At 70.2% G+C, this 57,671-nt stretch carries 38 protein-coding genes (1 of these 38 running past the window's edge); 29 read left to right on the top strand and 9 right to left on the bottom strand.

Annotation, left to right across the window (positions count from 1 at the left end):
- The first annotated feature begins 144 nt into the window (after positions 1-144).
- Entirely contained in the window at positions 145-1,536 is a 1,392-nt protein-coding gene (locus RN743_RS12635) for an amidase (protein ID WP_310780302.1), read from the top strand.
- 42 nt (positions 1,537-1,578) lie between these two features.
- Here the strand turns inward: RN743_RS12635 and pheA are convergent, their stop codons facing one another.
- Positions 1,579-2,466, bottom strand: coding sequence for a prephenate dehydratase (gene pheA / locus RN743_RS12640; protein ID WP_310780304.1), 888 nt, complete (start codon positions 2,464-2,466; stop codon positions 1,579-1,581).
- A gap of 152 nt (positions 2,467-2,618) precedes the next feature.
- Between pheA and RN743_RS12645 the strand changes: the two genes are divergently transcribed.
- A complete protein-coding gene (locus tag RN743_RS12645) occupies positions 2,619-5,873 on the top strand; it encodes a hypothetical protein (protein WP_310780306.1) in 3,255 nt (1,084 codons plus the stop codon).
- A gap of 119 nt (positions 5,874-5,992) precedes the next feature.
- On the opposite strand, the gene RN743_RS12650 is transcribed toward RN743_RS12645, so the two are convergent.
- Positions 5,993-6,952 (bottom strand): aldo/keto reductase, encoded by a 960-nt coding sequence (locus RN743_RS12650; RefSeq protein ID WP_310780308.1) that lies wholly within the window; start codon positions 6,950-6,952, stop codon positions 5,993-5,995.
- A 218-nt stretch (positions 6,953-7,170) separates the two neighbouring features.
- Between RN743_RS12650 and RN743_RS12655 the strand changes: the two genes are divergently transcribed.
- Positions 7,171-7,452 (top strand): type II toxin-antitoxin system Phd/YefM family antitoxin, encoded by a 282-nt coding sequence (locus tag RN743_RS12655; RefSeq protein ID WP_310780310.1) that lies wholly within the window; start codon positions 7,171-7,173, stop codon positions 7,450-7,452.
- Positions 7,449-7,847 carry a type II toxin-antitoxin system VapC family toxin gene (locus tag RN743_RS12660; protein ID WP_310780312.1) on the top strand — a complete coding sequence of 133 codons (399 nt, stop codon included), beginning with the start codon at positions 7,449-7,451 and terminating at the stop codon, positions 7,845-7,847. Before RN743_RS12655 ends, RN743_RS12660 begins: the two co-directional genes overlap by 4 nt.
- 42 nt (positions 7,848-7,889) lie before the next feature.
- Here RN743_RS12660 and RN743_RS12665 read toward each other — a convergent pair whose 3' ends face one another.
- Entirely contained in the window at positions 7,890-8,801 is a 912-nt protein-coding gene (locus RN743_RS12665) for a hypothetical protein (protein WP_310780314.1), read from the bottom strand.
- Between the two features lie 212 nt (positions 8,802-9,013).
- Between RN743_RS12665 and RN743_RS12670 the strand changes: the two genes are divergently transcribed.
- Complete coding sequence (locus tag RN743_RS12670; protein ID WP_310780316.1) at positions 9,014-9,580, top strand: DinB family protein; 567 nt, start codon at positions 9,014-9,016, stop codon at positions 9,578-9,580.
- A gap of 60 nt (positions 9,581-9,640) precedes the next feature.
- On the opposite strand, the gene mtnA is transcribed toward RN743_RS12670, so the two are convergent.
- On the bottom strand, positions 9,641-10,738 hold the full coding sequence (mtnA, locus tag RN743_RS12675; RefSeq protein WP_310780318.1) for an S-methyl-5-thioribose-1-phosphate isomerase: 1,098 nt from the start codon (positions 10,736-10,738) through the stop codon (positions 9,641-9,643).
- Between the two features lie 101 nt (positions 10,739-10,839).
- Here mtnA and RN743_RS12680 point away from each other — a divergent pair, with 101 nt between their 5' ends.
- The 3 genes from RN743_RS12680 to RN743_RS12690 are packed head-to-tail and all read left to right on the top strand — an operon-like array spanning position 10,840 to position 15,747.
- Positions 10,840-12,942 carry a S9 family peptidase gene (locus tag RN743_RS12680; protein ID WP_310780320.1) on the top strand — a complete coding sequence of 701 codons (2,103 nt, stop codon included), beginning with the start codon at positions 10,840-10,842 and terminating at the stop codon, positions 12,940-12,942.
- Positions 12,939-14,945 carry an NAD(P)/FAD-dependent oxidoreductase gene (locus RN743_RS12685; RefSeq protein WP_310780322.1) on the top strand — a complete coding sequence of 669 codons (2,007 nt, stop codon included), beginning with the start codon at positions 12,939-12,941 and terminating at the stop codon, positions 14,943-14,945. The genes RN743_RS12680 and RN743_RS12685 overlap by 4 nt, the downstream gene beginning before the upstream one ends.
- Before the next feature lie 22 nt (positions 14,946-14,967).
- Entirely contained in the window at positions 14,968-15,747 is a 780-nt protein-coding gene (locus tag RN743_RS12690; RefSeq protein ID WP_310780324.1) for a glutaminyl-peptide cyclotransferase, read from the top strand.
- On the opposite strand, the gene RN743_RS12695 is transcribed toward RN743_RS12690, so the two are convergent.
- The 4 genes from RN743_RS12695 to ligD form a co-directional block, all read right to left on the bottom strand.
- On the bottom strand, positions 15,744-16,760 hold the full coding sequence (locus RN743_RS12695) for a nucleotidyl transferase AbiEii/AbiGii toxin family protein (RefSeq protein WP_310780326.1): 1,017 nt from the start codon (positions 16,758-16,760) through the stop codon (positions 15,744-15,746). The two genes, RN743_RS12690 and RN743_RS12695, sit on opposite strands and share 4 nt — an antisense overlap.
- Positions 16,753-17,349, bottom strand: coding sequence for a DUF6088 family protein (locus tag RN743_RS12700; protein WP_310780328.1), 597 nt, complete (start codon positions 17,347-17,349; stop codon positions 16,753-16,755). Before RN743_RS12700 ends, RN743_RS12695 begins: the two co-directional genes overlap by 8 nt.
- Positions 17,350-17,493: 144 nt before the next feature.
- A complete protein-coding gene (locus tag RN743_RS12705) occupies positions 17,494-18,720 on the bottom strand; it encodes a pyridoxal phosphate-dependent aminotransferase (protein WP_310780330.1) in 1,227 nt (408 codons plus the stop codon).
- A complete protein-coding gene (ligD, locus tag RN743_RS12710) occupies positions 18,717-21,380 on the bottom strand; it encodes a DNA ligase D (protein WP_310780332.1) in 2,664 nt (887 codons plus the stop codon). Before ligD ends, RN743_RS12705 begins: the two co-directional genes overlap by 4 nt.
- Positions 21,381-21,556: 176 nt before the next feature.
- Here ligD and RN743_RS12715 point away from each other — a divergent pair, with 176 nt between their 5' ends.
- The 4 genes from RN743_RS12715 (at position 21,557) to RN743_RS12730 (ending at position 32,277) form a co-directional block, all read left to right on the top strand.
- Positions 21,557-22,396, top strand: coding sequence for a Ku protein (locus tag RN743_RS12715; protein ID WP_310780334.1), 840 nt, complete (start codon positions 21,557-21,559; stop codon positions 22,394-22,396).
- 10 nt (positions 22,397-22,406) lie between these two features.
- A complete protein-coding gene (locus RN743_RS12720) occupies positions 22,407-24,866 on the top strand; it encodes a penicillin acylase family protein (protein WP_310780336.1) in 2,460 nt (819 codons plus the stop codon).
- Between the two features lie 196 nt (positions 24,867-25,062).
- The gene (locus RN743_RS12725) at positions 25,063-28,596 is read left to right on the top strand and encodes an Ig-like domain-containing protein (protein ID WP_310780338.1); all 3,534 of its coding nucleotides are present in this window, start codon (positions 25,063-25,065) and stop codon (positions 28,594-28,596) included.
- A 3-nt stretch (positions 28,597-28,599) separates the two neighbouring features.
- Entirely contained in the window at positions 28,600-32,277 is a 3,678-nt protein-coding gene (locus tag RN743_RS12730) for a leucine-rich repeat domain-containing protein (RefSeq protein WP_310780340.1), read from the top strand.
- A gap of 5 nt (positions 32,278-32,282) precedes the next feature.
- Here the strand turns inward: RN743_RS12730 and RN743_RS12735 are convergent, their stop codons facing one another.
- Positions 32,283-32,600, bottom strand: a complete 318-nt coding sequence (locus tag RN743_RS12735; protein WP_310780342.1) for a hypothetical protein — start codon at positions 32,598-32,600, stop codon at positions 32,283-32,285.
- Positions 32,601-32,843: 243 nt separating this feature from the next.
- Between RN743_RS12735 and RN743_RS12740 the strand changes: the two genes are divergently transcribed.
- The 17 genes from RN743_RS12740 to dnaJ all read left to right on the top strand — a co-directional run.
- Positions 32,844-42,671, top strand: coding sequence for an Ig-like domain-containing protein (locus tag RN743_RS12740; protein WP_310780345.1), 9,828 nt, complete (start codon positions 32,844-32,846; stop codon positions 42,669-42,671).
- A gap of 138 nt (positions 42,672-42,809) precedes the next feature.
- Complete coding sequence (rpmE, locus tag RN743_RS12745) at positions 42,810-43,100, top strand: 50S ribosomal protein L31 (protein WP_343219030.1); 291 nt, start codon at positions 42,810-42,812, stop codon at positions 43,098-43,100.
- Positions 43,101-43,178: 78 nt separating this feature from the next.
- Positions 43,179-44,264 carry a peptide chain release factor 1 gene (gene prfA, locus RN743_RS12750; protein WP_310780348.1) on the top strand — a complete coding sequence of 362 codons (1,086 nt, stop codon included), beginning with the start codon at positions 43,179-43,181 and terminating at the stop codon, positions 44,262-44,264.
- Positions 44,261-45,172, top strand: a complete 912-nt coding sequence (gene prmC / locus RN743_RS12755) for a peptide chain release factor N(5)-glutamine methyltransferase (protein WP_310780351.1) — start codon at positions 44,261-44,263, stop codon at positions 45,170-45,172. Before prfA ends, prmC begins: the two co-directional genes overlap by 4 nt.
- 180 nt (positions 45,173-45,352) lie before the next feature.
- Positions 45,353-45,721 (top strand): YlbF family regulator, encoded by a 369-nt coding sequence (locus RN743_RS12760; RefSeq protein WP_310780353.1) that lies wholly within the window; start codon positions 45,353-45,355, stop codon positions 45,719-45,721.
- Positions 45,718-46,380, top strand: a complete 663-nt coding sequence (locus RN743_RS12765; RefSeq protein ID WP_310780355.1) for a CDP-alcohol phosphatidyltransferase family protein — start codon at positions 45,718-45,720, stop codon at positions 46,378-46,380. Before RN743_RS12760 ends, RN743_RS12765 begins: the two co-directional genes overlap by 4 nt.
- Before the next feature lie 21 nt (positions 46,381-46,401).
- Complete coding sequence (locus tag RN743_RS12770) at positions 46,402-47,727, top strand: inositol-3-phosphate synthase (RefSeq protein ID WP_343219034.1); 1,326 nt, start codon at positions 46,402-46,404, stop codon at positions 47,725-47,727.
- An 18-nt stretch (positions 47,728-47,745) separates the two neighbouring features.
- Positions 47,746-48,426, top strand: a complete 681-nt coding sequence (gene tmk, locus RN743_RS12775; RefSeq protein ID WP_310780359.1) for a dTMP kinase — start codon at positions 47,746-47,748, stop codon at positions 48,424-48,426.
- Between the two features lie 78 nt (positions 48,427-48,504).
- Positions 48,505-50,163 (top strand): S41 family peptidase, encoded by a 1,659-nt coding sequence (locus RN743_RS12780; protein WP_310780361.1) that lies wholly within the window; start codon positions 48,505-48,507, stop codon positions 50,161-50,163.
- A gap of 35 nt (positions 50,164-50,198) precedes the next feature.
- Positions 50,199-50,633: a hypothetical protein gene (locus tag RN743_RS12785; RefSeq protein ID WP_310780363.1), complete on the top strand. Its 435-nt coding sequence runs from the start codon at positions 50,199-50,201 to the stop codon at positions 50,631-50,633.
- Between the two features lie 5 nt (positions 50,634-50,638).
- Positions 50,639-51,316 carry a TIGR04282 family arsenosugar biosynthesis glycosyltransferase gene (locus tag RN743_RS12790; RefSeq protein ID WP_310780364.1) on the top strand — a complete coding sequence of 226 codons (678 nt, stop codon included), beginning with the start codon at positions 50,639-50,641 and terminating at the stop codon, positions 51,314-51,316.
- On the top strand, positions 51,316-52,311 hold the full coding sequence (locus RN743_RS12795) for an asparaginase (RefSeq protein ID WP_310780366.1): 996 nt from the start codon (positions 51,316-51,318) through the stop codon (positions 52,309-52,311). Before RN743_RS12790 ends, RN743_RS12795 begins: the two co-directional genes overlap by 1 nt.
- Positions 52,293-53,342: a GTPase ObgE gene (gene obgE / locus RN743_RS12800; RefSeq protein ID WP_343219035.1), complete on the top strand. Its 1,050-nt coding sequence runs from the start codon at positions 52,293-52,295 to the stop codon at positions 53,340-53,342. Before RN743_RS12795 ends, obgE begins: the two co-directional genes overlap by 19 nt.
- Positions 53,339-54,517, top strand: a complete 1,179-nt coding sequence (gene dprA / locus RN743_RS12805) for a DNA-processing protein DprA (protein WP_310780370.1) — start codon at positions 53,339-53,341, stop codon at positions 54,515-54,517. Before obgE ends, dprA begins: the two co-directional genes overlap by 4 nt.
- Positions 54,517-55,671 carry a radical SAM family heme chaperone HemW gene (hemW, locus tag RN743_RS12810; RefSeq protein WP_310780372.1) on the top strand — a complete coding sequence of 385 codons (1,155 nt, stop codon included), beginning with the start codon at positions 54,517-54,519 and terminating at the stop codon, positions 55,669-55,671. Before dprA ends, hemW begins: the two co-directional genes overlap by 1 nt.
- Complete coding sequence (gene hrcA, locus RN743_RS12815; RefSeq protein WP_310780374.1) at positions 55,668-56,711, top strand: heat-inducible transcriptional repressor HrcA; 1,044 nt, start codon at positions 55,668-55,670, stop codon at positions 56,709-56,711. Before hemW ends, hrcA begins: the two co-directional genes overlap by 4 nt.
- Positions 56,708-57,671, top strand: partial view of a molecular chaperone DnaJ gene (dnaJ, locus tag RN743_RS12820; protein ID WP_310780376.1) — the 5' portion only. The gene runs 206 nt beyond the window's last position; 964 of the gene's 1,170 nt are visible here — the first part of the coding sequence; its start codon is at positions 56,708-56,710; its stop codon lies off the right edge, out of view. The genes hrcA and dnaJ overlap by 4 nt, the downstream gene beginning before the upstream one ends.

A 57,671-nucleotide genomic window follows, 5' to 3' on the forward strand; every position in this document is an offset into this window, starting at 1 on the left:
AGGGCGCCGAGGCGGCCGCGCGCGAGGGCGTCGCCATGGCCCGCGACGTCCTGGAAGCCGTGCGGCCTCACGTCGCGGGCGCCCTCGTCAGCACTCCCGGAGACGCCGTCGACCGCGCCGCCGCCGTGCTGGAGGCGCCGTAGGATGACTCGCCCGCCCATCCGTCGCGTCGCGTCGGACGTCCGCAGGGGTCGCGGCGCGGCGCGCCGCGAGGCGGAGGCGGCGATCCGGCGCCAGGCGGCGAGCGATCTGGACGCCTACGTCGCCTTCGACCCCGCCGCGATCCGGGAGCGGGCCGACGCCGTCGACCGGGCCGTCGCGAAGGGCGAAGATCCCGGTCCCCTCGCCGGCGTCCTGGTATCCGTCAAGGATCTCTACGCGCTCGACGGAACCCCGCTGCGGGCCGGGTCGAAGCGGCCGCTCCCGGCGTGGTCCGAGGGCTTCCTGGTCCGATCGCTGCGCCGGCTGGGCGCCGTGTTCGCCGGCAAGACCCACACGGTGGAGTTCGCCTTCGGCGCCGTGGGTCTCAACCCCAACACGGGGACGCCCGTCAATCCGTGGGACCCCGCTGAACACCGGGCTCCGGGGGGGTCGTCCGCCGGCGCCGGAGTGAGTCTCTGGGAGGGCTCCGCGCGCATCGCCCTCGGCTCCGACACGGGCGGCTCCATCCGCATCCCGGCGTCGGCCACCGGCGTGGTCGGCATGCGGCCGACGACCGGCCGCTGGCCGACCACGGGCGTCGTCCCCCTCAGCACGACGCTCGACACGGTCGGGTTGCTCACCCATACCGCGGAGGACCTTCGCCATGCCTTCCTCGCCCTCGATCCTCCGGCCGGATCCGACCGCGAGCCCGCGGGATCCCTGTCCGAGGGGATATCCGGACTGCGGATCGGGGTCCCGGCATCCCGCCTGTGGACGGACGCGGAGCCCGATATCCAGGCCGTCGTTCGGGGCGCGCTCGTCGAGCTCGAGGCCGCGGGCGCGATGCTCCTCGATGTCGATGTGCCCGAACTCGACGAAGCAGGGGAGCGCTACTTCGACGGCCGGATCGTGCAGCCGGAGTTCCTCGGGTTTCTGGAACGTGAACTGCCGGAGTGGATTCCGCTGCTGCACTCGATCATCGGCAAGCGGCTGGGGGCGGCGGGCGAGGTGCGGGCCATCGACTACCTGGCCGCCCTTGACGCGCGCCACCGCCTGTCGGCGCGGGCCCACGCCCGACTGACGGCGGAGCGCGTGGACCTCCTGGCGACGCCCACCCTGCCGATCGCGCCGCCGCCGCTTGCCGCCCTGTCGCGCCTGGGGGCGTACCGCGATGCCAACCGCGCCATGCTCTCCGGCACGTGCCCCGCGAGTATGCTCGACATGTGCGCGATCTCCCTCCCCGCCGGACTGGACGGAGAGGGCATGCCCGTCGGTCTCCAACTGATGGGACCCTCCGGCGGGGATCTGAGGCTCCTCGCGCAGGCGGCCGTCGTGGAGGGCGTCCTCGGGACGAACCTGACGCGACTGGGAACGCCGCCGCGGGTCCCCGCATAGCCGGTCCGAACGCTGCGGGGCCGGACGCTGCGGGGCCGGACGCTAGGGAGCCGGGTCCAGTGCCTTGGGATAGGAGCCCAGGATCTTGAAGGACAACGCGCGCTCCCTGATTCGGTCCAGAGCCTCCGCTACGAAGGGGTCGGTGCGGTGTCCCTCGAAATCGATGAGGAAGATGTACCGTCCGAGGCTGCTCTTCTCGGGGCGCGATTCGATCTTCAGCATGTTGATCCGCCGGTTCGCCAACTCGCCGAGCGCCTGGTAGAGCGTGCCCGGACCGTCCGTCGCGAAGTCGAAGCAGATCGAGGTCTTGTCCTTCCCCGTCGGCTCGTGATCCCTGGGCGCAAGCACGACGAACCGGGTGCGGTTCCCCGCGACGTCCTCGATGCGACCTTCGAGCACGAAGGCGTGGCGAACCTTGGCCGCCCGCATGCTCGATATGGCCGCCGTCCCCGGGCCGAAGACCCGCATGTCCTCCACGGCGCTCACCGTGCTCAGCGAGGCCACGGTTTCCGCTTTCGGAAGTCTGCGCGCCAGGTACTCCCGGCACTGTGCGATCGCTTGTGGGTGGGAATAGACGACCCTTATTTCGTCGAAATCGACGCCGCCCTCCGTCACCAGGCAGAGGTGGATCGGAAGGACGACTTCACACCGGATCCGAAGGTCCGTCCGGTGGACGAGGAGGTCGGTCGTCAGGGTGACGGGGCCTTCCGTGCTGTTCTCCAGCGGGACGAGCGCCTCGTCGATCTTCTCTTCCTCCGCCGCCCGCACGACGCTCTCGATGTCCCTGAACGGCACGTGATGCGCCCGCGGATCGTAACGCCGCGCCGCCTCCTCGCTGAACGTCCCGGAAGGCCCGAGGTAGCCGACCCTGGTCCGTCCGCTCCCCGTTCCCCAGATGGTCTCCGCAAGCTTCCGCGCACTACCCCGCATGGCGTTCATCCGGCAACATACAGTCCCACGCAAGGCCGGAGTGACCCAGGCTCCGGCGGAGGATGACGGGCCGCCTTCCCACGCCCCTCGGGCGGCGTCTATCTTCGGCGGACGATCATCCGTCCTCGTCGATCTACGCCCGGAGCCAGGCCATGAACCGCATCCCGCGTCTCCTCTTTTCGCTGCTGGCGCTTTCCCTCTTCACGCCGTTCACCGGTCCCGGCCATTCGAGGCCGCTGGAGGCGCAGGAGGTCGCCCCCGGAGCGGTGACGCTCGATTCCGCGTTCCTGGCGGGCTACCGCTGGCGCAACCTGGGGCCCGACCGGGGCGGGCGTTCGATCGCCACGAGCGGGGTCGTGGGGCGTCCGCTGGAGGGCTACTTCGGCGCGACCGGCGGGGGACTGTGGAAGACGGCGGACGGGGGCGAGAACTGGTTCCCGGTCACCGACTTCAAGATCACGTCGGCGTCGGTCGGGGCGGTGGCCGTCTCCGAGACCGATCCGGACCTGGTCTTCATCGGCATGGGCGAGACCTGCATCCGCGGCAACATCATGCCGGGGGACGGCGTGTACCGGAGCCGGGACGCGGGCGAGACGTGGGAGCACGTCGGGTTCTCCGAATCCGACGCCATCGCCACGATCCGCATCCATCCCACGGATCCGAACATCGTCTATGTCGCGTCGTTCGGGAAATACAGCGTGCCGAGCGAGGAGCGGGGCCTCTTCCGAAGCACGGATGGCGGCGACACCTGGGAGCGCATCCTCTTCCGCGATGAGCGCACGGGCGCCGTGGACATCGCCATCGACCGCAACAATCCGGATGTGATCTACGTGGCCCTGTGGGAGGCCTTCCGCAAGGAGTACACGATGTCCTCCGGAGGGCCCGGAAGCGGGATGTTCAAGAGCACCGACGGGGGCGACACGTGGACGGAGATCACGCGGAACCCCGGCATGCCGGAGTCGGGGGTCGTGGGCAAGATCGGGCTCGCCGTCTCGAGCGCCGATTCGGACCGCGTGTACGCCCTGTTCGAGCACGCCGACGGGGGGCTGTTCAGCAGCGACGACGGCGGCGACACGTGGGAACTGATCAACGACGAGCGCCGCATCCGGCAGCGGGCCTTCTACTACACGCACGTCTATGCCGACCACTACGATCCCGACGTCGTGTACGTGCAGAACACCTCGTTCTTCCGCTCGACCGACGGCGGCGCGACGTACGAGGTCATCAACAACGGGACGCACGGGGACTTCCACGACCTCTGGATCAGCCCGGAGGATCCCGCCCACCTCGTCGTGGCGAACGACGGCGGCGGCGCGGTCAGCTTCGACACGGGACAGCACTGGACGGACCAGGAGTTCTCGACCGCCCAGTTCTACCACGGCGTGACGACGGCCCACGTGCCCTTCCACGTCTGCGGTTCGCAGCAGGACAACTCGACGCTGTGCCTGCCGTCGGCCTGGAACGCGAACCGGTTCGGCTTCGGCCAGGCACCCGGGTTCGGCGGGGGCCAGCCCGCGAGCATCACCGAGGGCTCGATGGAGGTTGCGTACCGCGCCGGGGGCGGGGAGCCGGGCTACATCGCGCCGGACCCGAAGGACATCGACGTGTTCTTCTCGGGGACGAACAACGGACGCTACCTCGACCGCTACAACCGCCGCCTCGGCACGTCGCGCGAGGTGAACCCCTATCCCTGGTTCTACTCGGGCGAGCCGGCGAGCGAGATGGTGGAGCGCTGGCAGTGGACGTTCCCCATCATCTTCTCCCCCATCGACCCCAATGTCCTCTACACCTCCTCGAACCGGCTCTGGAGGACCACGAACGGGGGCGACGACTGGGAGGCGATCAGCGGCGACCTCACCCGCGCCGACCCCATGACGCTGGGCCATTCCGGCGGGCCGATCACCGGCGACATGAACGGGCCGGAGGTCTACGCGACCATCTTCTCGGTCGGGCCGGGAAAGGTGGACATCGGCGTGATCTGGGCGGGGTCGGACGACGGCCTCGTACACGTGACGCGCGACGGCGGTGCGACGTGGACGGACGTGACGCCGCCGGACATGCCGGAGTTCGGGCGCGTGAGCCAGATCGACGCCTCGGCCTTCGGGGCGGGCCGAGCCTACATCTCGGTGCGGAAGCCGCTCCTCAACGACCGTTCGCCCTACATCTGGAAGACGGACGACTACGGGGCGACGTGGACGAAGATCGTGGACGGGATCCGCGATGTGGCCTACGTGCACGCGGTGCGCGAGGACCCGAACCGGGAGGGGTTGCTGTACGCCGGGACGCAGCACGGCATGTACGTGTCGTACGACGACGGGGCGAACTGGCAGGAGTTGAACCCCGGGTTCCCGGACATCCCGGTCTCGGACGTCATCGTGGAGCACAACGAACTGGCGATCGCGAGCCACGGGCGCGGGTTCTGGGTGCTCGACAACCTGGCGCCGCTGCGGCAGGCGCGCCCCGGGCTGACGGAGGAGGCGGTCGCGCTGTTCGATCCGGCCACCGCGTACCGCTCCGCCAACGGGGCGACGCTCTCGTGGTGGTTCCGGGAGGCGCCGGAGGAGGCGCGGCTCGAGATCCTCGACGCGTCGGGGACGGTACTGCGCACCTACGAGCCGGCCCCGCGCCCCGACCCGGCCGCCGAAGGAGATTCGGCGGCCGCGGAGGGCGAGGCGGAGGGGGAGGCAGCGCCGGCCCCGGCGCGCGACCGCTGGGCGGGACCCGCGATGCCGGCCGAAGCGGGGCTCAACATGCTGCAGTGGGACCTTCGCACCGCGCCCGCCGCGACCTTCCCCGGCATGATCCTGTGGGGCGTGCGCACGATGTCGCCCGCCGTGCCGCCGGGCACGTACACCGTGCGGCTGACGGCGGACGGCGCGGAGCGGACGACGGAGATCGAGGTCGCCCGCCACCCGTGGATCGAGGACGTGACGGACGAGGACATGGAGGAGCAGTTCGAGTTCGGGATGCGGATCCGGGCGCGGGTCAACGAGGCCAACTCGGCCGTGATCGCCATCCGGCGCGTGAAGTCGCAACTCGACGACCGGCTCGAAGCCTCGGATGACGGACCGCTCGCGGAGGCCGCGGAGGCGCTGCGCACGGCGGCTTCGGAGGTCGAGGGGAACATCTACCAGGTGCGGAACCGCAGCAACCAGGATCCGTTGAACTTCCCGATCCGCGTGAACAACCGGCTCGCGAACCTGCTCTCGATGTCGGAGCGGGGCGACGGCCGGCCCGGGAGCGGGATGTACGACGTGTTCGAGATCATGGTGGCCGAACTCGAGGGCTACACGACCCGCCTCGACGAGGTATGGCGCGTCGAGCTGGCCGCCGTGAACCGCGAGCTGGAGCGCCTGGGACTCGCCCCGGTCGACCCGGCGGACGAATCGGTCGAACTCGTCTCCTGAACGGCTGAAGGCCCGGGGGCGACGTTCCCGCGGGAACGTCCTCCCGGGCCTCCGTTCAGGCTCGAGCCGCCTGAAGCGGGCGGCTCAGCCGGCCTTCGTGTGGCCGGCCTTCGTGTGGCTCAGCCGGCTTCGGGGAGCTGGCTCACGTACTCGATCATGCGCGCCTGCTGGTCCTCATCCGGCAGCCGGCCCATCCCGCCGCCGAGGTTGTCCACCATGTGCTCCGCGCGGCTCGTGGCCGGCGTCACCACCGTCACGGCGGGGTGCGCGGCCGCGAACTTGATGAAGAACTGGGCCCACGAATGGGCGTCGAACTCGCTCGCCCACTCCGGCACCTCGCGGTCTCCCACGCGCGACCAGAGTCGCGTGCGCCCGAACGGCACGTAGACGAGCACGCCGATCCGGCGCTCCGCCGCCAGCGGCAGGATCTCTTCGGCCGCGCTCACATTGTCGACCGCATAGTCGATGCCGATGAAGTCGAGGGGATAGTCCTGCATGGCCTGAATCAGGGCCGGATACTGCCGCTTGCTCGTGCTCGTGATCCCGATGTAGCGCACGCGCTCCGCCGCCTTCAACTCCTCGAGGATCCCGACCTGTACCGGCGGATCCCCCAGGTTGTGGACCTGAATGCAGTCGATGACGGGCACGCCGAAGTACTCGAACGAGCGCTCGATCTGGGCCCGGGCCGCCTCCGGATCCGCGGACCCGCCGCCCCGCCCGGCCACGTTCACCTTCGTCGCCCAGAAGATGCGGTCGGAGATCCCGAGCCTCCGGCAGATGTCTCCCGCCGCCCGCTCGGACGCCCCGCGCCCGTAGCTGGGTGCGGTGTCGAACACCGAGCCGCCGCCGTCCACCAGCGCCTGCATGACGCCTTCGATCTGCGTGTGGTCGTCGCTGAGCGCCACGCGCTGAAAGGTTGCCGAACTCCCGAGGCCGACGATCGGCAGTTCCTCCCCGGTGGAGGGGATCGGCCGCGTGATCATCTCCTGGCTCGCGAACGCGCGCAGGATGCGGGGGTTGAGGGAGAGGGCCGCGCCCGCGGCGGCGGTGGAACGGAGCCAGTCGCGTCGAGTGAACATCTTCGGATCCTCGTGCTGGGGTTGTGACCGAGGCGTCAAGCGTGCCTGTACCGAGCCGACGGTCGGGTAACACCTCACGCGGCCCAACCGCTGTGCGGTCGCCCATGCCGGCTCGGGTGCCGGCATGGGCGCGGACTCGGAGAGCCATTTGACCATGGTCATGACCATGGTTCTATTGATGGCGCGTTGAGGGTGTACGACAGACTCGGAGTGGACGGATGGTATCGGATCACGACCGGCCCGCGGGGCTCCCGCGGACGATCAAGGCCTCGGAGTTCAAGGCGAAATGTCTCAAGCTCATGGATGAAGTCGCCGAGACCGGCGAGGAAATCGTCATCACCAAGAACGGCCGCCCCGTGTCGAAGCTCGTGCCCTGCGAGGATCAGCCGGAGAGCTGGTTCGGGCGGGATCGAGACATCATTCGGATCCACGGCGACATCACAGGACCGATGCCCAGGGAGTGGTGGGACGACGGGGACGAAGGAGACGACCTCTTTTGATCCTGCTCGACACGCACGTGCTGCTATGGCTCAGGAGTGGAGACCGTCGTCTGGGGCGACGCGCACGGCGGACGGTCGAGCGGGCGCTACCGCAGAGGCGCGCCGCGGTCTCGGCCATTTCCTTCTGGGAGGTTGCCATGCGCGTGCACGCGGGGCGGCTCGATCTCTTCGCGGATCCGGAGGCGTGGCGCCGTGACCTTCTTGCTCAAGGGCTCGTCGAAGTGCCGGTGAATGGCCTTATCGGCGTACGGGCAGGGTTGCTCCCCGGCCTGCGCGGCGACCCGGCCGATCGGCTGATCGTGGCGACGGCTCTTGAAGGACACCGACTATTGACCGCCGACGCCCACATCCTGAGGTGGTCCGGCAGGCTGAACCGGATCGACGCGACGGAATAGGACGGATGCGCGGGGCTCCTGCTCAGGCGGCGGGTGTACGTCTCAGCCTGCTCCGGCCTCGAGGGCGGCGACCTCGGTCATGATGCGGTCGAACTGCGTGGCGGCGCGGTGCGGGGCAAGGTTGCACAGGTAGGCGTGCCGCGCTCCGAGTCTCCGGAGGGCGACGATCGTCTCCGCGCAGTGCCGCTCCGGCGTGACTCCGGCTTCGAAGGCCGACGCCACCGCGTCAACCGGCACCGGGAAGAAGCGGGACAGCCGTTCCAGTACGGTCCGGCGGCCGTTCCGGTAGTAGAAGACGCCGAACGAGCCGGGAATCTCCAGGCGCTCGCGCCCCGCGCCTTCAAGCCAGCGCTCCGCCCGCCCCAGGTCGTGGTGGGAGACCACCTGCGTGAGGTAGTAGTCGGCCTCGAACTCCCGGTCCGTGGCGAAGCCGACCTGTTCGGCGATCGGGCGATGGAGGTTGACCCAGCCGCCGAGTGACAGGCTCCGTGTCCGCTTACGGAACTTCTGCCGAAGTTGATACCCGTGGGGAACGCAGCGTTCGGCGCCCCGCACCTTGTCTCCGCCCGTTACCGTGACGCTCTCGACGCCGCGGGCTCGCGCGCGGTCGACGTAGCGCAGGCAGTAGTCGAGCGGGTGGAGGCAGGTCAGGAAGGGAACCACCCGCCACGGTTCGACCTCGTTCGCGAGGTTGGCCGTCAGGTGCTGGAGGTTCTCCTCCTCCTCCTCGCCCACGGCGCTGTCCGTGAGCATGAGGAAGGCGTCGCGCGCCGCGAGCCCGCGGATGGCATGGGAGAGGTCGATCCACATGTCCATCGCGCCGCCGCGCGTGAGCCCGCTTCGCGGCGGCCGTAGTTCGACCGTCATCGTCGGCGTTTCCCCGCGCAGCCGCTCCACGAACCGGCCGGAGCCCGGTTCCCGGGAGGTGTGCTGGGGAGGTGTCGTGTCGCTCACGCCGGAAGATCTTGCCTGGTTCGTCGCTGGACAGCCCGTGGCAAACACCCCGCGGAACGGGGTTTCGGATCGAAGGAGGATGGGGTTCCGGAGTTCCGTTGCAAAGGCGGCCGTCGACGGTTCCGTTTCGAGCCGCGATCCGCTCCCGTCGGCGGCCGGTCTTCCGCGCCGGTTCGCGACGGGTTCCACGTACCACGACCGGAGGCGTCCGGGTGACGGAGGAAACGACGAAGGAGACGATCATCGAGGACAAGGCGCTGGCGGAGGACATCCTCACGCTCCTCGCCCGCACGCCCGGCACCGTGCGCGTGCTGCTCGAGGATCTGCCGGCGGACCTCCTGCACGCGGACGAGGGCGAGGGGACGTTCAGCCCCTTCAGCGTGCTGGGACATCTCATTCAGGGTGAGATCGACGACTGGATTCCGCGGGCACGGTGGATCCTGGAACACGGTCGCGACCGGGCGTTCCCCCCGTTCGACCGGTTCGCGCACGTCGAGCGCACCCGGGACCGCCCGCTGGACGAGTTGCTCACCGAATTCGAGACGCTGCGCGAGACCGGACTCGCGGCACTGCACGAGGTCATCGAGGAGGGGGCGGATCTCGACGCGGGGGGGCTTCACCCGGAGCTGGGCGAGGTCACGCTGCGGCAACTCCTCGCCACCTGGGCCGTCCACGATCTCAACCACATCGCCCAGATCACACGCGTCGTCGCCCACCGGTTCGAGGACGAGGTCGGGCCCTGGAAGGCGTACCTCCCCATCCTCCACCACGACCGATAGGTACGTCGCGCCGGCCGAGCCAAGCGCCTTCGCTGGCAGCGGGCGGTTGCGGCAGGGCCGCTACGTTGGCCGGTCCCGCCGCTCCGCTTCGGCGGCGCGGACGGCGGCGGCGAGGGAGTCGGTGTACGGCGGGCGGTGGATGCCGCGTTCGGTGACAATGCCGGCCACGAGTTCGTGTGGCGTGATGTCGAAGGCGGGGCTGTACACGCCGGCCTCCTCGGGGGCGAGGAGGGGGCCGAAGCCGCGGCGAACCTCGTCCGGGTCCCGGTGTTCGATCGGGATGTCCGCGCCGGTCGGGGTGCCGAGGTCCACGGTGGAGGTCGGCGCGAGCACGTAGAAGGGGACCCCATGGCGGTGGGCCAGCACGGCCAGCGGGTACGTGCCGATCTTGTTCGCCACGTCGCCGTTGGCCGCGATGCGGTCGGAGCCCACGAAGGCGATGTCCGGCGGGTCCGAGGCGAAGAGCGACCCGGCCATGTTGTCGGCGAGCACGGTGACCTCGATGCCGGCGCGGGAAAGCTCCCAGGCGGTGAGGCGACTCCCCTGGAGGAGCGGGCGGGTCTCGTCGGCGAAGACGCGCACTTTGCGGCCCATCTCGGCCGCGACGTAGACCGGGGCGAGGGCCGTCCCGATGCCCCCCGTCGCGAGCGACCCCGCGTTGCAGTGCGTGATCACCGACTCGCCGCCCGCCAGCAGCGCCGCCGCGTGCTCGCCGATCGCGCGGCACATGCGGCGGTCCTCCTCGTGGATGGCGTCGGCCTCGGCCGCCAGCGCCGCGGCCAGTTCCGCCGCGTCGCCGGTGGCCGCCTCCAGCCGCGCCCGCTGCCGGCGGACCGCCCATACGAGATTGACCGCCGTCGGCCGGGCGTTCGCGAGCCCCTCGGCCCAGCCGGCGAATCGATCCCGCAGCGCGTCCGCCGACACCCCTTCCGCGGCGGACTGCCGCGCCAGCGCCGCGAGCCCGACGGCGGCCGTGATCCCGATGAGCGGCGCCCCCCGCACGCGCAGGCTGACGATCGCCTCGATGAAGTCCTCGAGCGTCGAGAGTTCCTTCTCCTCGTGGACGCCGGGAAGGAGCGTCTGGTCGAGGATCAGCGCGCTCAGACCCTTGGGGGCCCAGCGGATCGTTTCCGGCACGGAAAACTCGCGATCGTTCATGCCGCGCAACCTATCCGGCGGCGGGAAAGGCGCTACCTTGAACTGCCATGTGATGTCCCGCAGGGATCGAAGCAGGGATCGAATGCAGTCCAGGAGGAATCATGACGTCGTCAAGAGAAGACAGGGTCGTCGGCTCGGCTGTTGCCTTCCGGGTGGCCGCGGCCGCGCTCGCGCTCGCCATCGTCGCTCCCTTCGGCCCGCTCGCCGGGCAGGAGCGGGATCCGGATCACTTCGGCCCGGCGGACGTGTTCGAACTCGAAGTCGCCGGCGATCCCCGGATCTCGCCCGACGGTTCCCGGGTCGTCTACGTGCGGTCCTCGATGGACATCATGACGGACCGTCAGCGCAGCAACCTGTGGATCGTCGACTACGACGGCTCGAACCACCGTCCGCTCCTCACCGGACAGAGGAACTTCTCCTCTCCGCGCTGGTCGCCGGACGGCACGCGACTCCTCTACGTCGCCAGCGACGAGCACGGCAAGGCACAGCTCTACCTGCGCTGGATGGACAGCGGACAGACGGCCCTGCTCACGCAGCTTGAGCGAGGCCCGGGCGGGCTCTCCTGGTCGCCCGACGGGAGCACGATCGCCTTCAGCATGTTCGTCCCGGACACGCCGCCGCCCTTCGCGCAGATGCCCGCGAAGCCGGAAGGCGCGACGTGGGCGCCGCCCGCCACGACGTACGAACGGCTCTACTACCGCTCGGACAGCCAGGGTTTCCTGCCCGTCGGGTACTCCCACGTCTTCGTCCTTCCCGCGGAGGGAGGGACGCCGCGCCAGGTCACGCACGGCCCCTACAACCACGGCGGGACGCCCGAGTGGACGCCCGATTCGCAGCACCTGCTGATCTCGGCCACCCGCCGCGACGACTGGGAGTACGTGCGGGACTCCGAGATTTTCGAGTTCGCCGTGGCCGATGGGGCCGTCCGGCAACTGACCGACCGGCGCGGCCCCGACTCGAGTCCGACGGTGTCGCCCGACGGCGGCATGATCGCGTACACCGGCTACGATGACCGCTTCCTCGGGCACCAGGTGTCGAAGCTCTACGTGATGAACCGCGACGGGTCCGGCTCGCGCCTCATCGCCGACGACCTCGACCGCTCGATCGGGAACCTGCACTGGGCGAGCGACGGGGCGGGGCTCTTCTTCCAGTACGACACCGAGGGGAACACGCGCCTGGCGCACGTCGACCTCGACGGGAACGTGATGGACATCGTCTCCAGCGTGCAGGGTCTGTCGATCGGACGTCCCTACGGCGGCGGCACCTTCTCCACCTCCGGGAACGACCGCTTCGCCTACACCTACGGGACGCCCGACCACCCCTCGGACCTCGCCGTCGCGAACCGCGGCGGCGACTGGCAGCGCCTCACGCACCTGAACGAGGACCTCTTCGCGCAGAAAGCGATCGGGGAGACGGAGGAGGTCTGGTACAAGTCCTCGCACGACGGACTCGACATCCAGGGCTGGATCGTGAAGCCGCCGGACTTCGACCCGAGCCGCAAGTATCCGCTCCTGCTCGAGATCCACGGCGGTCCGTTCGCGAACTACGGCGACCGCTTCAGCGCCGAGGTCCAGCTCTTTGCGACCGCGGGGTACGTCGTCCTCTACACGAACCCGCGCGGCAGCACGAGCTACGGCGAGGACTTCGGGAACGAGATCCACCACGCGTATCCGAGCTACGACTTCGACGACCTGATGTCCGGCGTCGATGAAGTGATTTCGCGCGGATACATCGACGAGGACCAGCTCTTCGTCACCGGCGGGTCCGGCGGCGGCGTGCTGACGGCCTGGATCGTGACCCACACGGACCGCTTCGCCGCGGCCGCGTCGCAGAAGCCCGTCATCAACTGGTATTCGTGGGTTCTGACCGCGGACATGGGCGGCAGCGGCGGCCTCAACTACTGGTTCCCGGGCGCGCCGTGGGACAACCTCGAGCACTACATGGAGCGCTCGCCGGTCCACCACATCGCGAACGTGACGACGCCGACGATGCTCATCACGGGCGAGGTCGACTGGCGGACGCCGATGTCGGAGTCGGAGCAGTTCTACCAGGCGCTGAAGATCCGGAAGGTGCCGTCGGTCCTCGTGCGGATTCCCGAGGCGAACCACAGCATCGGCGCGCGTCCCAGCGGCCTCATCAGCAAGGTGCAGCACATCCTCGCCTGGTTCGAGCGCTACCGGCCGGGCGGGACGACGACGCAATGACCCCAGGCCTGACCCCAAGCCGCGGGAGTGGCGGCAGTCGCGGTGGGCCGGACAGCGGGCCGACGGATCGTGAGCTGGGGCTCGACCGCGAGATCACGCGGCGCGACTTCGTCCAGTTGGCAGGGGCGGGGATCGCGGGCTCCGCGCTCCTCGGGTGCGGGGGGGAGGCGCCCGGAGGTGGCGGCCTGGCGGTTCCGGGGATGGCTTCCGAGCCGTGGTCCGACGCGCTGGGGCCCGACTGGTACGGCCCGGGCGGCGTGGGGGACTACGCGTCCTCGCACGGGAACACGCCGGAGGTCGTCCGCTCGGCGCACTGGGTCCGTGACGGGCGCGCCCCGAGCGGGGAGACGACGGACACCGGGGAGCGCTTCGACGTCGTAATCGTCGGGGGCGGGCTCGCGGGTCTCTCCGCCGCGCACCACTTCAAGCGGCACCGGCCCTCGGGCCGCTGTCTCGTCCTCGACAATCACCCCGTGTTCGGCGGCGAGGCGAAGCGCAACGACATCATGGTCGACGGCGTGCGCCTGGCCGGGCCGCAGGGATCGAACGATTTCGGCATACGCCCGCCCACGGGGGAGCCGGACGACTATTTCACGACGCTGGGCATCCCGCGCGAGTTCGAGTACGCGCCGGATGCGGGTCAGGTGAAGGCGCCGCTCGAGAACTACGGCTTCATGCACTGGGTGCAGGACCAGTTCTCCATCGGGCACTACTTCGGCGGGACGCGGCGCGGCGGGCGGCCCGGCTGGTCGGGGGGTTCGGGCGGCTGGGTCAGCGACCTGTGGGGGGATCCCTCCCGCGCGCCCTGGACGCCGGAGGTTCGGGAGGGCTTCGAGCGCTGGCGGAACGCCCGGGTCGCGGACCATGTACCCCCGGACGCGCCCGGGGGGCCGGACAATCCCGGGCCGTGGCTCGACGGCATGACGCTCAAGGCCTACTACGAGGACGTGCTCGGCCTGCCGCCGGAGGTGACGGCGTACGTGGACCCGATCCTCGCCAGCATCATCGGACTCGGCTGCGACGCGATCTCCGCCTGGTGGGGGATGCACTTCGACCTGCCCGGCTTCGGGCTCCCGTCCCGCTACGACGGCATGACCTTCCACTCCTTCCCCGGCGGGAACGCGGGGATCGCCCGCTACTTCGTGAAGGACGTCGTGCCGGACGGCATCGCCGGCGAGCGCACGCTGGGCGACGTGCTGAACGGGGCGATCGACTTTGGCGCCCTCGACCGGCCGGATCAGCCCGTGCGGCTGCGGCTGGGCTGCACCGCGATCGACGTGCGCCACACGGGAGCCGGAGACGGCCGCGTGCGCGTCACGTACGTGCACGAAGGCCGCGCGTACTCGGTGGAGGCCGACGGGGTCGTGCTCGCGAGCGGCGGGTGGATGAACCGCTACATCGCGGCCGACCTGCCGGACGGGCACCGCGCGGCCTACGGGCACTTCCGCCACGGGCCGATCCTCGTCGCGAACGTGGCGCTCCGGAACTGGCGCTTCCTCGACCGCCTCGGGATCGCCGGCTGCTTCTACGAGGGCGATCTCGGCTTCTCGTGCAACATCCGGCGGCCCATGTACGCGGGCGACTACCGGCCGGTCCACGCGCCCGATCACCCGACGATGCTGACCTTCTACATCACCTTCGAGGCGCCCGGCTCGTCGCCGGTGGACCAGGGGATGGCGGGCCGCACCGAGATGCTGAGCATGTCCTTCACGGAGTACGAGCGGCGGCTGCGGGCGCAGATGGTCGAACTGTTCGCGGAGGGCGGCTTCGATCCGGCCGAAGACATCGCCGGCCTCGTCCTCAATCGCTGGGGGCACGCCTACGTGGCGCCGGGTCCCGGCTTCTTCTTCGGACGCGACGGGGCCCCGGCCCCGCCGGATGTGATTCGCGAGCCCTTCGGGCGCGTCGCGATCGGGCATTCCGAACTGCGGGGGCACCAGAACTGGACCGGCGCGTCCGCCGAGGGTCGTCGAGCCGTCGAGACCGTCCTCGACCTGATCTGATGCCGCCGCTGATGCCACCGCCATGCGACGGGTGAGGCCGCGGGCGGGCTTCCGCGGCCTGGGGGCGCTCGCGCTCTGCGCGCTGGCGGGCTGCGCGTCCGCCGCGGTGCCGTCCATCGAATACGAGATCCTGGGCACGTTCCCGCACGATCCCGCGGCGTACACGCAGGGGCTTCTCTTCCACGACGGCGCGCTCCTCGAGAGCACCGGCCGCTACGGCGAATCGAGCGTGCGCCGCGTCGACGTGCCGACGGGCGAAGTCCTGGCGAGCGTCGCGGTGGACTCGGCGCTCTTCGGCGAAGGGCTCGCCCGGGTGGACTCCGAACTCGTGCAGCTCACCTGGAAGTCCGGCCGGGCCTTCGTCTACGATCTCGAGAGCCTGGACGTGCTCCGGGAGTTCGCCTACGAAGGCGAGGGATGGGGCCTCTGCTACGACGGCGAGTCGCTCTGGATGTCCGATGGTTCGAGCGCGCTGGAACGTCGTAACCCGCAGGACTTCACGGTTCTCGCGACGGTCGAGGTCACGCGCGCGGGGTCACGGCAGGGTCGGCTGAACGAACTGGAGTGCGTGGACGACTGGATCTACGCCAACGTCTACCAGACCGACGTCATCGTCCGCATCGACAAGGCCACCGGCGAGGTCCTGGGCGAGATCGACCTGTCGAGCGTCCCCCTCAGCGCCCGCAAGCCCGGAGACCCCGAAGCGGTGCTCAACGGCATCGCCTACGTCCCCGAAACCGGCGTCTTCCTCGTCACCGGCAAACTCTGGCCCAACCTCCTCGCCCTCCGCCTCGACGACTAGCAGCGATTCGCCCTTTCCTCGACATCGGCGCATCGATTGATGATCTCCTCGAACGCTTCCTCATCATCGAACAGCATGCCGCCGCGCACCATCTGTTCATAGTCGGCGGCGAGAGCTTCCCTGAAGGGACCGTCCGGGCATAGTTGAAGCCCGCCGGAAACTGCGGCTTCGTAGTCGATCCATCCCCCCGAGGTATCCCGTTCCCTGAAGAAAAGCGACTTGTGGCGAGCCACGGAACCAGCCAGTGCCCGGTCCGCCAACGCTTTCTCGGCGTAGCCGGCGTCGTCCAGCCGAACCAGGTCGTGCCAGTGTCTCGAGAGGCGCGTCCCCCGCTGTCGGAGCCGACGGCAGAAGACATGTATCGCCGTGGCCTTCTCCCAGAAGGTACGCTCGGCCAACATCACGGAGGGTTGCGCCGAAGGGAAGCGAACGTCGGGCAAGAATTCGGCCGCGTCGCACTCGATCCGCCGCTCCTGACGAGGCTCGCCCGTCGACCGCGCGCCGAACTCGACAAGCACTTCCGGCAAGACGAACCCATAATCGTCGAACAGTGGTTCGTAGCCGACGTAGACTCGGTCGCCGTCGGCTCGAAGCCGGGCCGGGAATCCGCTTCGGGCCAACCCGTCGCGGATGGCCGGAACTGCTTCGTCTCCGGTCCATTCCGCCAGCCTGGAACGGATCGTCCGTGTCCAGCGCCGCTCCTGGCTTCGCGTCGGGGGAAGCGCTTCCTCGCCAGCTTGGGCCACCAATTCCGGAGCGAAGCGGCGGATGTCATACGTAATGTCGACATCCTCGGAAAAGCGGCGGATCGCGCGGTAGGCCTTGGCCAGAGACGTCCCGCCCTTGAACACCAGATCCCGGCCGGACGGCGTCTCGAAGAGTACGGAAAGGGTCTGGACGACCCAAATGTCCTTTTCGAGAAGGTGTGCGGGCCGGCCGCCAAGGCTCGTGGCGGTTTCGAGTGCCTCACGCCGTTCCGGTGCGGACAGATTCTGGAACCGGACGTTACCCATGAGCGACCAGGGCGCTGAGAGGCGTCGCGATCCACGAGGGCAGGGCCGAGCGTATAACCGCGAGTTCCGCGAGATCTGCCCGGTCAAGCCTGCGTTCGATCCGCTCGATGTTCCGTTCCACTTCCGCAGGACCCAGCCAAGCCAGGGCACGAATGGCCAATCCGGCGGGCCGTCCCGGAGCGACGAGCTGCCAGCGTGGCGCGTGAAGCAGGCGGATGATCAAGGCATACAACCGCAACACTCGATTCGGTCCCGACGTGAGGTACACCAATCGGACCGGCACTTGAGTCGTCAGGCCGAGGACGTTCGCAGCCGCCCCGCCGCTCGGGACGATGGTTTCTCCCCACAAGGAGGAAAGTGCTTCGATGACGGTCTCGGCGCCGGGTGCGCGAACGCCGAACCGGGTTTCTATCGGACGCATGTAGACGCCCCGGCAGACCCGCAGCAGCAGCCCCCGCCGGACCAGGCGGGACAACGCCTGATCGACGGCCGCCCGGTTTCCCAGATGGAGCAGGCCGTTGGCACGGATTGGTGTGCCCTCCGGCAACGTGGCTGCGTGTTCCGCAATCTGACTCGGGAGCCCCGGCATGGTTCGCCTCCGGTTTTGTCGCTTCAAGTGTCAGAAAATAATTGAGTTTCTAACACACTGCAAGCAAACACAACGCTGGCTTCGTGAGGAGTCGATTACCTGTAGCTGCGCCGAGGGCGTAACGAATTAACCCCCAGCGGGGAGCTACGCGATTCGGGCGAAGCGTTCTTCGAGGCGCTGGAGGCGGGGCACGGGTTCGTTGCTGAAGACGAGGCGGAGTTGGTACTGGGCGTCGGGGCCGCCCCAGGCGTCCATGGGGGTGGCGGCGACGGCGGCCTGGGTGAGGAGTCGCGCGGAGAGTTCGCGGGCGGTGAGGCCGAGGGGGCGGGTGTCGACGAGGAGCGACCAGCCGCCGGCGGCGGGGCGGACCGGGTAGTCGCGGAGGGCGTCGAGCACCGCGTCGCGCCGGCGCTCCCAGCGCCGTACACAAGCCGCCACGTCCTCCGCTTCATCCGCGGCGGTCAGCGCCGCCAGCGCACCGGGCTGCCCGATCCCGACGCCGGTCACGACGTTGTAGATCCCGACCTTGGCAACATCCGCCATGACGGCGGCCGGCCCGACGATCCAGCCCGTGCGCCAGCCGATCATGCGGTGCTCCTTGGAGACGGAGCCGACCGTGAGCGTGCGTTCCCGCATGCCCGGGAGCCCGGCGGGGTGCAGATAGGGGCGGCCGTCGTAGAGGATGCGTTCCATGGCCGCGTTGTAGAGGAGCCACAGGTCGTGGCGCCGGCACAGTTCCGCCACGACGGCCCAGTCGCCGGCGTCGAGCACGCCGCCGGACGGCATGGACGGGTTCATGATGAAGAGCGCCCGGGTCCGGTCGCGGACGCGCGCGGCGAGGGCGTCGAGGTCGAGGCGCCAGCCCGCCGCGGGATCGAAGACCCAGGGCGCGAGCCGGGGGCGCGCACCCGCCAGCCGCACGCGCTGGAGCATGCCGGCGTACGTGGGGTCGGTGACGATCACTTCGTCGCCCGGGTCCACCGTCGCGAGCAGGGCGTTGAGCAGGCCCTCCGTGCCGCCCGCGGTGATCACGCACTCCCGGTCCGGGTCGTAGTCCCGCCCGGAGAGCCGGCCGACGTGCCGGGCGGCCGCCGCGCGCAGGCCGGCCCGGCCCGTGAAGGGCAGATAGCTGTTGGCGGCCGGCGATTCGAGCGCGGCGCGGGTGGCGGCCACGGCTGCTGCGGGCGGGCGCAGGTCGGTGTCGAGGTTCTCGAGCCGGAGGATGCGGGAGTCGCTCTCCGCCGCCCGCGCCACCCCGTCGATGTCGAACCCCGGAATGTCGGCGAGCCGCCCGGGCGCTGTGCGCGCGCCGCCCTCGTCGGCGCTCACCCGGCCGTCCTCCGCGCCCGCCCGCCCATCGGCGCCGCTCATCCGCCCATCCTCCGCTGCAGGGCGTCGAGGGCCGCCATGAGGTCGGGCTCGTCCGAGAGCACGCCCAGCAGCGGGTCGGCGCCCATCTCCCGCGCCCTCTCCGGCATCGTCCGGATCGTGAAGTCCTCCATGGAAAGCCCCTCTCCCACCTCGGCCCACGCGAGCGGCGCCGACACCGTCGCCCCGGCGCGCGGACGGACGGAATAGGGCGCCACCACGAGCCGCCCCCGCCCGTTCTGGACGTAGTCGATGTAGATCTTGCCGTCCCGCCCCGCCGGGTTCCGCACGATCGTGGCCCGGTCGGGAATCTCCGCCGCCACCGCCTTCGCGAGCAGGAGCGCGAGCGTGCGCGACTGCTCGTAGTCGAGTTGTCCGCCGAGCGGGATCATCACGTGGATCCCCGACGACCCGCTCGTCTTCGGATAGCTGGGCAGCCCGATCTCGTCGCACATGTCGCCGATCGTCCGCGCGACCTCCACGACGTCCTCGAAGGGGGCGTACACCTCTTCGCCGTCGCGCTTGTGCTTGGGGTCGAGGTCGAGGAGGCACCAGTCGGGGCGGTCCAGGCTCCCGATGCGGCTCGCCCACACGTGCAGCGGGATGGCGCCGAGGTTCGCGACGAACACCAGCGTGGCGGGGTCGTCGGCGATGAAGTAGTGGATGTCGCGCTCGGAACCCTCGCTCCAGATCGCCTCCGTGCGCACCCACTCGGGCTGGAACCCCGGCGCGTTCTTCTGGAAGAAGGATTTTCCGTCGATCCCGTCCGGATACCGCGTCAGCACGAGCGGCCGGTCCTCCAGGAACTTCAGCAGCCACGGCGCGATGTCCCGGTAGTAGGCGATCAGGTCGCCCTTCGTGTATCCCTCCTCTGGCCAGAAGACCTTGTCGAGGTTCGAGAGCGGCAGTTCCTCGACGGGCGGGGGGGACGTGTCCACCCGCACGGGGTCGGCCAGCGCCGCGCGCCGATCTCGCGGCAGCCGGCAGTCGGTCGGGACGACGTACTCTCGATCGTCGTCCCCGTCGCGGGGCCCGCTCCCGCTCTCTTCCTCCGGGACCGGGAGGAGGCCCAGGAAGACGGCGTGCCGCAGGAGGCCGCCCTCGGTGACTTCCTTGTAGCGGATTTCGGCGACCAGGCGGGGTTCGATCCAGGTGTGATCGTCGCCCACGGGGGCCGGCGTCACGAACGCGGGGCCATCCGTCTTCAACTCGTCGAGCCGGGCGCCGAGGTTTGCCAGCGTCTCCTCGTCGAAGCCCGTCCCGACGCGTCCAACGCAGTGGAGGGCGAGATCATCGCCGCCGCCGCCGGCTCCCGAGGCGGCTCCTGCGGTGGCTCCTGCGGCGGAGTCGGCGGGACCGTAGGCGCCGAGGTGGAGCGCCCCGAAGCCCGTCCGCGAGCCGGCGGGACTCGTGAAGCCGACGATGACGAAGCGGGCCCGGCGGGCCGCGTGGATCTTCCGCCAGTCGGGAGAGCGGCCGCCGAAGTACCGGGAATCGGCGCGCTTGGCCATGATCCCCTCGAGGCCCATCTCCTGCACCTGCCCGAAGAGCGCCTCGCCGCACCCCTCGAAGTGTTCGCTGAAGCGGATGGGGCCCGCCTCGGGCACGACGTCGCGCAGGTGGCGGCGCCGCTCGGAGAGCGGGAGGTCACGCAGATCGCGGTCGTCGAACGCGAGCAGGTCGAAGGCGTAGAAGCTTGCCGGCGCCTCGAACGAGGCGCGCCGGATATCGTGCGGACGCGAGAGCCGGGCGCGCTTCTGAAGGCGCCGGAAGCTCGGATACCCCGCCGCGTCGTGGACGACGACTTCGCCGTCCAGCACGACCCGCCGGAAGGGGAGTTTGCGCAGCGCGCGCGCGATGTCCGGGAAGGTCGGGAGCGCATCGTGTCCGTTGCGCGTCAGGAGGCTCCCCTCGCCATCGACGGCCGAGGCCAGCATGCGGTAGCCGTCCAGCTTCAGTTCGAAGTGCCACGCGGGGTCGTCGAAGGCGTCCTCGCGCGGCTGGGCGAGCATGAACTCCACCTCCGAAGGGTCGACCTGCCGCTCCGGCGCACCCGCCGCCTCGAGGGCCGCGGCCACGCCCTCCCCCGGATACCACCCCTCCTCCCGCCGCGCCATCTGCTCGACGGTGAGCCCGGAGAGGATGGAACTCTCGGGGAGCGACCCATCCTCGAGGATCGGGTGCCCGCCGCGCCGCTCGCGGATCAGCAGCCACTCCTTCCCCGTCTCCCCCTTCTCGAGCCGCACCAACGTCCACACGCCCTTGAGCTTGTGGCCCCGCAACTCGAACAGGAGCTTGCCGTTCTCCAGTCCCTCCTCCGGATCCTCGAGCATGATGCAGCGCCCGATGTCCCACACGATCATCTCGCCGCCGCCGTACTCGCCCGCCGGAATCACGCCCTCGAACTCGATGTACTCGACGGGGTGGTCCTCGACGTGGACGGCGAGCTTCTTGTCGGCGGGATCGGCCGATATCCCCTTTGGCACTGCCCACGAGACGAGGACGCCCCCGATCTCCAGGCGCAGGTCGTAGTGCAGCCGGGTCGCCGCGTGCAACTGGACGACGAACACGCCGACCCCCGTCCCGGGCGCCCCCCCGAAGGGCTCCGGCGTGCGCTCGGACGCTCGCTTCTCACGGTACTTCTCGAGTCTCCCGCGGGGCATGCTCGCGGCGCCCCCTCCCGATCCTGGTTCCGCTGCTGATTCCGGTCCGCCGGCCCCGGATTGCCCGCGCTCTGTGCGACAATCCGGGCCGCAACCTATTATTCGCCCCCCCGGTTCGGCATCAAACCGGTGGTCTGGCTCGCGTCGGAGGTCCGGCGCGCACACGGAGGCGCAGGATGTCACCTCGACCCATCGCGACGGCGACGATCTCGTTCGGGCTCGTTTCGATCCCGTGCCAGCTCTACTCGTCCGCCGAGAACTCGCACAAAGTCCGCTTCAACTTCCTCTCCCCCGAGGGCACCCGCGTGAAGCAGCAGTACGTGGATGCCAAGACCGGAGAGCCCGTCGAACGCCGCGATCTCATCAAGGGCTACCAGTTCGCGAAGGACCAGTACGTGACCTTCAAGCCGGAGGAACTGAAGGCGCTGGAAGCGGAGGCGACGCAGGCGATCGAGATCGTCGAGTTCGTGCCGGTGGACCAGGTCGAGCGGGCCTATATCGGGAAGACGTACTACCTCGGACCCGCGCGGGGGGGCGACAAGGCCTACGGCCTCCTCGGGGCCGCGATGAAGAAGACGGGCTGGGCAGCGCTCGCGAAGTACGCGGCGCGCGGCAAGCAGTACCTCGTCCTCGTGCGGCCGGTCGGGGACCACCTCGTGCTGGAACAACTGCACTACGCGCACGAGGTGCGGGACATCGGCGACGTGCCGTCGGGAGAGGGCGAGGTCGCCGAGGCCGAACTCGGTCTCGCCGTACAACTGATCGAGCAGATCGCCTCGGAGAACTTCGATCCGTCGAAATACGAGGACGAGGTCGGGCAGCGCATGCTCGAAGCCGTCGAGCGCAAGGTCGCGGACGGAACCGAGATCACGGCGCCCGCCGAGGAGGAGACGACGGCGCAGGTCATCGACCTCATGGCCGCGCTCCGGGCGAGCGTCGGCGGTGACGGCGAGGCGGAGGCCGGGGATGACCGGGCGGAGGGCGAGTCCGCGAGGAAAAAGGCCACGGGGTCATAGGAGAAAGCTGATGCGGGTTCGATCCGTCGCGCTGTTCGCGTCCATCCTTCTGCTGCCGGTGTGGCAGGGTTCCGGCAACTCTCTTGCCGATACGGAGACGCTGCGGGTTCCCGGGCTCGAGGCCGGCGTCGAGATCCTCAAGGACCTGTGGGGCGTCAGCCACATCTACGCCGAGACGGAGCACGACCTCTTTTTCGCGCAGGGGTACAGCGCCGCGCGCGACCGCCTCTTCCAGTTCGAACTGTGGCGCCGCCAGGCCACGGGCACGGTCTCCGAAATCCTCGGTCCGCGTGAGCTGGAGCGCGACCGCGGCGCGCGGCTGTTCCGCTTCCGCGGCGACCTCGAAGCGGAGCTGAACCACTACCACCCGCGCGGCGCCGAGATCATCCGGGCCTTCACGGACGGGATCAACGCGTACATCGCCGAGACGGCGGGCGACCCGGACCTGCTCCCGGTCGAGTTCGATATGCTGGGCATCCGTCCGCAGCCGTGGACGCCCGACGTCGTCATCTCCCGCCACCAGGGCCTGCTCATGAACATCGGGCAGGAACTCGATCTCGGGATCGCCGTCGCGGCCGTGGGAGCGGAGAAGGTGAAGGAGGTCTCCTACTTCCATCCCGGTGAACCGGACATCGACCTCGACCCCGCGGTCGACGGATCGCTCCTGCGGCGCGAGATCCTCGACGTGTACCGCGCCTTCCGCGGACCCGTCCGGTTCGAGCCCGAGGACATCGATCCCCGCTTCCGCGCCACCGCGTCCGACTCGGAGGCCTTCGCCCTGCGGACGCTCCGGGAGGAGGCCGAGGCCGAAGCGTACGAAGCGGAGCGTCTCGAGGCCGAGCGGATGGGGACGGGCAGCAACAACTGGGTCGTGGCGGGGCACCGCACCCTGAGCGGCCACGCGATCATGGCGAACGACCCGCACCGGGTGCAGGCGGCCCCCTCATTGCGCTACCTGGTCCACCTCGTCGGACCGGGCTGGAACGTGATCGGCGGGGGCGAGCCCGTCCTCCCCGGCATCTCGATCGGGCACAACGGGTACGGGGCGTGGGGCCTCACCGTCTTCCAGACCGACGCGGAGGACCTCTACGTCTACCGCACGCACCCGGAGGACCCCGACCGGTACTGGTACCGCGGCGACTGGGAGGCGATGCGCGTCATCGACGACGAAATCCCGGTCGAGGGGCGCGGGCCGGAGCGGGTGCGCCACCGCTACACGCGCCACGGCCCCGTCGTGTACGAGGATCCCGACAACAACCTCGCCTACGCGGTGCGCGCGGGGTGGATGGAGATCGGCGGCGCGCCCTACCTCGCCAGCCTGCGCATGAACCAGGCCAAGACGTGGGAGGAATTCCGGGACGCCTGCAACTACTCGAACATCCCCGGCGAGAACATGGTGTGGGCCGACGTGGACGGGAACATCGGCTGGCAGTCCGTGGGGATCGCGCCCATCCGCCGGAACTGGTCGGGCCTCGTTCCCGTGCCGGGGGACGGCCGCTACGAGTGGGACGGCTACCTCGAGATCGTGCACAAGCCGCACGTGTTCAACCCGGAGAAGGGCTTCTGGTCGACGGCGAACCAGAACCTCGTCCCGCCCGGCTACGAGCACCGCGACGCGGTGGGCTGGAGCTGGAGCGACCCCTTCCGGAGCGCGCGCATCGACGAAGTCCTCGCGACCGGAAGGCGCTTCACGATGGCGGAGATGATGCAGTTGGCGACGGACTACGTGTCGCTCCCCGCGCGCTCGCTGGTGCCGATGCTGCGCGGCGTGGACCTCCCCGCGTCGGCGTCGGCGGCCCGGGGCGAGTTGCTCGACTGGGACTTCGCCCTGGCCCCGGAGTCCCGCGAGGCCGCGATCTACGTCTCGTGGGAGCGTGAGCTTCAGCGACAGATGGTGCCGCTCGTCGTTCCCGCCGAAGTCCGCGCTTCGCTCGGGCGCCTGTCGATGAAGAAGATCATCGACTGGCTCGGCTCGCCGCCCACCTGGTTCGCGCCCCTCGGTGACGGGGACCCCGTGGCCGGCCGCGACATCTTCCTCGCCCGCACGCTGGCCGACGCCCTGGACGGGCTCGAGGACCGTTTCGGCGGCGACCCCTGGCGCTACGGCGACGTGCGCTTCAAGCACGCCCGCTTCCGGCACCCGCTGTCCGGAATCGTGAACGCCGAGATGCGGGCGCGCCTCGAGGTGGGGCCGCTCCCGCGCGGAGGCAACGGCTTCACCGTGAACCAGACGGGAGGCGGCGACAACCAGACCTCCGGCCCGTCCTTCCGGATCATCGCGGAGGCGGGGGACTGGGACACGGCCGTGTTCACGAACACGCCGGGGCAGGGCGGAGATCCGGACGATCCCATGTACCGGAACCTGTTCGAGGGCTGGGCGAAGGACCGCTTCTTCCCGCTCTACTACTCCCGCGAGCGCGTCGAGGCCGCCGTCGCCGACCGCGTGATGCTGACGCCCTCGCCGCGGTAGAGCCTGCCCGGAGCGGTCGATTCCACCCAATATAGGGTGATAACCCCCCAATATAGGTAGTTGTCCGCTCGGAAGAGACGGACTGCCTCTGCATTCCATATCGGTCGTGATCCCTTCATATTGTCATCATGCGCTCCCGCCCATGCGATACATGAAGCCCGATCGGACCCGATGCCCTGGAGGGATAAAGGTCGCCGTGGCGCTGGTCGCGGTGGGGGCGTGCGATTCGGCGGAGGTGGTGGGTCCGCCGGGGGGCATGGTGCGGTCGGTGGCGGTGACGCCTCGGGAGGCGCACCTGACGTACCTCGGGGAGACGGTGCGGTTCACGGCGGCGGTGCGGCGGGACTCGGGTGCGGTCGGTGGGAGTGCGGTGCGCTGGGAGAGCAGCGACGAGACGGTGGTGTCGGTGGACGGCACGGGTCAGGCGACGGCGCGCGGGAACGGGCGTGCGGAGGTGCGGGCGTCGCTGGAGGGCGTGAGCGGGTCGGCGACGGTGACGGTGGCGCAGCGTCCGACGTCGCTGAGCGTGTTCGGGGACGGCCAGAGCGCGCTGGCGGGCCTGCGGTTGCCGGGGAGCGTGGGGGTGCAGGTGCAGGACGCGGGGGGGCGTCCGGTGTCGGGGCTCGGGGTGCGGTTCTCGGTGGCGTCGGGCGGCGGGTCGGTGGACCCGGACACCGCGACGACGGACGGATCGGGGGTGGCGTCGGTGGCGTGGACGCTGGGGGCCGCGCTGGGCGAGCAGCGCCTGGCGGTGTCGGCCGGCGGCCTGGGAGCGGACGTGCGGGCGACGGCGGTGGATCCGAACTCGGTGGTGGCGCGCGTGGTGGTGTGGTCGGGCGGCCGTCAGGAGGGCGTGGCGGGACGGCCGCTGCCGGAGCCGGTGGTGGTGCAGGCGCTGGACGCGGCCACGCTCCCGGTGCCGGGCGCGCTGGTGCGGTTCGCCCCGGACGCCGGCGACGGCTCGGCGGTCCCGACCTCGGCGCGCACGGACAGCGCGGGCCAGGCGTCGACGGAGTGGACGCTGGGCGCGTCAGAGGGCGATCAGCGCCTCCGGGTCTCGGTGGGAGCCAGTAGCCCGGCGCTGGAAGTGACCGCGACGGCACACCCGGACCGCGGGATCTGCGCCCGGACGCCCGCGGTGGTGGTGGAGCTGCTCGAGGAGACGGGCGCGGCGAACTGCGCGGATGTAACGGCCGAGCAACTGGCGGCGGTCAAAACTCTTTTTCTCGAGGAGAAGAACATCGAGCGCCTGCGCGTCGGCGATTTTGCCGGCCTGTCGAGCTTGGTGTGGTTGTTGTTGGAGGGCAACCGTCTCAGCGTGCTGCCGCCGGGTATCTTCTCGGACCTGACTTCGTTGTGGTGGCTGAACCTCGACCGGAACCAGCTGGAATCGCTGCCGCCGAGCATGCTCGCGAGCCTCCCGGCTCTTACGAGGCTGGAGCTGGAGGCGAACCGGTTTACGGAGATCCCGGCCGGTCTCGCCGGCCTGACGCGTCTGACCTCGCTGGAGTTGTCGGACAACCCGTTGAAGGGCTTGCCCTCCGGCTTGTTCGCGGGCATGGAACGCCTGGAGCAGCTTCGTTTGGGCAACATAGGATTGGAGGAACTCCCGCCGGAGCTGTTCCGGGGCCTGTCCAGACTGACGGGCCTGTGGTTGTTCCGGAACGGTTTGACGCGCCTTCCGGCGGGCGTTTTCGACGACCTTCGGAGCCTCGAGGCGCTGTCGCTGTTCGGCAACCAACTGACGGAACTACCGCCCGGCGTCTTCAAGAACCTGCCGGAACTCGGAATCCTGTGGCTGACGGACAATCGGTTACGCGATCTGGACGAGGATGTCTTCGCCGGGCTTTCGAAGCTGGGAGCGGTGCGCCTCGAGGGGAACGAGCTCGCGGAACTGCCGCCCGATGTCTTCGCGGGGCTGTCCAGCCTGAGGCAGCTGCGGCTGGATGGTAACCGGCTTACGGCGCTGCCGCCGGACATCTTCACCGGTCTGTCGCGGCTTTACCAGTTGCGGCTCGAAGGCAACGAGCTTGCCGGATTGCCGCGTGGGCTGTTCGCGGGGCTTTCCGCCCTCGAGGTTCTGCGGCTGTGGGGCAACCGGCTTACGGTCTTGCCGCCGGACATCTTCGCCGGACTCGGCAAGCTGCGGAGGCTGGAGCTGAACCGAAACGACCTCCCCGCGCTGCCGGATGGTGTCTTCAACGGGTTGGGGAGTCTGGCGGAGTTGGACCTCTTCGCGAACGATCTGGAGGAGTTGCCGCCGGGCGTATTCGTAGGACTCTCGGAGCTGCAACAGCTGGATCTTGGAGGCAATCCCGGCGCGCCCTTCCCTCTGACGGTCGAGCTGGGGCGGACGGACACGCCCGACGTGCTGGCCCCGGGGCCGGCACGTGTCGTGGCCCGCATTCCCTCTGGCGCGCCCATCTCTCTGACGATCCCCGTGTCGGTGCAGGGCGGCTCGGCGTCGGGCGCGGACTTCACGGTGGCGGCGGGGGATACGGCGAGCGCGGCCCTCGAGGTGCGGCGGCCACCGGGGGGATCGGGCGCGGCGCACGTGAGCCTGGGGGCGGCGTCCTCGCTGCCCACGGGGTTCAGCGGTGTGGAATGGGTCCCGGGCGGACCGGTGGCGCTGTTCGCCCCGCCGGGGAATCGTCCGCCGGCGGTGACGGAGGAGATTCCAGAGCACTGGATGACGGCGGGTGGGCGGACGGCGGAAGTCGACCTTGGCGACCACTTCTCCGACGCCGATGGCGACACGCTGGTCCACGGGGTGCGAACGAACGACGCGGCGGTGGCGACGGCGACCATCGAAGACGGGGTGCTGGTGCTGACGCCTCTTACCGAGGGGTCGGCGGTCATCGAGGTGACGGCGCAAGATCCGGCGGGTTTGCGTGCGGTACTCGAAGTGCGGGTGACCGTAGCGCCGCCGCCTGACCCGACCGGCTACGACATCGAACTGATCTTCGACGACGGGTTCACGCCGGCCGAGGAGCGTGAGATCCGGCGGGCCGCGGCGCGGTGGGAGGAGGTGGTGACGGGCGACCTTCCGGCGGTGCCGGTGGATCACACCGGGTTGTTCTGCCGGGACTCGCAAGGGCGGCGCCTGGTGGGCGCCGTTGACGATGTTCTGATCAAGTTCTCGGTGCAGCCGGAGAACAGGGTCCGCCTGGCGTCGGCGGCGGGTTGCGTCGAACGGGAATCCGGGCTTCCCCTCATAGAAACGGTTCGGTTCAACCGCCGCTACTTCGGACCGGACACGCAGTACGACGTGTACTCGACCGCACTTCACGAGATCGGGCACAACCTGGGCATCGGCTCACGCCCATGGCTCGATATCCTGCAGGGAAAGACGGGGGACGAGCCGCTGGACACGCACTTTCCGGGGCCGCTGGCGGTGGAGGCTTTCAACGAGGCCGGGGGCCGGCCATACACCGGCCGGAAGGTGCCGGTCGAGGTGCGGAATGTCGTCCATTGGCGAAACAGCGTGCTGAGCGGCGAACTCATGAGTCCGCACGGCTACACGCTAAGTGCGATCACGGTGCAGGCGCTGGCGGACCTGGGGTACGAGGTGGACGTGAGCCGGGCCGATCCCTACACCCTTCCCGGCGCGGACAGGGCCCCGGGGGCGGACGCGGAGGCCCTGCCGCTGTTCGCCGACGACGTCATCGAGGGCCCCGTGATCGTCGTCGACGAGAACGGCAGAATCGTCCGCATCATCGGCGGCAACTGACCGATGACCCGGCGACGCGGGCCCATGCGGAGCCGTGCGACGGCAAAGGTCGCCGTGGCGCTGGCGCTGGTGGGGGCGTGCGATTCGGCGGAGGTGGTGGGTCCGCCGGGGGGCATGGTGCGGTCGGTGGCGGTGACGCCTCGGGAGGCGCACCTGACGTACCTCGGGGAGACGGTGCGGTTCACGGCGGCGGTGCGGCGGGACTCGGGTGCGGTCGGTGGGAGTGCGGTGCGCTGGGAGAGCAGCGACGAGACGGTGGTGTCGGTGGACGGCACGGGTCAGGCGACGGCGCGCGGGAACGGGCGTGCGGAGGTGCGGGCGTCGCTGGAGGGCGTGAGCGGGTCGGCGACGGTGACGGTGGCGCAGCGTCCGACGTCGCTGAGCGTGTTCGGGGACGGCCAGAGCGCGCTGGCGGGCCTGCGGTTGCCGGGGAGCGTGGGGGTGCAGGTGCAGGACGCGGGGGGGCGTCCGGTGTCGGGGCTCGGGGTGCGGTTCTCGGTGGCGTCGGGCGGCGGGTCGGTGGACCCGGACACCGCGACGACGGACGGATCGGGGGTGGCGTCGGTGGCGTGGACGCTGGGGGCCGCGCTGGGCGAGCAGCGCCTGGCGGTGTCGGCCGGCGGCCTGGGAGCGGACGTGCGGGCGACGGCGGTGGATCCGAACTCGGTGGTGGCGCGCGTGGTGGTGTGGTCGGGCGGCCGTCAGGAGGGCGTGGCGGGACGGCCGCTGCCGGAGCCGGTGGTGGTGCAGGCGCTGGACGCGGCCACGCTCCCGGTGCCGGGCGCGCTGGTGCGGTTCGCCCCGGACGCCGGCGACGGCTCGGCGGTCCCGACCTCGGCGCGCACGGACAGCGCGGGCCAGGCGTCGACGGAGTGGACGCTGGGCGCGTCAGAGGGCGATCAGCGCCTCCGGGTCTCGGTGGGAGCCAGTAGCCCGGCGCTGGAAGTGACCGCGACGGCACACCCGGACCGCGGGATCTGCGCCCGGACGCCCGCGGTGGTGGTGGAGCTGCTCGAGGAGACGGGCGCGGCGAACTGCGCCGACGTGACGGCCGAGCAACTGGCGGCGGTCCGAACTCTTTCTCTCGAGGAAAGGAACATCGAGCGGCTGCGCGTCGGCGATTTCGCCGGTCTGTCGAGCTTGGTGTGGTTGTTCTTGGAGGGCAACCGTCTCAGCACGCTGCCGGCGGGGATCTTCTCGGACCTGATTTCGTTGTCGTGGCTGGTCCTCGATGAGAACCAGCTAGAATCGCTGCCGCCGGGGATGCTCGCGAACCTCCCCACTCTTGACCTCCTGGATCTGGGGGATAACCGGCTGACGGAGATCCCGGCGGACCTGAGCGGCTTGAGGCGTCTGCGGGATCTAAACTTGACGCGTAACCCGTTGAAGAGCCTGCCCTCCGACCCGTTCGCGGGCATGGAACGACTGGAGAGCTTGGGGTTGCACGATATCGGGCTGGGAGATTTGCCCCCGGGGTTGCTCGCGGGGCTGCCCAGGCTCACGAGTCTGTGGTTGGGCGAGAACGGTCTGACGCGCCTTCCCGCGGGCGTCTTCGACAATCTTCGGCGTCTGGAGGTGCTGTCGCTGGTCGACAACCAACTGACGGAACTGCCGTCCAGTGTGTTCAAGAACCTGCCGGAACTCAACATCTTGTGGCTGCAGGACAACCAGTTGCGCGACCTGGACGAGGATGTCTTCGCCGGGCTCGCGAACCTGCGAACAGTGCACCTCGCGAGGAACGAGCTTGCGGCACTGCCGCCTGACGTCTTCGCCGGGCTGTCCAGCCTGGAGCACCTGCGGCTGGACGGCAACCGGCTTACGGCGTTGCCGCCGGACATCTTCGCCGGTCTGTCGCGGCTTGAACAGGTGCGTCTCGAAGGCAACGAGCTTGCCGGGTTGCCGCCCGGGCTCTTCACGGGGTTGGGAGAGTTGAGGCGGTTGCGGTTGGAGCGAAACCAGATCTCGAGCCTGCCCCCCGGCTTGTTCGACGGGCTGTCGCGTCTGGACTCCCTGGGTCTGGATCATAACGGCCTGACCGCGCTGCCGCCGCACATCTTCGCCGGGTTGGGGAGTCTGACGGAGTTGACCCTCCATACGAACCAGCTCCGGGAGTTGCCATCGGGCGTGTTCGCGGACCTTTCGCGGCTGAGGCGTCTCACGTTGAACTCCAATCAACTTGTGGAACTGCCGCCAGGGGTGTTCGCGGGGCTTTCGAGCCTGGCGGAGGTGCGTCTGTGGCCCAACCCGGGCACACCGTTCGTGTTGCCGCTGGAGCTGGAACGCACGGACGCGGCGGATGCGCTGGCGCCGGGACCGGCGCGCGTGGTGCTGCGCGTGCCGTCGGGCGCGCCCGGGTCCATCGAAGTGCTGGCGACGGTGCACGGCGGGTCGGCGTCGGGCGCGGAGTTCGCGGTGTCGGCGGGGGACACGCGGAGCGCACCGCTGGTGGTGAGCCGGGCCGCCGGGAGTACCGGCGCGACGTACGTGAGTCTTGGGCGTGCGCCGGCGCTGCCTTCGGGTTTGGAGTTCGCGGTCGGCGAGGCGCTGGTGCTGTTCGCACCGGCGGACAACCGTCCGCCGAGGGTGACGGAGGAGATTCCGGGATATCGGCTCCAGGCGTCCGGGCCGTCGGCGGCGGTGGACCTGGGGGCGCACTTCGCCGATCCGGACGGGGATGCGCTGAACTATGGGGCGCGGGCGGACGACGGGAGCGTGGTGGCCGCGCGGGTGGAGGACGGGACGCTGGTGCTGGAGCCGGCGTCGGAGGGAGCGACGGCCGTGGAAGTGACGGCGCGCGACCCGGACGGCCTGAGCGCGTCGCGACGGGTGCGGGTGACGGTGGGGCCGGCGTCGGACCCGGACAACTACCGGATCGAGCTTGCGTTTGTCGAGGGAGCCACCGAAGCGGAGCGGTTCACGGAGGCGGAGAAGGCGGCGGTGCGGCGCGCGGCGGCGCGCTGGATGGAGGTGGTCGTGGGTGACCTGCCGGCCGTGCCGGTGGACACGCAACTGTGCTACAACTTCACGCGGATGGTGGGCACGCTGGACGACATCGTGATCACCGCGTCGATATCGGACGCGGGGCCGATCAACAGCCTCGGCCAGGCGGCCCGCTGCATGTCTCGCGAGTCGGGTCTGACTCTCACGGGCTCGATCTGGCTTAACCGACATTACTTCGACCCGGCGCGTTCGATGGGCCAGCTCAGCGTATACGAGGTCGCGGTGCACGAGATGGGGCACATTCTGGGCATCGGCTCACACCGATGGAACGAGATTCTGCGGGAGGAGACGCGGGGCGAGCCGCTGGACACGCACTTCCCGGGGCCGTTGGCGGTGGAGGCGTTCAACGAGGCGGGGGGCCGGGCGTACACCGGAGGCAAGGTCCCGGTCGACAACGTGTCGTTCGCGCCCAACAGCCACTGGCGGCAGAACATGCTGCACGACGAACTCATGTCCGTCTCCGGCGGCGGCGCCCTGAGCGCGATCACGGTGCAGGCGCTGGCGGACCTGGGCTACGAGGTCGACGTCAGCCGGGCCGACCCCTACACCCTGCCTGGCGCCGACAGGGCCCCGGCAGCGGACGCGGAAGCGGCGCCCCTGTTCGCCGGCGACGTCATCGAGGGCCCGGTGATCGTGGTCGACGAGAACGGCAGAATCATCCGCATCATCGGCGGCAACTGATCCCCTCAGCCCCCAACTTCAACTTCCAACGGCTGACGCGCGTCGAGCTTGCTCTTTTCGGATTCGGCGTTTATCATGGCGTCGCTTTCCGTCGGGTTCGCGACTTCCAGTGATCCAACGTCCGCGTTGGCGGGGAGGATTTCGTTAACGTACAGCCACAGATCATGCGACCCCCCCAAATGGGTAGTATTTATCCGTGATCCCTCGCCATTTTGGGTAGCGCGTTGCTGGTGAACGATCATGGTCATGCTGTTAGTATTTGACATGACTGACTTCATACGTCTCTTGGTGGTGAGAACCGTGCCATGATCGCCGGGTTGCATCTACTCCTGTTCACCAATAGCTGCTCAGTAGAAGAAGGCTTCGTAAGCTCACCTAAGCAGTCTCCAGTCCACCCCAACCGGCAGGGTACTCCCGTGCAGCCGACCTCCACCTTCGTGTCCTTGTCCGCCCGGATCGTCGCTCGAACGATCTGCGTCCTCGCGCTGCTGCTGGCTATCGCCACACCCGCTGCCGCCGCCGGCCCTGCACCGGAACGATGGGGATCGGCCGCGGACACGCTCTCGGTGACGCTGACCGGACCCGCCGGTGGCACGGTCAAGGAAGGCGAGACCGCGTACTTCGAGGTGAGGGTGGCGGGGAACAGCGGTTCCGACACGGTGACCGTGACGTACACCGTGAGCGGGACGGCGACCCCGGGGGACGACTACACGGCGCTGCCCGGCGAGGTGACGCTGCGCGGCGGCGAGGCGAACGCGCTCATCGCTCTGGTAGCGGTGGAGGACTCGACCTCCGACAACGGGGAGACGGTGACGCTCACGTTGTCGGGCGCCACGGGCACCGCACCGGCCGTAGTGGACACGACGTCCGCCACGGTGACGATCCGGGACGCGCGAAGCAGCCAGGGGGAGAATCGGCCGCCGCGGGCCGACGCGGGTTCGAACCAGACGGTGGACGAACGGACGCTGGTGAACCTCGACGGTTCCGGCAGCGAGGATCCGGACGACGACTTCCTGAACTACCTGTGGACGAAGACGTCCGGGCCGGACGTGACGATCGTCGGCGCCAACACCGCGTTTGCGTCCTTCACGGCGCCGGAGGTGACGAGCACCACGACGGTCCGGTTCCGGCTCCGCGTGGGCGACGGCCGCACCTATTCGTACGCCACCACCTCGGTCACGGTGAACCACGTGAACCGGGCGCCGGAGACGAAAGGCAGCGTGTCCAATGCCGTGACGAACCGCGACAGCACTGGCACCGTGGACATGTCGTCGTACTTCACGGAACTCGACAACGACGATCTAACGTATACAGCCGAGTCGGACGACGAGGACGTGGTAGAGGTACGCGTGAGCGGAAGTGAGGTGACCTACGAAGGCGTGGCGCTAGGCAGCGCAACGGTGACGGTGACGGCCGCCGATCCCGAGGATGCGGAAGCCGAGCAGAGTTTCAAGGTGACAGTGGAGAACATTCCTCCAGAGGCCGTGGGCAGCATTTCGAACACGTCGGTCTACGTCAAAGCGAACGGCACCGTGGATGTGTCGTCGTACTTCAGAGATCTCGACGGCGACGCCCTGATGTACACGGTGGCTTCCTCGGACTCGTCGGCGGTGACGGTGAGCGTGAACGGGAGCACGGTGACGTACACGGGGGAGGTGCAGGGCACGGCGACGGTCACCGTGACGGCAAGGGATCCCAGTGGCGCCAGCGCCAAGCAGCAGTTCGCCGTCGAGGTCCCGAACCGGGATCCCGTCAAGGTGGGCAGCATTTCGGACCAGTCCGTGCACGTCAAGGCGACCGGCACGGTGACCGTGTCGTCGAGATTCACCGATCCCGACATGGACGCGTTGAGCTACGAAGCCGAATCCGACGACGTGGGCGTGGTGACCGTGAGCGTGGATGAGAGCACCGTGACGTTCAAGGGGGTGAGCCAGGGCACGGCGACGGTGACGGTGACGGCCTCCGATCCCCACGGGGGCGAGGCGGAGCAGGAGTTCGACGTGACGGTCCCGAACCGGGATCCCACTACGGTGGGCACCATTTCAGACAGGTCGGTCTACGTCGGAGCGAGTGGAAACGTGGACGTCGCATCGAACTTCAGCGACCCCGACATGGACCCGTTGAGCTTTGAAGCCGAATCCGACGACGAGGATGTCGTGACGGTGAGGGTGAGCGGGAGCCAGGTGACGTTCACGGGCGAGGGTCAGGGCGACGCCACGGTGACGGTGACGGCCTCCGATCCCCACGGGGGCGAGGTGGAGCAGGAGTTCGACGTGACGGTCCCGAACCGCGCGCCGACCGCGGTGGGCAACATCGCATCGCAGTCGGTCTACGTCGGCGCGAGCGACGACGTTGACGTGTCGTCGAAATTCACCGACCCCGATGGCGATCGCCTGAGGTACAGCGCCTCTTCCTCGAACACGTCGGTGGTCACGGTGAGCGTGAGCGGGAGCACGGTGACGTTCACGGGCCAGGACCAGGGAAGAGCGACGGTGACGGTGACGGCAAGGGACCCCGACCGCGCCACCGCCACACAGAGTTTCACGGTGACGGTTCCCAACCGCGCGCCGACCGCGGATGCGGGGAACAACCGGACCGTGAACGAGCGGACTACGGTGACGCTGAGCGGTTCCGGGACCGACCCCGACGGGGATCCTCTGACCTACAGGTGGACCCAGAGGTCGGGGACTTCGGTGACGCTGAGTAGCTCGACGGTCGCGTCGCCGACGTTCACCGCGCCCGAGGTGACCGGTAACACGGCGCTGACGTTCCGCCTGACGGTGAGCGACGGCTCGGCGAGCGATACCGACGACGTGACGATCACGGTGCGGCAGGTGAACCGGGCGCCGACGGCCGCGGCGGGGGCGAACCAGACCGTGGACGAGGGGGCGACGGTGACGCTGAGCGGTTCCGGGAGCGATCCCGACAACGACCGTCTCAGCTACTCCTGGGAGCAGACGGCGGGTCCGGCCGCGACGCTGAGCAGCACGACGGCAGCGTCGTCGACGTTCACCGCTCCCGAGGTGACGGTCAACACCGTGCTGACGTTCCGCCTCACGGTGAGCGATGGCTCGCTGAGCGACACGGACGACGTGACGGTGACGGTGCGGCACGTGAACCGGAAGCCCACCGCCGCCGCGGGGGCCGACCAGACGGTGGACGAGGGTGCGACGGTGACGCTGAACGGTTCCGGGAGTTCGGATCCCGACGGCGACGGCGTGACCTATTCGTGGGAGCAGACGGCGGGCACGACCGTGACGCTGAGCAGCACGACCGCGGCATCGCCGACCTTCACCGCTCCCGACGTGAAGGCGAACACGACGCTCACGTTCCGCCTTACGGTGAGCGATGGCTCGCTGAGCGACACGGACGACGTGACGGTCACGGTGCGGCAGGTGAACAGCGCGCCGACGGCCGACGCCGGGAGCGAACAGACGGTCGATGAGCGGACGACCGTGACGCTGAACGGGTCGGGCAGCGACCCCGACGGCGACAGCGTGACCTACGCCTGGAAGCAGTTGAAGGGTGCGACGGCGACGCTGAGCAGCACGACCGTGGCATCGCCGACGTTCACGGCGCCGGAGGTCACGGTCGACACGGACCTGGACTTCGAACTGACGGTGAGCGACGGCTCGCTGAGCGGCGCCGACACCGTGACGGTGACGGTGCGGCACGTGAACCGCGCGCCGACGGCCGACGCCGGTAGCGACCAGACGGTGGACGAGCGGACGACCGTGACGCTGGACGGTTCGGGCAGCGACCCCGACGGCGACAGCGTGAGCTACGCCTGGAAACAGTTGACGGGCACGACGGCGACGCTGACCAGCATGACCGTGGCGTCGCCGACCTTCCCGGCTCCGGAGGTGACGGCCGACACCGACCTGACGTTCGAGCTCACGGTGAGCGACGGCTCGCTGAGCGACATGGACACTGTGACGGTGACCGTACGCCACGTGAACCGCGCGCCGACGGCGGACGCGGGAGCCAATCAGGCGGTGGACGAGGGTGCGACAGTGACGCTGAGCGGTTCGGGCAGCGACCCAGACGACGACACCGTGAGCTATGCGTGGACGCAGACGGCCGGTCCCACAGTGACGCTGAGCGACACCAGCGCGGCATCGCCGACGTTCACGGCTCCCGAAGTGACGGCCAGCACGGATCTGAAGTTCCGTCTGACGGTGAGCGACGGCACGCTGAGCACGACGGACGACGTGACGGTCACGGTGCGGCAGGTGGATGGCGCGCCGACGGCGAACGCGGGTAGCGACCAGACGGTGGACGAGCGGACGACGGTGACGCTGAGCGGTTCGGGCAGCGACCCCGACGGCGACAGCGTGACCTACGCCTGGAAGCAGTTGACGGGTACGACGGCGACGCTGAGCAGCGCGACTGTGGCATCGCCGACCTTCCCGGCTCCGGAGGTGACGGCCGACACGGACCTGACGTTCGAACTGACGGTGAGCGACGGCACGCTGAGCGGCGTCGATACCGTGACCGTAACGGTGCGGCACGTGAACCGGGCCCCGACGGCTACCGGGACGATCGCGGCGCAGACCGTGGCGGCGGACGGGAGCGGGAGCGTCGACGTGTCGTCGAACTTCACCGACGCCGACGGGGACGCACTGTCGTACACCGTCGAGTGGACGGATTCGACGGCCGTGACCGTGTCGGTGACCGGGAGCACGGTCGCGTTCACGGGGAAGGCGCAGGGCAGCGCGACCGTGACCGTGACGGCCGCGGACGGCGATGGCGCCGAGGCAGAGCAGTCGTTCACGGTCACGGTGACGGCGTCGGCGGCGAACCGGGCGCCGCTGTTCGACCCGGCCGCGGTGACGCGGACGGTGGCGGAGAACTCGGCGGCGGGCACGGCAGTCGGTGCGCCGGTGACGGCGACCGACCCGGACAACAACGCCCTGACGTACAGCCTCGCGGCGGGCGGCGATTCCGCGTCGTTCGCGATCGGCGCGTCGACGGGTCAGCTCGCGGTCGGCAGCGGGGCGGAGCTGGACTACGAGAGCGGAAACACGGAACTGACCGTCAGCGTCGTGGCCTCCGACGGAACGCTGGCGGACACGGCGACCGTCACGGTGACGGTCACGGACGCCGACGACCCCGGCGTGGTGCGGCTGGACGCGACGGTGGCCCGCGTCGGCATGCCGGTGACGGCGACGCTGACGGACCAGGACGGCTCCCGCAACGCGGGCAAGAGGCGCCGCTGGCAGCGGTCGGCCGGCGAGGGCTCGACGTGGACGAACATCGCGCGTGCGACCTCGCGGATCTACACCCCGGTGGCCGCCGACGAGGGCATGTACATCAGAGCGGTGTTCACGTACACGGACGGCCACGGTCCGAACAAGCGCGCCGAGAGCGCCGCGCTGCGCGTGACGGGCCCGAACGTGGCGCCGGTGTTCAGCCCGGACACCGTCGCGCTCACCGTGGCGGAGAACTCCGCCGCGGGCGCCGAGGTGGGCACGGTGACGGCTACCGACGCCAACGGCGACACCCTGGCCTACAGCCTCCTTGCGGGCGGTGACGCATCGTCGTTCGCGATCGGCGAGACGACGGGCACGATCACCGTGGGAACCGGAGCCACGCTGGACTACGAGGGCGGGGACACCGAACTGAGCGTCAGCGTCTTGGGTACGGATGGGATGCTGGCGGACACGGCGGCCGTCACCATCACCATCACCAATGCGGACGATCCGGGCGCGGCGACACTCGATGCGGCACAGGCCGAAGTGGGCGAGGCGCTCACGGCGACCCTGACCGACGAGGACGAACCGGAAGCGGACGCGACGACGGTCGTGTGGCAGCGGTCGGCCGACCAGGGCATGACGTGGACGGACATCGCCGGCGCGACCGCGACGTCGTACACGCCGGTGGTGGGCGACGTGGGGAACCTGCTGCGGGCGGTCTTCACCTACACCGATGGCCATGGGGCGGGCAAACGCGCCGAGAGCGCCTCGGTGACGGTCACGGTCGCGAACCGGTCTCCGCTGTTCAGCCCGGCCGCGGTGACGCGGACGGTGGCGGAGAACTCGGCGGCGGGCACCGCGGTCGGTGAGCCGGTGACGGCGACCGACCCGGACAACGACGCGCTCACCTACAGCCTCGCGGGCGACGATGCTTCGTCCTTCACGGTCGGCGCATCGACGGGACAACTCGCGGTGGGAAGCGGCGTGGAGCTGGACTACGAGGGCGGGGACACGGAGCTGACCGTCAGCGTGGTGGCCTCGGACGGGACGCTGGCGGACACGGCGACGGTGACGGTTTCCGTTACGGACGCGGACGATCCCGGCGTGGTGACGCTGGACGCGGCGGTGGCCCGGGTCGACGTGCGGATCACGGCGACGCTGAGGGACCAGGATGGCTCCCTGGAGGCGGGCAAGAGGCGCCAGTGGCAGCGTTCCGCCGATGGCGGGACGACATGGTCGGACATCGCGGGAGCCACGAGGCGGTTCTACACGCCGGTGGCCGCGGACGAGGACATGCACCTCAGGGCGGTGTTCACCTACACGGACGGCCACGGCCCCGACAAGCGCGCCGAGAGCGCCGCGGTGCGCGTGACGGGCCCGAACGTGGCACCGGTGTTCAGCCCCGCCACCGTGACGTTGACGGTGGCGGAGAACTCGGCCGCCGGCACCCAGGTCGGGACCGTGACGGCCACCGACGGCAACGAAGACGACCTCTCCTACACCTTCCTCTCCGGTGGGGACGCCTCGTCGTTCGCCATCGCCGCCGGGACGGGCGCGGTCACGGTGGGCGCCGCGGCGGTGCTGGACTACGAAAGCGGGGACACGGAGCTGACCTTCAGTGTCGTGGCCTCGGACGGGATGTTGGCAGACACGGCGGCGGTGACCGTCACGGTCACCAACGCGGACGATCCGGGGGCGGTGACGCTGGACGCCGCGGTGGCCCGGGTGGGCACCGCGATCGTGGCGACGCTCACCGACGAGGATGTCGCGGACGCGAACGCGACGACCGTCAAGTGGCAGAGTTCGTCCAATGACGGGACGACCTGGACGGACATCACGGGGGCCGACACCACATCGTACACGCCGGTCTCGGGCGACGCGGGCAACTCGCTGCGCGCGGTGTTCACGTACACCGACGGCCACGGTCCGAACAAGCGCGCCGAGAGCGCCGCGGTGGATGTGACGGACGCGAACCTGGCGCCGGTGTTCAGCCCGGCCGCGGTGGAGCGGACGGTGGCGGAGAACTCCCCGGTGGGCACGGCCGTGGGCGCTCCGGTGACGGCCACCGACGGCAACGGCGACGACCTCTCCTACACCTTCCTCTCGGGCGGCGACGCATCGTCGTTCGCGATCAACGCGACGACGGGACAGGTCACCGTGGGGGCCGAGGCCGCGCTCGACTACGAGGGCGGTGACACGGAACTGACCGTCAGTGTGGTGGCCTCGGACGGAATGGCGGCGGACACGGCGGCCGTGACGATCAGGGTCACGAACGTTGACGATCCGGGCGTGGTGACGCTGGACGCCGCGGTGGCCCGGGTAGGCACCGCGATCGTGGCGACGCTCACCGATCAGGATGTGGCGGACGCGAACGCGACGACCGTCAAGTGGCAGAGTTCGTCCGACGGCGGGACCAGGTGGTCGGACATCAACGGGGCGACGACGACATCGTACACGCCCATCTCGGCCGACGAAGGCAACTCGCTGCGTGCGGTGTTCGCGTACACGGATGGCCACGGATCCGGCAAGAGCGCGGAGAGCGCGGTCGTGCGGGTGACGGGCCCGAACGTGGCGCCGGTGTTCAGCCCGGCGGCGGTGGAGCGGACGGTGGCGGAGAACTCGGCGGCGGGCACGGCCGTGGGCGCGGCCGTGACGGCCACCGACGGCAACGGCGACGCCCTCGCTTACAGCCTGGCTTCCGGCGGAGACGCGTCGTCGTTCGCGATCGACGAGACGACGGGCCGCATCGCGGTCGGGACCGGGGCGGTGCTGGACTACGAGAGCGGGGACACGGAACTGAGCGTCAGCGTCGTGGCCTCCGACGGGATGCTCGCCGACACGGCGGTCGTGACGATCACGGTCACGAACGCGGACGATCCGGGGGTGGTGGCGCTGGACGCGAACGTGGCGCGGGTGGGCACGCGGATCGCGGCGACGCTCATGGACCAGGATCGGTCGCGCAACGCCGGCAAGAGGCGCCGCTGGCAACGCTCTTCCAACGGCGGCGCGACATGGTCGAACATCTCGGGCGCCACGACGCGGTTCTACACGCCGAGGGCGGCCGATGAGGGGACGCTCGTGCGCGCGGTGTTCACCTACACGGACGGGCACGGACCGAACAAGCGCGCGGAGAGCGCCGCCGTTTCGGTCGTGGGCGCCGCGACGCCGGTGGTGTCGTTCGGAGCGACGACGTACTCCGTCGCGCCGGAGGGTTCGGTCAACGTCGCGCTGTCGCTGTCGCCGGCCGCGACCGCGACCCTGGCGGTCGGCGTCACGATCGGCGGGAGCGCCCCCGCGGCGACGCGGACCGTGACGTTCGGAGTGGGCGATACGGAGCAGACCCTGGCCGTGAGCGCGGCGGGCCTCTCCGTGGGCGACACGGTGCTCGTCGCCTTCGGCACGCTGCCGTCTGGGACGGTGGCGGCCGCGCCAACGGAAACGCGGGTGATCGTGCGGGAAACCGGAGCGGACATCGCGCGGGACAGGAAGGACGAAAGGCCGGTGCGACTCGAGGCCGCGTTCGCGGAGCCGGCCTACACCGCGGTCGCCCGAGACGGGGGCGTGGACGTGGCGGTGCGGCTCTCGCCGCCGGCGGACCGGGAGGTGATCGTGCCGGTCACGGCCACGGGCGCCGCATCGGCCGGGCTTGACGCGCTGGGCGTTCCCGAGAGTGTGCGGTTCGCGCCGGGCGATACGATCGCGGCGTTCACCGTGGACGCGCCGGCGGGCACGCCCGCCGCGGTACTCACGCTCGGCTTCGGCGAGCTGCCGGAGCGGGTGAGCGCGGGCGATGTCGCAAGCAGCGTGATCCAGGTCGTGGATGGCGGCGCGAACGCGGCGCGGTACGGCGAGTCAATGGAGTTGGGACTCGCGGTTCTGGGCCGCTCGGTGGCCGAGGGCGCCCGCCAGGCCGTCGGCGGCCGGATCGAGGCCGCCATGCGCGGCGGGAGCGGCGGTGCGAACGCGTCCTCCGGCGGCGGCTCCGTCGGGGACTGGGCCGGCCGCGCGGTCGGCACGCTCGCCTCGCTCGCGGGATCGCGGCCCGGCCGGGACGCGACGAGGGAAACGCATCGGCGGCCGGACGGCGGGGAGGCGCTCGAACGGTTGCTGCCGCAGGTCTCGTTCTCCGCCGACATCGGCGGCGGACAGCAGGCGTCGGCGCCCCGCTTCAGCGTGTGGGGCGAGGGTTCCGCGCAGGGGTTCAGGGGCGAACCGGGCGGCATCCGCTACGACGGCGGCATGCGGGCCCTGACCGTGGGCGCCGACGCGCGCCTCGGGACCGGCGCCGGGGTCGGACTGTCGGTCATGCGGAGCGGGGGCGAGTTCGACTACGCCTCGGCGTCGCTCGAGGGGACGCTGGATCACGCCATGACCACCGTGCACCCGTACCTGTTCTTCCAGCCGGCGCGCGGACTCGGGCTGTGGGCCATGGCCGGCTACGGCACGGGGCAGTTGGAGACCGCGGGTGCGGCGTCAGCGCTGGACGCCACGCTCCGCATGGTGTCCGGCGGCGCCAGGCTGCCGCTCGCGCGGCGCGGCGCTTTCGGGCTCAGCCTGGCCAGCGACGTGTTCGGCGTGCGGATGAGCGCGGGCGACGAGGGAGCCGCGGGCGCGGCGACCCGCGGGCGCGCCCTCGTCGAGGCGACCTGGGCGGCGAACGGGCTCAAGCTCGGCGCCGAGGCCGGTGGACGCTATGACGGCGGAGACGCCGACACCGGCGCCGGCGCCGAGGCGGGCGCGTCGGTGGCGTACGCCGGGAGCGGGTTGGACCTGGCCCTGAACGGCAGGATGGCTTACGGGTCCGGCGGACATCGCGAGTGGGGCGTCGCGCTCCGCCTCGCATGGGACCCGGGCGCCAGGAACCGCGGGTTCCGCCTCGTCGTCAGCCCCGGCCACGGATACGACCGCAGCGGGGTGCAGCGGCTGCTCGATGACGGACCTCTCGGAGGCGGCGGCGCGGCCCGGCCGTACGCGAGCCGGGTCAACGCCGAGGCCGGCTACGGCATCGCGGCGTTCGGCAACGGATCGCTCGACACCTATGGCCGATTCTCCGCCCGCGAGGGCGCGCGCGCCTGGACGCTCGGCGCGGGATACGATCTGGCCAGGTCGCTCAAGTTCAGCGTTGAAGCCGTGCACGCCCGCATAGGGACGGCACCCGTCCGGCAGGGGCTCAGGGCGGGACTCGATGTCCGGTTCTGAGGCCTGCCGCATCTCCCGATCCCCTGACGCCGCCGCTGCCGACTCCCGTTTGCAGCGGCGGCGCCGCTCCGGCTAGATTATGTGGCTGTTCCGCAGACGCCTCCGCCGGGAGGCAGGCAACCAGCGCGTGGGGAAGACATGAAGGCAGGCATACATCCGGAGTACGCACCCGCGAAGATCACCTGTGCGTGTGGCCGGGAGACGGAGGCCGCCTCGACCGTGGGCGAGATCCACGTCGAGATCTGTTCGCACTGCCACCCCTTCTTCACGGGGCGGCAGAAGCTCGTCGACACGGCGGGCCGCGTGGAGCGGTTCATCGCGAAGTACGGCGACCGAAGCGCCCGCGGCGACGAAGCGGAGGAGACGAAGAAAGAGGAGGCGGCGGCTGAGGAGGCGCCGGCCGAGGAGGCGGTAGCGGCGGATGCCTGAGCCGGGGGCCTCCGGCGCTCGAAACTGCATTACGGATGACGGGGTTCCTCGCGGGCCCCGTTTTCATATGGGGAACGAATGACGGACTGGGACACGCTCGAGGGTCGCCTGCGGGAAGCCGCCGAGCGGTACGAGGCGCTGGCGCGCCGGATGGCGGAGCCGGAGGTGCTGTCGGACATGGCCCTCCTGCGCGACCTGGCGCGCGAACACTCGGCGCTGGAGCCGGTGGCGCGCGCGGCGGCGCGTCATTTCAAGCTGCTCGACGACCTGCGCCAGGCGCGGGAGGTCGCGGCGGAATCCGAGGGCGAGCTGGCCGAGATGGCCGCGGCCGAGGTCGCCGACCTCGAGGCCGAGCGGGAAGGGGCGCGGGAGGAACTCCGCCGGCTCCTGGTTCCGAAGGACCCCCTGGACGACCGGCCCGCCGTGGTGGAGATCCGCGCCGGCACGGGCGGGGACGAAGCCGCCCTCTTCGCGGCGGACCTGTACCGGATGTACGCGCGCTTCGCCCAGGAGTCCGGCTGGGACGTGGAACTCATCAGCACGAGCGAGGGCGCGCTCGGAGGGCTCAAGGAGATCGTCTTCGTCGTGCGCGGCTCCGACGCCTACGGCCGCCTTCGCTACGAGTCCGGCGTCCACCGCGTCCAGCGCGTGCCCGAAACCGAAAGCCAGGGTCGGTTGCATACCTCCGCGGCGACGGTGGCCGTCCTCCCCGAGGCGGAGGAAGTGGACGTCGAGATCGACCCCGCCGATCTCAAGATCGACGTGTTCCGTTCCTCCGGCCCCGGCGGACAGTCCGTGAACACGACGGACTCCGCCGTGCGCATCACGCACGGGCCGACCGGGCTCGTCGTGTCGTGCCAGGACGAAAAGTCGCAGCACAAGAACAAGGCGCGGGCGCTCAAGGTGCTGCGGAGCCGCTTGCTCGACCGGCTCGTCGCCGAGCAGGAGGCGGAGCGCGCCCGCGAGCGGCGCACGCAGGTGGGGACGGGCGACCGCTCCATGAAGATCCGGACGTACAACTTCCCGCAGAACCGCGTGACGGACCACCGCATCCACTTCACGAGCCACCGGCTGGAGGCGATCCTCGCCGGCGACCTGGACGAGGTCGTCGAGGCGCTGAGGCTGGCCGGGACGGAAGAGCGGATGGCGGCGGGCGCCGGATGATCGATCCGCCGCCGGGTGGGCCTGCGCGCCGCCCGGCGGGCCCGACGCGCCGGGAGATCGTGCAGGGCGTGCGGCGCGAACTCGAACTTGCCGGCCTGGAGTCGCCGCGCGTCGAGGCCGAGCGGCTGGTGGCCGCGGCGCTCTCGCTCTCCGTGAGCGAACTCGGCCTCTCCGGCGGTGAACGCGTCGATCCCGGCGCCGCGGCCGATGTGGCGCGGGCGGTCTCCCGCCGTCTCGAGGGGCAGCCGCTCCAGCACATCGAGGGCACGGTCGACTTCCGGCGCGTCCGCCTCGTGTCGGATGGCCGCGCCCTCATCCCGCGCCCCGAGACCGAGCAACTGCTCGACCTCGTCGCCGCCTGGCGCCGCGGCCGGGACGCGCCCGTCGACGCGCTCGACATCGGCGTCGGATCGGGCGCCATCGCGCTCGCGCTCCTCGACGAGGGCATCGCCGGCCGCGTGGTCGGGCTCGACGTATCGGAGGACGCGCTCGACCAGGCCCGCGAAAACGCCCGCCGCCAGACCGCCGATGGCCTCGAACTCCGCCTCTGTCCGCCCGACATCTGGTCCGCGCTCGAGCCCGGCGAAACCTTCGACCTCATCATCTCCAACCCGCCCTACGTCACGACCCCCGAATGGACCGGCCTCGACCCCGTCGTCCGCGACCACGAGCCCCGCGTCGCGCTGGACGGCGGAGAAGACGGACTGGACGTGATCCGCACCGTCGTCTCCGGCGCCGCGGCCCATCTCCGCGAAGGCGGCGCCCTCTTCCTCGAGATCGCCACCCACCAGGCCCCCGCCGTCCTGGCGCTGCTCGAAGCCGAGCCGATCCTCACGGACTCCCGCGTACGCACCGACCTCGCCGCCCGCCCCCGCTTCGCAAGCGCACGGAAGGCCGGCTCCGACTAGCGGCATCCCCGCGCCCGTGCAAGTCGCGTGGGGGTCGAAGCCGGGTTATAATCGGGCGTCGAATCTTCGGCCCGGGCCCGCGGCTGGCGAGCGGGGAGGGCGGGAGATTCACGCCTCCGCCCGCCGCCGGCCCGACGTGCCGGCCCGGGGTGCTTCCCGATTCCGTTTCGAGCCGGAGACATGGACGAGCGAGACCGCATGCTGGAGAAGGCGCAGGAGTTGGGGCGCCTCATCTCCCAGTTGCCCGAATACGCCTACCTGCGCGCGGCCCGCCGCGAAATCGACGAGGACCGCGACGCGACGGCACTGCTCAACCGGATGCGCGACCTGCAGAGCACGCTCATGGAGGCGGTCGGCCGCGGCGAGCGGCCGAGCGAGGAGCAGGAACGGGAATTCGCCGAGCTCCAGGAGCAGGTCCAGACGAACACCCGCTACCAGGGCCTCATCTCCTCTCAGGCGAACTTCGAGAAGCTCATGGAGCGGGTGGATCGAGCGATCGGGGAGGGAGTCCGGAAGGGCGAGGAAAGCAGGATCATCCTCCCGACATGAGAGCGGCCCGCGACCTGGGGGAACGCGCGCTGCGCGCGATCTTCGAGCCGGCCATGGCGTGGCTCACGAAACGCCGCGTCCACCCCAACGCCATCAGCACGCTCGGCTTCGTCATCACCTGCAGTTCCGGCTATTTCTTTCATCAGCATCATGTGAGCACGGCCGGCTTCCTCGTCCTCCTCGGCGGCGTGTTCGACCTCTTCGACGGCACGGTCGCGCGCCGCACGGGCCTCGCCTCTTCCTTCGGGGCCTTCTACGACTCGACGCTCGACCGGCTGTCCGAGATCGTCGTGTACCTGGGGCTCCTCTCCCTGTACAACGACTACCGTCTCGAACTGGGCGACGTGGGGATGATCTACTGGATCGTGCTCGCGCTCGCCGGCTCGCTGATGATCAGCTACACCCGCGCCCGTGCCGAGGCGCTCGGCATCGCCTGCTACGTCGGGCTCATGCAGCGTCCGGAACGGGTCATTCTCATCGGCTTCGCCGCGCTCATCTTCGGCGAGACGCCCATGTTCGGGCACCAGGGCCTCGTGCTGCGGGTCGTGATCATCGTCCTCGCGATTCTCACCAACCTGACCGCCTTCCAGCGGATCTGGTGGGTGTACCGGAATACGCGGCCCGACGGCGAGCCGCCCCCCAGTCGAACCGAGAACTGAACAGACACGGAGTGAACCGGCATCGTGGATTCGGATAGATCACCTGCAACCATCTCCTCGGCCGAAGGAACGCTCGGCGTCCTTCTCGTCGGGCTCGGAGCGGTCTCGACCACCTTCATCGCGGGCGTGGAGGCGGCGCGCCGGGGGCGGAACCGCCCCATCGGATCGCTCACGCAGATGAACACGATCCGGCTCGGGAAGCGGACGGATAACCGCACCCCGCTCATCCGCGACTTCGTGCCCCTGGCCGAACTGGACGACCTCGTCTTCGGCGCCTGGGACCCGATCCCGGACAACGCCTACGAGTCCGCCAAGGTGTGCGGCGTCCTACGGCCCGAGGACATCGACCCGCTCGCCGACTTCATGCGGGGCATCGAGCCGATGCCGGCCGCCTTCGACCGCGCCTACGTGAAGAAGCTCGACGGTTCGAACGTGAAGACGGGCGCGAACAAGCGTGACCTCGCCGAGCAACTCCGCGAGGACATCCGCCGCTTCAAGGCGGAGCACGGCTGCGACCGCCTCGTGATGGTGTGGGCCGCCTCGACCGAGATCTTCATGAAGCCGAGTCCGGTGCACGACAGCCCGGCCTCGTTCGAGCGCGCCATGGAGGAGGACCACCCGGACATCGCGCCCTCGATGCTCTACGCCTGGGCCGCGCTCATGGAGGGGGTGCCGTTCGCGAACGGGGCGCCGAACCTGACCTGCGACATCCCCGCGCTGCTCGCGCTCGCCGCCGAGCGGGGCGTGGCGATCGCGGGGAAGGACTTCAAGACGGGCCAGACGCTCATGAAGACGATCCTCGCTCCCGGCCTCAAGGCGCGCATGCTCGGCCTCAACGGCTGGTTCTCGACGAATATCCTCGGCAACCGGGATGGCGAGGTGCTCGACGACCCGGAGAGTTTCAAGACGAAGGAAGAATCGAAGCTCGGGGCCCTCGAATATATCCTGCAGCCGGATATGTACCCGGACCTCTATGAGAACATGTATCACAAGGTCCGCATCAACTACTATCCGCCGCGCGGTGACAACAAGGAGGGATGGGACAATCTCGACATATTCGGCTGGATGGGGTACGGCATGCAGATCAAGATCGACTTTCTGTGCCGCGACTCCATTCTGGCCGCGCCCATCGTGCTGGACCTGGCGCTCTTTCTCGACCTGGCGGCGCGCTCCGGACTGTCGGGAGTCCAGGAATGGCTGTCCTTCTACTTCAAGGCGCCGCAGACGGCTCCGGACCTGTATCCGGAACACGACATCTTCATCCAGCACTGGAAGCTCAAGAACACGTTGCGCTGGCTGCAGGGGGAGGAGCAGATCACGCACCTCGGCGTGGAGTACTACGACTGAATGGAACACTACGACTGAATGAAGGGGTGCTTCCTCGTATTCGAGGGACCGGAGGGGTCGGGAAAGTCGCTCCAGATCGAGCGGCTGGCCGAAGGGCTGTCCGCGGCCGGCGTGCCGCATACGGTGACGCGGGAACCCGGGGGCACGGCGGCGGCGGAAGCGATCCGCGGCGTGCTCCTCGACCGGCCGGAGCTGCGGCTCGACGGCATCGCCGAACTGCTGCTCTTTTCGGCGGCCCGCCGGGCCCACGTCGAGGAGGTGATCCGCCCCGCGCTGGAGCGCGGCGAGGTCGTCCTCTGCGACCGCTTCGAGCTTTCCACGCGGGTCTACCAGGGGTGGGCGCGAGGGGTCGCCGCGGAGACGATCGAACAGGTCACCCGCGCCGCGACGGGCGGTCTCCTTCCGGAACTCTATCTCGTGCTCGACGTACCGGTGAACGTGGGCCTGGACCGGCAGGGGCAGGATCGGGAAGACCCCGGGCAGTTGGGCTTCTTCGCGTCCGCGCCCGACCGGATCGAGTTGGAGAAGCGGTCGTTCCGCGAGCGCGTGCGGGAGGGGTACCGGGAGCTGGCGGCTGCGGATGGGAGGATCGCGATCCTGGATGGCTCGGGGACGCCGGATCAGGTGGAGACCCGGATTCTGGCGGCCCTGCAGCAGCGGCTGCCGGACCGCTTCCGAGCGGTGAACTTTCCTCGTTGACCGCGCGGTGTGACATTGACGGTAGCGGCGGAGTGCCGCTCGAACGCGGCCCGACGCGGCCGCCACCACGGAGGATGCATGAAAGTGCAGCGATCCTGGATGACGGGAGTGTTGGTCGGCGCCATCGCCCTGGCGACCGGCGGCTGGCTGATCAATCAGAGCGGGGCCACGAGCGGCGGGGAGAGCCGCCGGCTCCTGGATGAGATCCACCGCCTGATCTCCGCCCGCTTCGTCGATGAAATCCCGCCGGAGGAGTTGTACCAGATGGCGATCGACGGGATGCTCGAGAAGCTGGGCGACCCGTACACGACCTTCCTCGAGCCCCGGGATTCCGAGGATCTGCGTCTCACGACGACGGGCAACTACGGCGGGCTCGGCGTCCGGATCGACGTGAAGGACGACTGGATCACGGTCGTCCAGGTGCTCCCGAACTCGCCGGCCGTCCGAGAGGGACTCGAGGTCGGTGACCGCATCATCGAGGTCGAGGGCGAGTCGGCCGAGGGGTGGTCGGTGGACAAGGCCGTCGACACGCTGCGGGGGGAGAAGGGGGCGCCGGTCAACATCACGATCGCGAGGGTCGGCGTGGACCGGCCGCTCGCGATTCGGATCGTGCGCGACGTCATCCAGGTAGCGCAGGCACAGGGCTTCGTCCTGGACGGCGACATCGGCTACGTGACGCTGCGCGGCTTCAGCCGCGAGGCGAAGGAGGAGCTGGTCGCGACGCTGGATCGCCTCGTCGAGGAGGGGGCCGGCGGACTGATCCTCGACCTGCGGCGGAACCCCGGCGGCCTGCTGCCCGCGGGGATTGACGTCACGGATCTCTTCCTGGACCGCGGCAAGCCCGTGGTCGAGACGCGTTCGCGCCTGGACGAGCAGAACTACCTGTTCCGCGCCTCCTCCGAAGACCGCTACGCGGATGTTCCCATCGTCGTCGTCGTGGACGGGCTCAGCGCGAGCGCATCCGAGATCGTGGCCGGCGCGCTGCAGGACCACGACCGCGCGGTCGTCGTGGGCACGACGACCTTCGGCAAGGGCTCCGTGCAGACGCTGTACGGACTCTCCGGGAACAACAGCATGAAGGTCACGACGGCCCGCTGGTACACGCCGGCCGGGCGCTCCATCACGAAGGACTTCGACCGTGAGAGCGCGCTCCGCGACCTCGCCGCGAGCGCCGTGGCGGTTTCCGGCGAGCCGGTCGCGGCGCGGTCGGAGCCGGAAGACCGTGAGGAGTACACGACGATGGGCGGCCGTACGGTCTACGGCGGCGGCGGAATCACGCCGGACCTGATCGTCTACCGCGACACGCTCTCGACCGAGGAACAGGAACTGCGCCGGCTCGCGACGCGCTCGGGGGCGATCCCGCGGAACGTCGTCTTCCGCTGGGCCGTCGAGTACTCGAACCAACACGATTTCAACGAGGGGTTCTCCGTCACGCAGGCGATGCGGGAGGAAGTCTGGGCCGCCCTCGTGGACGCGGGAGCCGAGGTCGAGAGGGAGCTCTTCGACCAGTCGCTGACCTACGTCGACTGGCTCATCGCGGATGAGCTGGCAGGCGCGGAGTTCGGAGAGGTGCCCCAGCTCCGTAGCCGGGCCGTCCGTGACGCGCAGATCCAGGTCGCCATCGATCTGCTGAGGGAGGCGGATTCCCCGGACGCGCTGCTCACGGTTGCGGCGCAGGTCGCCGAGGAGCGGGGCGCGGACGGCGCGCAGAGCGAAGAGTCCGGCGGGGACCGCTAGCACCGCACCGGACCAGAGAGGTGAGGAGACGAGAGATGAGAAAGCGCACGCGACGGTCCGCTGCGATTGCAACGACGATGGCGCTGGTGGCGGCCGCGGCGTGCGCCAGCAACCCCCGCCCCGGAACGTACACCCGGCTCATCATCACCGGCAGCGAGATCCGTGACGCCGGATACCGGTCGGCCTACGAGGCGCTCACCCACCACCGGGAACTGATCATCTTCGAAGACCGGATCGGTTTCAGGGGCGGCAACGACAGTTCCCGCCTGTTCGGGCGTCAGACGCAGGACTACTACGTGCCGATGCTGGTCGTGGATGGCGACTTCAACCTCAACGACGCGGTCACGACGCTGCGGCGGATTCCCGCGGAGGAAATCGTCTCGATCCGGCTGTACCACCAGAGCATGGTTCCGCCCCGCTATCGCCGGCCGGGCGCCGAGGGCGGGGTGATCGAGGTCAACACCCGCTAGCCGCTGTGGCGGCACCCCGCCTCCTCCTCTTCGGCCGCCTGCCCGAGCCGGGCCACGTCAAGACGCGCCTCGATCCCGAGTTGACCAGGGAGGGGAGCGCCGTCCTGTACGCGGCGTTCCTCGACGATGCCATGAAGCTCGCGCCGGACGGGGTGGCCGTGGAGTTGTGGGTCCCGGCTCGTCCCGGAGCGCTGGAGCGGCTGGGTGCCCGGTACCCGGCGGCTCGCGTCCGGCTGCAACCCGGCGGTTCGCTCGGCGACCGGCTCGAAGCGGCGTTTGCCCGCGCCTTCAGAGACGGCGTCGACCGCGCGGTGGCGCTGGGGAGCGACCACCCGACGCTCCCGGCGGATTTCCTGGTGCGGGCGTTCGACGCGCTGGCGAATAGCCCGGTGGCCCTCGGTCCGAGCCTGGACGGCGGCTACTACGCGGTCGGACTGCGCGGGTCGGCCTGGCCGCGGGCCCGCGGTCTCTTCGCCGAGGCCCCCTGGTCGACGTCCGCGCTGTTCACCTGGACGCGCGCGCGCGCCGCGTCGCTGGGGCTCGATTGCACGGAGCTGCCGCCCTGGTACGATGTGGACCGTCCGGCCGATCTGGCGCGCATGGCCGGCGACCTGATCGAAGGGAGCGCGACGGCCGCAGCCTGGGTCCGGCTCGCGCCGCCGACCATGGAACCGGAGGGCTGATGGAACCGATCCGCGTCACGGTGAAGCGGGCCGGAACGCGGGAATCGTCGCATCTCGTGTACGGCATGGTCCGCGAGGCCGGTTCGGCCGGTCGCGGCCACGCCTTCGGCGACCCGCGGTTGACGGCCTTCTGGCGTTCTTCGATGAAGCCGCTCCAGATCCTCCCGGCGGTCAGAGATGGCGTGTTCGAGCGCCTCGGGCTCGGAGCGGATGCGCTGGCGTTGGCGTGTGCCTCGCACCACGGGACGCCGCGCCACCTGGAGGTGGTGCAGTCGGTGATCGACGCGGCCGAGCTGAAGCCCGGGATGTTCGTGTGCGGGCCGCACCGGCCGTTCGACGACGGGGCCGCGCGGGGGATGGATCGGGCGGGGCGCCTGCCGGGGCGGATCCACAACAACTGTTCGGGCCAGCACGCGGCGCTGCTGGCGTTCTGCGTGGCCCGCGGCTGGCCCGTGGCGGGGTACCACGAACCGGCGCACCCGCTGCAGCGGACGATCCGCCGCGAAATCTCCGCCTGGCTGGGCGAAGACTGCGAGCGCCTGCCGTGGGGGACGGACGGATGCGGCCTGCCGACCCCGGCCCTCTCTCTGCGGGACATGGCACGGGCGTTCGCGGATTTCGGCGCCTCGCCGGAGGCGGCCGCGCGGTCCGTTGTGACCGCGATGACGGCGCATCCGACATTGGTGTCAGGTCCCGGGGCGCTTTCGGCGAACCTGATGCGGGCGAGTTCCGGTCGGATTCTCGCCAAGGAGGGGGCGGAGGGCGTGTTCTGTCTGGCGAGCGCGGAGGGGGCGTGGGGGGCGGCCTTCAAGGTGCTGGACGGGGCCACGCGGCCCCTGGGCCCGGCGGTCGTGCACGCGCTCGCGACGCTGTCGCTGCTGGCGCCGGGTGAGGTCGCGCAGCTTGAGGGCTTCGCGCACCCGGTGGTGCGGAACACGTGCGGGAACGAGGTCGGGGTGCTGTCGGTGGAGGGGGAATCTTGTTCGTCGACGTAGCGAGAATACACGTGACCGGCGGGGCGGGCGGCGCGGGCGCCGTCGCCTTCCGGCGCGAGAAGGGGGTGCCCCGCGGCGGGCCCGCCGGTGGCCGCGGCGGAAACGGCGGCGGCGTGATCCTCGTGGCGGATCGCCGGCTCGACACGCTGCTCGATTACTCGTACCGCGAGCACTACAAGGCCGGGCGCGCCGGTCACGGGGAAGGGAAGAAGCGGGACGGCGCTTCGGGAGAGGATCTGCGGCTGCCGGTACCGCTCGGAACGCTCGTGCGCGATGTCGAGACGGGGGAGCGGATCGGCGAACTGCTCGAGGAGGAAGATGAACTCGTCGTGGCCCGCGGCGGCCGCGGAGGAAGGGGCAACGCGAGCTTCGCTTCGCCCACGCGACAGACGCCGCGCGAATGGGAACCCGGGGAGTGGGGGGAGGAGCGGCACATCGAACTCGAACTCAAGCTCATCGCCGACGTGGGCCTGGTGGGGGAGCCCAACGCGGGCAAATCGACGCTCCTCGCCCGCGTGACGGCGGCGAAGCCCCGGATCGCGGACTACCCCTTCACCACGCTGAGGCCCAACCTCGGGGTCGTGGGGCTGAGCGGGCACCGCTCGTTCGTGATGGCGGACATCCCGGGCATCATCGAGGGGGCGCACGAGGGGCGCGGTCTGGGCACGCAGTTTCTTCGGCACATCGAACGCACGCGCACCCTCGCGCTCCTCGTGCCGTTGGACGACGAGGATCCGCAGGCGACGTACGATCTTCTGCGTGAGGAACTGCGGTCGCACGACGCGGCGCTCGCCGGCATATCTCATTGCGTTCTCCTGACGAAGGCCGACTTGACGTCTGCGGCGGCCGACCCGCCGGTTTCGGTCGATGCCCCCGGGAGTTGGGGCCAGTTCATAGTCTCGGCCGTGACCGGGGCCGGCCTCGACGGCGCGCTCGAGGGCCTGTGGGCGCGCGTGCAGAGGGAGAAGGAGGCCGCGGCGGGCGACGCCGAAGCGGATCCGTTCGGGGGCAGCGAAGCGTGGCGTCCGTGACGGAGACGCGTTCCGCGGCGGCACGAGCGAAGGACGGGGAGTTGGCGGCGCTCGTCGCCCTGGCCCGCGCCCCCGGCATCGGGCTGCGTACCGTCCGGCGCCTGGTCGACCGCCACGGCGGGGCGTCGGCGGCGCTCAAAGCGCTGCGACGGAGTGCCCCGGGCGACCTCCGGGCGGCGGGCCGGGGCCAGCGCGTTCCGACCGCGAGAACGCTCCGCGCCTGCAACGCCGCCGGCGAGAGCGCGGCGCGGTCGTTGCTGCGCGAAGCGCGTGCAAAGGGGATCCGCGTGGCGGGGTACACCGACTGCGGGGAGGCCGCATATCCCGCGGGGCTGCGCGATCTCCCCGATCCGCCCCCCGTACTCTTCGAGCGTGGCCCGGCGACGCCCGGCTCCGGGCGGACGATCGCCGTCGTAGGTACGCGGGCCGCGTCGTCCTACGGGCTGCGCACGGCCTACGCCCTGGGAAGGGAACTCGGACGCTGGGGCTGGACGGTGGTCAGCGGCATGGCGCGCGGCGTCGATGCGGCCGCCCACGCCGGCGCCCTCGACGCGGGCGGGCAGACCATCGGAGTGCTCGGAACCGGACTCGACCGCGAATACCCGGCGGAAAACCGGGACCTGTACCGGAGGATGCGTTCGCACGGGCTCCTGCTGAGCGAGTTCGAGCCCGCGGCCCCGCCGACCCGTTCCGCGTTTCCGCGCCGCAACCGGGTGATCGCCGCCCTCGCCCGCGGCGTCATCGTCGTGGAGGCGGGTGGCAGGAGCGGGGCCCTGAACACGGCGGACCATGCCCTGGACCTGGGGCGCGAAGTCCTCGCGGTGCCCGGGCGGATCGATGATCCGGGCGCGGCCGGGTGTCTTCGCCTCCTGCGCCAGGGCGCCGGGCTCGTGGCCGGCGTCCAGGACGTGTTCGATGCCATGGGCTGGCTGTGCCTCGAGCCGCCGCCAGCGGCGGACGAAGGATCCGCCCCGGCGGTCGACCGATCCTCAGGCGACAGACGTCTGCTCGGAGCACTGTCGCGGGGACCCCGCTCGCCGGATGAACTGGCCGTCGGTCTCGAGATGCCCGTCACGAAAGTGCTTGGCGGACTGGGACGGCTGGAACTCGAAGGATGGGTCGAGCGCCGGCCGGGAGGGAGCTTCGCCGCCGTCCGGGGGCGGGGTGGCCGCTGATGTCCCGCGAGCGCCCGCCACGCTCCCTGTATGTGCACTTTCCCTTCTGCGCGCACCGCTGCCACTACTGCGATTTTTCCGTCCAGCGGGCGTCGGCGCCGCCGGTCTCCCGCTGGCTCGCGGCGATCGAGGCCGAACTCGCCTGGTGGTTCGAGCGCAACGGGTGGGATCCGGGGGAGACGCTCGATACCATCTTCATCGGAGGCGGGACGCCCTCGCTCATGGGATCCGCCGGGATGGAAGGACTGGCCTCGCGACTCTCCGCCCGGTTCCGGATCGACCCCGCGCACACCGAATGGACGGCCGAGGCGAACCCCGCATCCTTCGACGCGCGTCTCGGTGCGAGTTGGCGGGCGACAGGCGTGAACCGGCTGAGTCTCGGCGTACAGGCGCTGGACGATGGGGTTTTGAGGTGGCTGGGCCGATTGCACGACCGGCGCCGGGCGACGGACGCCGTCGCGGAGGCGAGGGAAGCCGGATTCGAACGGGTGAGCGTGGACCTCATCTTCGGCCTCCCTCCGGAAGTGAGGCGGGACCTCTCGGCGGAGGTGGAAGCGGCGGCCGCCCTCGGCGTGTCTCACCTGAGTCTCTACGGCCTCACCGTGGAGCCGCGCACGCCACTGGCCGAGTGGATCCGCCTGGGCCGCGTCGGGGCGCCGGACGAGGAGCGCTACGCGGAGGAGTACCGACTCCTGTCGCGCGACCTGCGCGCGGCCGGGTACGAGCAGTACGAGGTGTCGAACTTCGCCCGGCCGGGAGCGCAGAGCCGCCACAACTGGTCGTACTGGAACCGAACGTCGTATCTTGCCCTCGGCCCGTCCGCGCATGGATTCCTCCCGCCGATCCGCAGTTGGAACGTCTTCCGCTGGGACCGGTACGAACGCGCGCTGCGGGAGGGCCGCGGCCCGCTCGAAGGCTGGGAACGCGTGGGGCCGGAAGAGGAAGAACTGGAACGGATCTGGCTGGGCCTTCGTACGAATCGCGGACTGACGCCGGATTTCGTGCGGGAGATCTCGTCGGATGGACTCCGCCTCGACGACTGGGCCGAGGCCGGGTGGATGAAGGAGCGGAACGGACGCTGGACGGCGACGATCGAAGGCTGGCTCCGCCTGGATACGATCGCCGCCGGACTCGCCGGGGCTGATAGAGCATGACCCTGCCAACACTGACAGAGCGCGAACGGGCCGTCCTCGCGGCGGTCATCGACTCCTTCGTCCGCACGGCCGCCCCGGCCGGCTCGCGAAGGATCGGGAAGGAGTACGCGCTCGGCGTATCGCCCGCGACGATCCGCAACACCATGGCGGACCTCGAGAGCAAGGGTCTGCTCTCTCACCCCTACACGTCTGCGGGAAGGCTTCCGACGGACCTCGCATACCGGTACTACGTCGATGCGCTCATGCGCTGGGGCGGCATCCGGAAGCGGGACCAGGCGAAGATCGAACGCGAGTTGGGGGATGCGGACGCCGGCGGCGTGGAGGACCTCATGGGCAAGGCGGCGCGCGTCCTCAGCCTCCTGACGGGGGAACTCGGCCTTGCGGTGGGTCCGACGCTCGCCACGGCCACGCTCGAGCGCCTCGAACTCCTGCCGCTCTCGAGCGAGAAGGTGCTCCTGGTGTTCACGATCGAGTCCGGCGTGGTGCGCACCGTGTACGTGGACGTGACGACGCGCGTGCCCCGGGCGACGCTCCAGGCGGTGTCGCAGGCGCTGAATGAACGGCTGGCGGGCAGCGCGATCTCCGAGATCCAGGCGACGCTTCACGAGCGGCTGGGCGACCTGAGTTTCAGCAACCGCGGCGCGGAGGAATTGATGAACATCTTCGTGCACAGCGGGCCGGACATCTTCGAGTGGGCGCGCCGCGAGCGCGAAATCCACCTCGGGAGCGCCGCGGCGCTGACCGAACAGCCGGAGTTCACGACGAGCGAGCGTCTGCGCGAACTCCTGCTCCTTACCGAGCGGCGGGAGTTGCTCGCCTCCGTGCTGGGGGACCGCGGCGGCTCGGACGGTCCCCACGTGACGATCGGCGCCGAGCACGGCCAGCCGGAACTGGAGGATCTGACCATCGTCACCGCCAACTATGCCGTCGGCAGCCTGCAGGGCACCGTCGGCGTCATCGGGCCGACGCGCATGCCGTACGACAAGGTCGTCTCCATCGTCGACTGGACCTCCGATCTCCTCACGCGGCTGACGCCGTGAGCGGACAGCGCGACTACTACGAACTGCTCGGCGTCTCCCGCGATGCCGGGGCGGACGAGCTGAAGCGGGCGTATCGGCGCCTCGCCATGGAGTACCATCCGGATCGCAATTCCGCCTCCGACGCGGAGGAGCGGTTCAAGGAGGTGACGGAGGCGTGGGAAGTGCTCCGCGACCCGGGGAAGCGGCAGCTGTACGACCGGTACGGCGAGGCCGGCGTGCGGCGCGGTGGTGGAGGCGAGGCGCCGTTCTCCGGCTTCAACAACTTCTCCGACGCGTTCGACGTGTTCATGCGGGAGTTCGGAGGCGGCGGCTTCGCGGGCGGCGGCTTCGGCGACCTGTTCGGCGACGCGCGATCGCCGAACCAGCCGCGCCGCGGCTCGACCCTCAAGGTCTCCGTTACGATCACGCTGGAAGAGGCGGCGACGGGGGCCCGGCGCTCCCTCCGCGTCTCCGCTCTGGATGGTTGCGAGCGGTGCGACGCGACGGGCGCGGAGCCCGGAAGTACGGCGTCCACGTGCGGGACGTGCCAGGGCACCGGCGAGATCCGCATGGTCCAGCGCTCGATGCTGGGACAGTTCGTCTCCGTGCGCCCCTGCTCCGCCTGCGCCGGAGAGGGCACCTTGATCGCGGAGGAGTGCCGCGACTGCGGGCGAACCGGACGCGTGCGGGTCGACCGAACCGTCGACATCGAGATTCCGGCGGGTGTGTCGTCCGATGACTACCTGAAGCTGCGCGGGCGCGGCAACGCGGGTCCGCGGGGCGGGCCGGCGGGGGACCTCATCGTGCAGGTGGAGGTCGAGCCGCACGACCGCTTCGAACGCAGGGGGGATGACCTGATCCTCGACCTGCCCGTCACGTTTTCGCAGGCGGCGCTGGGCGACGAACTCGACGTGCCGACGATCCTCGGCCAGGCCCGGCTCAAGGTGCCCGCGGGGATCCAGGCCGGCCAGGTCCTCAGGC

Source organism: Candidatus Palauibacter scopulicola, from assembly GCF_947581915.1.
Taxonomy (GTDB): Bacteria; Gemmatimonadota; Gemmatimonadetes; order Palauibacterales; family Palauibacteraceae; genus Palauibacter; species Palauibacter scopulicola.

Coding starts and splice junctions, on each gene's coding strand:
- RN743_RS12635 (WP_310780302.1), top strand. CDS start 145: ATGACTCGCCCGCCCATCCGTCGCGTCGCGTCGGACGTCCGCAGGGGT.
- pheA (WP_310780304.1), bottom strand. CDS start 2,466: ATGCGGGGTAGTGCGCGGAAGCTTGCGGAGACCATCTGGGGAACGGGG.
- RN743_RS12645 (WP_310780306.1), top strand. CDS start 2,619: ATGAACCGCATCCCGCGTCTCCTCTTTTCGCTGCTGGCGCTTTCCCTC.
- RN743_RS12650 (WP_310780308.1), bottom strand. CDS start 6,952: ATGTTCACTCGACGCGACTGGCTCCGTTCCACCGCCGCCGCGGGCGCG.
- RN743_RS12655 (WP_310780310.1), top strand. CDS start 7,171: ATGGTATCGGATCACGACCGGCCCGCGGGGCTCCCGCGGACGATCAAG.
- mtnA (WP_310780318.1), bottom strand. CDS start 10,738: ATGAACGATCGCGAGTTTTCCGTGCCGGAAACGATCCGCTGGGCCCCC.
- RN743_RS12680 (WP_310780320.1), top strand. CDS start 10,840: ATGACGTCGTCAAGAGAAGACAGGGTCGTCGGCTCGGCTGTTGCCTTC.
- RN743_RS12685 (WP_310780322.1), top strand. CDS start 12,939: ATGACCCCAGGCCTGACCCCAAGCCGCGGGAGTGGCGGCAGTCGCGGT.
- RN743_RS12690 (WP_310780324.1), top strand. CDS start 14,968: ATGCGACGGGTGAGGCCGCGGGCGGGCTTCCGCGGCCTGGGGGCGCTC.
- RN743_RS12695 (WP_310780326.1), bottom strand. CDS start 16,760: ATGGGTAACGTCCGGTTCCAGAATCTGTCCGCACCGGAACGGCGTGAG.
- RN743_RS12700 (WP_310780328.1), bottom strand. CDS start 17,349: ATGCCGGGGCTCCCGAGTCAGATTGCGGAACACGCAGCCACGTTGCCG.
- RN743_RS12705 (WP_310780330.1), bottom strand. CDS start 18,720: ATGAGCGGCGCCGATGGGCGGGCGGGCGCGGAGGACGGCCGGGTGAGC.
- ligD (WP_310780332.1), bottom strand. CDS start 21,380: ATGCCCCGCGGGAGACTCGAGAAGTACCGTGAGAAGCGAGCGTCCGAG.
- RN743_RS12715 (WP_310780334.1), top strand. CDS start 21,557: ATGTCACCTCGACCCATCGCGACGGCGACGATCTCGTTCGGGCTCGTT.
- RN743_RS12720 (WP_310780336.1), top strand. CDS start 22,407: ATGCGGGTTCGATCCGTCGCGCTGTTCGCGTCCATCCTTCTGCTGCCG.
- RN743_RS12730 (WP_310780340.1), top strand. CDS start 28,600: ATGACCCGGCGACGCGGGCCCATGCGGAGCCGTGCGACGGCAAAGGTC.
- RN743_RS12735 (WP_310780342.1), bottom strand. CDS start 32,600: ATGCAACCCGGCGATCATGGCACGGTTCTCACCACCAAGAGACGTATG.
- rpmE (WP_343219030.1), top strand. CDS start 42,810: ATGAAGGCAGGCATACATCCGGAGTACGCACCCGCGAAGATCACCTGT.
- prfA (WP_310780348.1), top strand. CDS start 43,179: ATGACGGACTGGGACACGCTCGAGGGTCGCCTGCGGGAAGCCGCCGAG.
- prmC (WP_310780351.1), top strand. CDS start 44,261: ATGATCGATCCGCCGCCGGGTGGGCCTGCGCGCCGCCCGGCGGGCCCG.
- RN743_RS12760 (WP_310780353.1), top strand. CDS start 45,353: ATGGACGAGCGAGACCGCATGCTGGAGAAGGCGCAGGAGTTGGGGCGC.
- RN743_RS12765 (WP_310780355.1), top strand. CDS start 45,718: ATGAGAGCGGCCCGCGACCTGGGGGAACGCGCGCTGCGCGCGATCTTC.
- tmk (WP_310780359.1), top strand. CDS start 47,746: ATGAAGGGGTGCTTCCTCGTATTCGAGGGACCGGAGGGGTCGGGAAAG.
- RN743_RS12780 (WP_310780361.1), top strand. CDS start 48,505: ATGAAAGTGCAGCGATCCTGGATGACGGGAGTGTTGGTCGGCGCCATC.
- RN743_RS12785 (WP_310780363.1), top strand. CDS start 50,199: ATGAGAAAGCGCACGCGACGGTCCGCTGCGATTGCAACGACGATGGCG.
- RN743_RS12795 (WP_310780366.1), top strand. CDS start 51,316: ATGGAACCGATCCGCGTCACGGTGAAGCGGGCCGGAACGCGGGAATCG.
- hemW (WP_310780372.1), top strand. CDS start 54,517: ATGTCCCGCGAGCGCCCGCCACGCTCCCTGTATGTGCACTTTCCCTTC.
- hrcA (WP_310780374.1), top strand. CDS start 55,668: ATGACCCTGCCAACACTGACAGAGCGCGAACGGGCCGTCCTCGCGGCG.